This is a genomic window from Parazoarcus sp. PS-13 R2A (assembly GCF_057621855.1).
The window spans coordinates 113,400-169,501 of record NZ_JBYEXN010000001.1 but is presented as its reverse complement, the minus strand read 5'-3'; the positions used below and the strand labels follow the sequence as shown (position 1 = coordinate 169,501).

The following is a 56,102-nucleotide window of genomic DNA, read 5'->3' as shown; positions in this document are numbered from 1 at the left end:
CAGCCTCGGACTCGCCCCCGACACACCTGTACTCGGCACTGTTGCCCAGCTCATCCCGCGCAAGGGTCACCGCCACCTGCTCTCGGCCCTGCACGACGTTCTGCCCCGACATCCCGATCTGCAGGTGCTGATCTTCGGCCGCGGCCCGATGGAGAACGAATTGCGGCAGGCGATCGCCGATCAGGGGCTGGCGCGGAACGTGCGCATGATGGGCTTCGTCGACGATCTACCAGCCGTCCTCGGCTGCCTCGACGTCCTCGCCCACCCGGCCGACATGGAAGGCCTCGGCGTCTCTTTGCTTCAGGCCTCGGCCGCGCGGGTGCCGATCGTCGCCAGCCGCGCCGGCGGCATTCCCGAAGCCGTGCGCGACGGCGAGAACGGCCTTCTGATCGCGCCGGGAGACATCTCAGAACTGGGCGTCGCGCTGAACCGTCTGCTTGACGACGCCACCCTGCGGCAGCGCATGGGCGAAGCCGGACAGGCCATGATGCTGCGGGAGTTTTCGGTGGACGCGATGTGCGACGGCAACCTGAGCGTGTATCGTTCCGTCCTCAGTCCGCAGCTCTACGGTGCCGGGTCCCGCCACCATCCAGGCTGATCCCTGCCGCGCCATCGCTTGCGGTGCGCCAGCCTGGACTGGCGGGCACGGGCTGATCTCGCCGCAGCCCCACCCGAGTCCGGACTTGCAATGAAATCCCTCCACATTATCGGCAGCAAGCAGATGGGCGGCGCCGAGCGCTGGTTCTCCCGCTTTCTGCCCGCCATGAGTCGTCAGGGCGAAGACGTTGCAGCCATCGTGCGCAAGGGCTCCGAGCTGGCGCAGCATCACATGGGCGCCATTCCCTTCTCCACGCTGCCGCTGCGAACGGTATGGGACCCGCTGTCGCGGATGGAGCTTGCGCGTGCCATCGAGCGCAGCGATGCACCCATCGTGCAGACCTACATGGGCCGCGCCACCCGCCTCACCCACCTTGAGCCGGGCCTGGGCAAGGTTCATGTGTCGCGCCTGGGCGGCTACTACAAGCTTGGGCCTTTCCATCACGCGCACGCCTGGATCGGCAACACCCGCGGGCTGTGCGACTGGATGATTCAGGGCGGCCTGCCGGCGAACAGGGTATTCCACATCACAAACTTCGCCGACCCTGCGCGCGCGGTGCCCGTCACCGAGCTCGACGCGCTGCGCCGGCGCCTGGACTTGCGCAGCGACGACTGGCTGATGCTCACTGCCGGACGTCTGATCGACGTCAAGGGCCAGCGTTTTCTGCTGGAGGCAATGGCGAAGCTGCCGGCGCAGATCGAAGGCCGGCGCCTGCGCCTCGTGGTGCTGGGCGACGGCGACCTGCGCGCGCCCCTCGAGCAGCAGGCCAGGCAACTCGGCATCGCCGACCGCATCATCTGGGCGGGCTGGCAGCACGACCCTGCGCCGTGGTTTCATCTCGCTGACATGGTGGTCTTCCCGTCTCGCGACGCCGAGACCCTGGGCAACGTCATCCTCGAAGCCTGGGCCTATGCCAGACCGCTCGTGGCCACGGCCTTCCGCGGCGCGCGCGAGATTGCCCGCCACGGCGAAGACGCCTGGGTTGTACCCTGTGACGACAGCGGCGCGATCGCGCACGGCATCGAGACCGTGATGCATGACGCGGGGCTGCGCGAGCAGATGGTGGCTAAAGGAATTGCCCGCATTCGCGACGAGTTTTCCGAAACTGCAATCATTGCGCAGTATCGTTCGCTGTACGCCCAGTTGCTGGAAAATCGCTGACATGCAGCCGCACATCAATATCCTCATGTACCACCAGGTCGGCGACTTTGCGCCGATGAAGGCGCACCAATCGACCTACTGCAACCACCGCCGCTTCGCCGCCCAGATGGCGTGGCTGGCGCGCTTCGGCTATACGGTGCTGTCGATGGATCAGGTGCTCGCATGCGTGCGCGGCGACACACCGACCCCGCCCAGAGCGGTGGCCCTGACCTTCGACGACGGCTACGAGAACTTCTACGAATACGCCTTTCCCGTGCTTCAGCGTTACGGGTTTCCGGCCATGGTGTACCTGATCGCCGACATGCTCGGCCAGCCCTCGTCGTGGTTTGCGGACGATGGTCGCGACACCCCGCCGCTGATGAGTGCCGCCCGCATCCGGGGGCTGCGCAAGGCAGGCATCGATTTCGGTTCGCACTCTGCGTCGCATCAGAAACTCGCCAAATGTGACGACATGCGTATCGTGGAAGAGGTCACGCGCTCGAAGGCGGTGCTGGAAGACGTGCTCGGCGAGCCGGTCAGGCACTTCTGCTACCCCTACGGCAGCCATGACCTGCGCGCGGTCAATGCCGTCGCGGCAGCGGGCTACCTGACGGCAACCACATGTGCGCGCGCCCCTGCCACACCGACCGACGACCCGCTGACCCTGCCGCGCAAGGCGATCTCGCATGGCGACAACCTGCTCGGCTTCCTGTGGCGGCTGCACGTCAAGAACACACCGCGCAACCCGCTGATCCGCCGCCCCGGTTTCGCAAACGCATGAGTCGTCGCCCGCCCCGGCGGACGCCATCGTTCACACGAATACCGGCTCGGGCTCCAGCATGACGCCGAAGCGCGCATGCACATCGGCCTGGATGGCGGCGGCGATTCTGGCCACATCCTCACCCCTGGCGCCGCCACGATTGACCAGCACCAGGGCCTGGCGCTCGTAACAGCCGACGGGCCCGAGGTCGCGCCCCTTCCACCCGGCCTGTTCGATCAGCCAGCCGGCGGCGAGCTTGATCCGGCCGTCGGCCTGCGGGTAGTGCGGCAGCGTGGGATGGGCGACGAGCAGGCGGGCGCAACAATCGGCCTCGACCACCGGGTTCTTGAAGAAGCTGCCGGCATTGCCGATCTCGACCGGATCGGGCAGCTTGCGCCGACGGATGGCGATCACCGCGTCGGAAACATCCATTGCAGTGAGCGTGTCTATCCCCTTGTCGGCCAGCTCGCGCTCGACATCGGCATAACGCGTCAGCGGCACCCAGTCACGCGCCAGGCGGAAACGGACACGCGTCACCAGCCAGCGCCCCGGCTGCTGCTTGAACACGCTGTCGCGATAGCCGAAGCGGCAATCCTCCGCGACGAAAACGCGTTCGCTGCCATCGTCGAGGTCGATCGCATCGAGCGACTCGAAACGGTCGGCCATCTCCAGCCCGTAGGCACCGATGTTCTGTATCGGTGCCGCACCGACGGTGCCGGGAATCAGCGACAGGTTTTCCAGCCCCGGCCAGCCCTGCTCCAGCGTCCAGCGCACGAACGCGTGCCACGGCTCGCCGGCCCCGGCCTCCACGATCCGGTGCGTCGCGTCCTCACGCAGCAATCGACGGCCGTCAATTTCCATCCGCATCACCGTGCCGGCAAAGTCACCACGCAGGATCAGGTTGCTGCCGCCGCCAAGCACCAGTCGGGGCTGCTGCGACCATGCGGGATTTGCCAGCACATCGCGCACATCATCGGTCGAGCGCACGCGCACCAGGCATGCGGCACGCGCGCTCAGACCGAAGGTATTGAGTGCCGACAGATCGGCCCCGAGTGTGCGATTCGCCATCTCAGTGCTCACGCTTCACGATTGATCATTTTTCCAGTGCAGCGGCCGGACCCACACCGCTGATCGGGAACAGGCGGTCGTAGCCGAGATTGAAGAGAAAGGCATAGACGGTGTAGGCAAGCGCGACCGCGACATCGGCAAGCAGCGCCGGCCACCATTCCAGACCGGTCCACACCATGAGCACCGGCAGGGTGAGCATCAGCAGCCCGCCCTCGAACAGCACCGCATGCAGGCAGCGCTGTGCGAAGGGCCGCCGGTCCGCGGTGCGCCCGGTCAGGCGCCCTTCGATCCAGTCGTACGTGGTGTTGAATCCGCCATTCCAGAGCGCAGCCACGAGCGCAAGGACGGCCAGCAAACCGGCAGAGTCGATCAGCGGCACACCGCTCGCCCACGCAAAGGGCGGCGTGACCAGCAGCAGGCCTCCGAGCTCGAAGAGCAGGATCTGCCGCAACCGATCGCGGAACGAGCGCATTTTTGGAGGAGACACCGACACGCCGAAGCCCTTATGGAAGAGGCATGGAAGATAGGCCGCCCGCAGCCGGATTGCAAACCGGCCCCGGCCTTTCCCATGTGTGGTGACACCGGGGTGACGTGCCCCCCGCAGCCGTCCTGCGCGCCCCTGCCCTCAAGTTGCGCAGCCCCGGCAACTCACTCTGCTGCGAAAGCGGCAAGCGCCTGTCCGAGCTCCTCGGCAGAAACGCCCTCGCCGAGCGCAGCAACCTCGCTCGCATCGCCGCCTTGCTTGAGGCCGGCAATGCACTGCCCTGCTTCCCGGGGCGACTCGAAGGCGCGGCTCTGCAGCAGCAAGCGACCATCGGCACTCATCAGCTTGAAGTAGAACTTTCCATCCGCCTCGCGGTACTGCTTGAACTGGGGCAGCGCCTGGGCTTTCGGGCGCGCGGTGGTGGCCGCAGTGCTGACGACATCGAGCCGGCGCAAGCCGACCGCATGGCGGATCTCGGCAAGAAACGGCGTGGCGATGGCGCGGGCCTTGGCCGCCCCCTCATGCAGTTTCTCCTCGATCAGCGCAGGCTGGGCAATGAGGGTTTCGTAGTGCTCGCGCATCGGCGCCACCGTCGCTTCGATGCGTTCGAACAGCGCCTGCTTGGCCTCGCCCCAGGCAATGCCTGCGGCGAATGCGTCGCGCATGGCAGCAGTCTCGGCGGGCGTGGAAAAAGCCTGATAGAGCTGGAACAGTGCCGAGCCCTCGGTTTCCTTCGGCTCGCCCGGCGCACGCGAATCGGTCACGATGGAGGCGATTGCCTTCTTCATCACCGCAGACGGGGCGAACAGCGGAATCGTGTTGTCGTAGCTCTTGCTCATCTTGCGCCCGTCGAGTCCGGGCAGCGTGGCCACCGATTCGTCGATGGCGGCCTCGGGCAGCGTGAAGTGCTCTCCATACTGGTGGTTGAAGCGGGCAGCGATGTCACGTGCCATCTCGATGTGCTGGATCTGGTCACGGCCAACCGGCACCGAATGGGCCTTGAACATCAGGATGTCGGCAGCCATCAGCACCGGGTACATGAACAGGCCCATATTGACGCCTGCGTCTGGGTCCTCGCCTTCGGCGACGTTCTTGTCGACCGCTGCCTTGTAGGCATGCGCGCGGTTGAGGAGGCCCTTGCCCGCATTGCAGGTCAGCAGCCAGGTCAGTTCGGGAATCTCCGGGATGTCCGACTGGCGGTAGAACCACACACGGTCGGTATCGAGCCCCGCGGCAAGCCAGGTGGCCGCGATCTCGAGCGTGGACCGCTGCACGCGCTCGGGATCGGAGGTCTTGATCAGCGAATGATAGTCGGCTAGAAAATAGAAGCTTTCGGAGCCGGGCTGGCGGCTGGCCTCGATCGCCGGACGAATCGCGCCCGCGTAGTTGCCCAGATGTGGCGTTCCGGAAGTGGTGATTCCGGTAAGGATCCGTTTTACGGCCATGATGCAGTCCGGCAAGTCAAAGGCGGGGAGTTTAGCGCCTTGGCAGCCCGGACGGGAGACGACATGCGTGCCAATCGCAGCGGAGCGAGGTCAGGGAACGCGACTATTTGCCCGGATCCGCCTCGGGCTCACCTTTGATGCCACGCACCAAAGCCTTGCTCCCGTCGCGCGCCGCATGGCCGACGGAGCGCGCACCCTTGCCCACGGTGCTGGCCGCATCACGCGCGACGGAACCCACGCTGCGTCCAAACTCGGCGGCGCCATGACCGATCTCGCGCCCGACTTCGCGCGCATCCTGGCCCACCTCGCGCAGCGTCGATCCAACGGCATGTCCCACCTCTTCACTGGTGCTGGCCGCAGCCGCCGTCGCGAACACGCTGCCACTGGCCAGCACCAGCGCAGCGCACGCAAGTGCGTGCATTGCGCGCGTTCTCACATTCGTGTCATCGCACTGTTTCATCATATTCATGCTCCATCTGCATGCAATGGGTCTATGCTTCATACACGGAGAAGCTCCCGCCACAGAGGTTCGGCTCAAGGCTGCATTCTGTCGTCGAGCCGGTGTTTTTCAAGACTAGCGCAATGCAATCATGTTGACGGTAATCAGGCGTAAGCGTTCTCCAGCGCGCAAGGTCGCAATTTGGGTCAGCGCGTTTTGTGCAGTACAATATTTGCTCAAATTATATTTGCGCAGTCGCACCCCTCTCCGCTTCGAAGCATGGACAGGCTTCGCGACTGCCCGCCGCGATGCTCCCACACCTGCTACCGATTGGCTCACTGCTTGCCGGTACCGCGCTGCTGTTGCTCGGCACCGGCCTTCTCAATACCGTCATCGCGCTGCGAGGCAGCCTGGAAGGCTTCTCGGATGCCACCCTGGGCCTGATCGGCTCGGCCTACTTCGTCGGCTTCTTTGTCGGCACCTTCGCTGCGCCGCCCGTCATCCGCCAGCTCGGACACATCCGGGCCTTCGCCTTCTTTTCTGCGGCTACCGCAGTGTGCGTGCTGCTGCACGCGCTGCTGGTGTCTGCACCGGTGTGGATGCTGCTGCGCGTTGTCACCGGCATCACCCTGGTCGGGCTGTACATGGTGATCGAGAGCTGGCTCAACAGCCAGTCCTCCCCGGAGCAGCGCGGGAAGATCTTTGCCGTCTACATGGCAGTCAACCTCGGTGCGCTCGCCCTGGCGCAACAGCTGTTGCGCCTTGGCTCGCCGGCCGAGTTCGGGCTGTTCGCGATCGCGTCGATCTTTGTCGTGCTGTCCTTGATGCCGGTCACCGCCACCCGTTTTTCGCCGCCCGCCCTGAAGCCGACACCGCGGCTCGGTCTTGGCCGGCTGTGGAAGGCCGCACCGGTCGCCTTTGCCGGCGCAGTGCAGTCCGGGCTGGCAATGGGGGCCTTCTGGGGCATGAGCGCGGTGTACGGCGGCCGTATCGGTCTCGATTCCGCCGGCGTCGCCCTGCTGATCACGGTGTCCATTCTTGGCGGTGCGCTGCTGCAGTGGCCCATCGGCCATTACTCGGACCGTGGCGACCGTCGCATCGCCCTCGCCCTCGTCGCTGCCGCGGCGAGCGCCGCCGGCCTGCTGTGGGCCGCACTGGGACAGTTTGGCGAAATGGTGCTGATCGGCGGCTTTCTGTTCGGCGCGGCCTCGTTCGCAATCTACCCGATCGTGATTGCCCACCTCATCGATCACCTCTCGCACGACGACATCCTCTCGGGCAACGCGGCCCTGCTCCTGCTGCACGGGGCCGGCGCCGCAGCAGGTCCGACCGTGGCCGGTGTGCTGATGGGCTGGCTCGGCCCGATCGCCTTGCCACTGCATTTCATCCTGATGCTCACCCCGCTCGCGCTGTTCGCCTGGTGGCACGCACGTCATGGCAAGGACGTCATCGTCGAAGAAGCCGCGCATTTCATGCCAATGATGCGCACCTCGCCTACAGTACTGGAAATGATGACCCCGGCCGATGCGCCAGAGCATGTTGCACCGGCCACAGACAAGACCACACAATCCGCATAAACCAGACCAACAAGTCGGCACCCGTGTCGGCGTTCACCCACAAGGAGAACCGCACATGCTGCTCGCAACCGATCTCGATGGCACCTTTCTCGCTGGCCATCCCGAGAACCGTCAGCGCCTGTACCAACTGATTGCCGCCCACCCGGAGATCAAGCTTGCCTTTGTCACCGGCCGCGGCCTGGAAGTCGTGCTTCCCATTCTGTCCGACCCCACCATCCCGGTGCCGGACTACATCATCTGCGACGTCGGCGGCACCATCGTCGATGGTCACACCCGTCAGCCGGTGCAGCCGCTGCAGTCGGACATCGATTCGCGCTGGCCGGGCGAACGCGCGGTGGCCGAGGCCATGGCGCACTTCGACGGGCTCGAGCGCCAGGAAGTCCCGCAGCAGCGCCGCTGCTCCTACTTCTGCGACAGCAACGCGATCACCACCGACATCCAGCGCATCGCTGCCCAGCTCGGCTGCCAGGTGCTGTATTCGGCCGATCGCTACCTCGACATCCTGCCGCGCGGCGTCAACAAGGGCAGCACCCTGTCCTCCCTGGTTCAACACCTCGGCATCGACCGCGACGAAGTCCTGGTCGCCGGCGACACCCTGAACGACCTGTCGATGTACGAAGCGGGCTTCATCGGCGTGTGCGTCGGCGAATCCGAACCGGCCCTGCTCGACGCCACCCGCGACCGTGCCCGGGTCATGCATGCGCACCACACCGGCTGTGGCGGCATTCTCGAAGCCATGGCGCATTTCGGCTTCCTCGGCCCCGGCGGCATCGATGCCGAAGTCGGCGCGATGGACGCGCCCGGCAAGGCCGATCTGGTCATGGTCTATCACCGCCTGCCCTACGAGGAAGTGTTCGAGAACGGCAAGGCCATCCGCCGCCGCCCGACCTCGCCCAACGGCATCATCCCCACCCTGCTGTCCTTCTTCAATGGACGCAAGGGCTCGTGGGTCGCCTGGTCGGTTCATGACCGGAAGAAGGGCATTCCCTTCGAAACCCATACCGAAGTCGACCGCGAACGCTACCCCGACCTGCTCGCGGCACGCGTAGCCCTGACCAAGGACGAAGTCGATACCTTCTACAAGCGCTTCTCCAAGGAAGCCTTCTGGCCGACGCTGCACACCTTCTGGGAGCGCGCGATTTTCCGCGAGGAAGACTGGATCGTGTTCATGAAGGTCAACCGCCTGTTCGCCGAGCGCACTGCGGCCGAAGCCGCCGAGGGCGCCGTGGTCTGGATCCACGACTACAACCTGTGGATGGTGCCGGCCTACCTGCGCGAACTGCGTCCGGACCTGAAGATTGCCTTCTTCCACCACACCTACTTCCCCTCGGCCGACGTCTTCAACGTGTTGCCGTGGCGACGGGAGATCATCGGCAGCCTGCTGCAGTGTGACTACATCGGCTTCCACATCCCGCGCCAGGTCGAGAACTTCGTCGACGTGGCGCGCGGCGTGGCTCCGCTCAAGGTGCTCGAAACCAAGGCCTGCGCGCCGCGCTACCTGACTTACGGCTGCGCGGTCGGGCTCGATGAGGTCACCACCCAGATCGAAGTCCATGGCCGTCGCATCGGCCTTGGCGCCCATCCTGTGGGGCTCGACATCGGTCGCGTGAAATCCGCGCTCGACGCGCCCGGCGCCGCTGCGCGCATGGCGGCCCTGCGTCGCGACCTCTCGGGCACCCGTGTCATCCTGTCGGTGGAGCGTCTCGACTACACCAAGGGCACGCTGGAGAAGCTGATTGCCTTCGAACGCCTGCTCGAAGAGCATCCGGAGCTGCACGGCAAGGTCTCGCTGCTCGCAGTGTGCGTGCCGGCAGCCAAGGAGATGACGGTCTATGACGAGTTGCAGACTCGCATCGAGCAGGCTGTCGGCAAGGTGAATGGCCGCTTCGCCCGCGTCGGCTGGACACCGGTGCAGTTCTTCTTCCGCCCGCTGCCCTTCGAAGAAGTGGTGAGCTGGTACGCGATGGCCGACGTGATGTGGATCACGCCGCTGCGCGACGGCCTCAACCTCGTCGCCAAGGAATACGTCGCGGCCCAGGGGCTAACCGGTGGTCATGGCGTACTCGTGCTGTCCGAGTTCGCCGGCGCTGCTGCCGAACTGCACGGCGCGGTGCTGACCAATCCGCACGACATCCACGACCTCATCGGCAAGCTCTACTTCGGCATCGCAATGAACCGCGCCGAGGCCGAATCACGTCTGCGCGAACTCTTCGATGTGGTTCAGCACAACGACATTCAGCGCTGGGGACAGGACTTCCTCGATGCCGTCGTCGCCCAGCAAACAACCCAGCCACTGGACACGGACTCTGTCCTGGCCGACGATTCCGAGCCGGCTGCCGCCTGAGTTGCGGTCAGCCCTTTACAGGAGAACTCATGCTTGAAAAGTTTGCTTCGCTCGACTGGATGAGCCAGTACGCCCTGCCGTGGGGCATCAACATTGCACTTGCGCTCGGCATCTTCATTGTCGGTCGCTGGGTCGCGCACGGCATCGTGTCGCTGGCCCGTCGGCTGCTCGGGCGTGCCGGGCTGGACGACATCCTGGTGAACTTCGTCGGCTCGATCCTCAACGGTGCGCTGCTGCTGGTCGTCGTGGTCGCGTCGCTCGACCGTCTCGGCGTGGACACCACCTCGCTGATCGCACTGATTGGTGCAGCCGGCCTCGCGATTGGTCTGGCCCTGCAGGACTCGCTGAAGAACTTCGCCGCGGGCGTGATGCTGATCGTGTTCCGCCCGTTCAAGGCCGGCGATTTCGTTGAAGCCGCGGGCACCCAGGGCGTGGTGGAGAAGATCAGCATCTTCAGCTCGATCTTTCGCACCCCCGACAACCGCGAGATCATCGTGCCCAACGGCTCGATCTACGCTGACGTCATCACCAATTATTCGGCACGCGGAACGCGCCGCATCGACCTGGTGTTCGGCATCGGCTACGGCGACGACATCCGCAAGGCACGCAGCGTGATCGAAGGCGTGCTTGCAGCAGACACCCGCCTGCTCGCCGAACCGGCACCCTTCATCGGTGTTGCCGAACTCGGTGCCAGCAGCGTGGACCTGCATGTCCGGCCCTGGGTCAATACCTCGGACTACTTCGCCACGATGTGCGAGCTCAAGGAAAAGATAAAGATCGCCTTCGACGAGAACGGCATCTCCATTCCCTACCCGCAGATGGACGTTCACGCCCACACCGTGGGCTGATATCCGCCACCCGGTCGGCCCCGCTCAGATCACGGCCGGCCGGGTGCGCCACAAGGGCCGCAGCGCCAGCAGGCCGAGCACCGGCCCTGGCAGCAGCAGCCATGCAACATGCTCGCCCCACGCGGGCCACAGCCGGGTGCCGAGGTCGATCGACACCATGGTCACCGCAAAGCCGATGGCGTTCTGCAAGGCCAGCGCGCTGCCGACAATCGTTTGCGGACAGGCGCGCGCAGACAATGCGGAAAAATGCGGCGAATCCGCCACCACACTCGCGCCCCACAGCAGCATCAGCGCCACCAGCAGCAGCGGCGACGCGTTGACCGCGAACGGATAGATGGCGCAGCACGCGGCTGACAGCGCCATCGCTGCCGCGGCCACTCGCGCACTCCCCACCCGGCGGCTCACAAAGCCGCCAAATACGCAGCCCAGCGCGCCGATACCGATCACGGCAAAGGATGCGGCCGAGATCGCAGACGGCGCCCAGCCCGCGGTGGCAGGCAGTGCCGCAAGCATCAGCGGCACGAGCGTCCAGAAAGCGTAGAGCTCCCACTGGTGGCCGAAGTAGCCCAGCGCCGACGCGCGGAAAGCTGGCTCGCGCAGCGCCATCAGCACTTCGCCAAGATGCAGCGCCGGCATCCCGGTGCGGCGCACCAGGTGCGGACCGTCGCCCAGGCGCAGGATCAGGCCCGCGGCCACGACCGCGAGTACCGACGACACCAGAATCGTGGCCTGCCATCCCCATCCCGCATCAAGCATGCGCACGCCGTGCGGCAGGGATGTGCCCAGGGTCAGCATGCCAACCAGCCACGCCAGCGCCGCCCCGGCCTGTTGCGGCACCCAGCTCACCACCAGTTTCATCCCCAGCGGGTAGACGCCGGCCAGGGCGAGGCCGACAACGAAACGCAGGGCCATGCCACTGCTCATGCCCTCGGCGAGCATGGCAAAACCGGCGTTGGCGAGCGCACCGATCAGTGCACAGGCGGCGAAGATCCGGCTGGCGGAAAAACGGTCGGCAAACCCGGTGAGCGCGAAGCTCAGGGTGCCGATGATGAAGCCGAGCTGGACGGCATTGGTCAGGTGACCGATATCCGCGCTGCTCAAGCCCCAGGCGCGCATGAGGTCGTCACCTGCACTGTTGGCTGAAAACCACAGAGAGGTGCCGAACAACTGGGCGAGAACGATGATCGCGATCGGTTTGGGGCGCATGGACGCCGAGTTTGAAGCCAGCCGCACGGCAACTCAAGCACGCATTGAGGGCGCGGGCAGTCCGCGAACGGGATACCATTACGCCTTCGACGCTTAAACGCGTGAATGGCAACCTCACCGCCCCGCACCAGACGCCCTTGTGACCAGCAAATCAAGCAGCCCTGCCCGCATCCCGACAATCACCGTCGGCCTGCGCCCCTTCCCCGGCACGCCCGCCGCCTCTTCAAACGCTGACGACGACACACCACTGCCAGTCCGCGCCCTGCTCTGCACCATGCATGCAACGCCCGACGGCGGTGCACGCTTCGTGTTCGAGCTCGATGCCGACCCTGCACGCGTGCGCATCCCGGCGCCAGCCGAAAGCGGCCCGGCGGACGAACTCTGGCAACACACCTGCTTCGAGGTCTTCGTTGCCTCGCCCGGTGAAGAGGCCTACCGCGAATTCAACCTGTCGCCTTCGCGGCAGTGGGCGAACTACGCCTTCACGGCCTACCGCGAACGCGACAATGCCTTCAGCCCGCCGGCGGCACCCCGTATCCAGTACACCGCGCGGGCCGGCGGCCTCACGCTCGAGGCCGAACTGCCGCCCTCCAGCCTGCCCGGCATCACCACCGGCACCGATCTGCGCATCGGCCTGGCTGCAGTCATCGAACTCGACACCGGCGAGCTCGAATACTGGGCGCTGAAGCATCCGGCACCAGCACCCGACTTTCACGACTGCGGCGGATTCGTGCTGACACTGAACATGGCGGCACCGGAGGCTGCATGAGCGCAGTGAAGTTCGGCCTGGACCGTGTGCTCGAAGATGCCGGTCTGCGCCGCCCCCTCGCCGGTCGCCGCGTCGCACTGCTCGCACACCCGGCCTCGGTCACCCGTGACCTCACCCATTCGCTCGACGCCCTCGCGGCCCTGCCCGACCTGAACATCACCGCCGCCTTCGGCCCGCAGCACGGGCTGCGCGGGGACAAGCAGGACAACATGGTCGAGTCGCCGGATTTCATCGATCCAGTGCATCGCATCCCGGTGTTCAGCCTTTACGGCGAAGTACGCCGGCCCACTGCGGCGATGATGGACAGCTTCGATGTGCTGCTCGTCGACCTGCAGGATCTCGGCTGCCGCATCTACACCTTCATCACCACGCTGCGCTACGTGCTCGAAGCGGCCGCCCGCCACGGCAAGGCGGTATGGGTCCTCGACCGCCCCAACCCTGCCGGGCGACCGGTAGAGGGCACGCTGCTGCAGGAAGGCTGGGAGAGCTTCGTTGGCGCCGGGCCGATGCCGATGCGTCACGGCCTCACCATGGGCGAGATGGCACGCTGGTTCGTTGCCACGCTCGGCCTCGACGTGGAGTGCGAAGTCATCACCATGCAAGGCTGGCAACCCGCGTCGGCGCCCGGCTACGGCTGGCCGCTGGGCGACCGCAGCTGGATCAACCCCAGCCCCAACGCCCCCAACCTGTCGATGGCGCGCGCCTACGCCGGCACAGTGATGCTCGAAGGCACGACGTTGTCCGAAGGTCGCGGCACCACGCGTCCGCTCGAGCTCTTTGGCGCGCCCGACATCGACGCCCGCGCACTCATCGCCGCCATGCGCAGCTTCGCCCCCGAATGGCTGGCCGGCTGCGTGCTGCGCGAGTGCTGGTTCGAGCCGACCTTCCACAAGCATGCCGGCAAGCTGTGCGCCGGCGTGCAGATCCATGTAGAAGACCCCGCGCATTACGATCACGCCGCCTTCCGCCCGTGGCGCGTGCAGGCGCTGGCCTTCAAGGCCTTGCGCCGGCAGCAGCCCGACTACCCGCTGTGGCGCGACTTTGCCTACGAATACGAGCACGACCGCCTTGCCATCGACCTGATCAATGGCAGTCCGGTGCTGCGTGAGTGGGTGGACGACCCTGCCGCACGCGCCTGCGATCTCGACGCCCTTGCGACTGCCGACGAGGCAGCATGGCGCGAGACCCGAAGCCCTTTCCTCCTCTATTCCTGACCCCATCTTTCCGGAGCCCTCGCGATGAAACACGCCCTCAAGATCTTCGCCTGCAACTCCAACGACGGCCTTGCCAGCGAGATCTGCAGCCGCCTTGGCGTGCGCCCCAGCCAGCTCGAGATCTCGCGCTTCTCCAATGACAATCTGCATGTGCAGATCCAGGAGAACGTCCGCGAACGCGACGTCTTCGTGGTGCAGTCCTTCACCGAGCCGGTCAGCGATCACATCATGGAGATGCTGATCACCATCGACGCCCTGCGCAGCGCCTCGGCCCAGCGCATCACGGCGATCATCCCGTACTACTCGTACGCTCGTTCGGACAAGAAGGACAAGCCGCGGATCTCGATCACCGGCCGCCTGATTGCCGACATGCTGGTCACCGCCGGCGCGAACCGCGTGCTGACCATGGACCTGCACGCAGACCAGGTACACGGCTTCTTCCGTGTACCGGTGGATCACCTCACCGCCATTCCGACCATCGCCGATCACTTCCGCCAGAACTACGATCTGGGCAACATGGTGGCGGTGGCAACCGATGCCGGCGGCGCCAAACGCGTGGGCCGCTTCTCCGAGCGGCTGGGCATTCCGATGGCCATCATCGACAAGCGCCGCGTCAGCGACACCGACGTCAAGCAGGGTGAAGTGGTGGGCGATGTGCGTGGCCGTGACGCGGTGATCTTCGAGGATGAAATCTCCACTGGCGGCACGCTGATCTCGACCATCAACACCCTGCGTGCGGCCGGCGCCCGCAGCATCCACGCCGGCGCCGTTCATGGCGTGCTCTGCGGCCCCGCGATCGAGCGCCTGCGCGAAGCCGCGATCGACTCCATCGTGGTCACCAATACGGTCTATGTCGCGCCCGAGAAGCAGCTCGACAAGCTCACCGTGCTGACCGTCGCCCCGCTGTTCGCGTCCGCCATCGAGCGCATTCACAGCGGCGAGAGCGTCGGCGCACTGTTTGAATAAATCCAGGACGGATTCGTTTCAGGAGATAGCCCCATGTTCATTGCCATGAATCGCTTCAGGATCAAACGCGGCCATGAGGAGACTTTCGTCGACCATTGGCGGCAACGTGAAAGCTATCTGGAAGAGGTCCCCGGCTTCGTCCGCTTCAATCTGATGCGCGGCCCGCAAACCGAGGAATACACACTGTTCGCCTCGCACACCGAGTGGGCCAGCGAACAGGCGTTTGCGGACTGGACGCAGTCCGAGGCCTTCGCCAAGGCACACGCCAACGCCGGCAAGAGCCCGCGCGAGATCTACATGGGGCCGCCGCAGCTGGAGCTGTTCGAAGCGGTACTCTGAAAGGGCGGGACAGCCCCCCGGAGCAACCGGGGGGCTGTCCCGCAGAGCCATCAGCCCGGCTGCGCGCCGGCTTCCTGCTGGGCTGCGATTTCGGCCCGGACCTTGTCCATGTCCAGCCCGCGCACACCGTCGATGACCTGCTGCAGGCCTGCTGCAGGCAGCGCGCCCGACTCACGGAAGACCATGACATTGTCGCGAATCACGGCGATGGTCGGGATGGAGCGGATCTGAAACGTCGCAGCCAGCTCCTGCTGGGCTTCGGTATCGATCTTGCCAAACACGATATCCGGATTGGCTGCGGCAGCGCTCTCATACACCGGCGCAAACCCGCGACACGGACCACACCACTCAGCCCAGAAATCGAGGAACACGATCCCGTTGTTGGCGATGGTGTCGTTGAAGTTGTCGGCGGTGATTTCGACGCTGCTCATGCTCGTGCTCCTTATAGTCAGGCAGGCAGGGTACATCAATGAGCAGATGGGTGAAACGCACGGCGCATAAGGAATTGCCTATATGGCCGGTAGGCAGAATCTATTGCGCCCGGGTCCGCAGCATGACACCCCCGAACCACACGAGCCACACGAACCTGACGATCTGCCCCAACCCGGAAACGGCGCCCATCTACGCAGACTCACCCTCCCGGTGCGAGCGCATTGCGGAAAACCATTCCTGCCAGTAATCGAGGCACGCGCGCACCTTGGGCAGGCGGTGGCGTTCCTGCAGCATCACGGCATAGAAGGGGATGCGCTCCTGCTCGGTGTAATCGGCAAGCACCTGCGTAAGCTGTCCGGTCCGCACCAGCGGTGAAACCAGCAGTTCGTTCAGATGGGCAATGCCAATGCCCTGAAGCGCCAGCGAAAGCACGATGGCCGTACTGTCCGCCCGGGTGTGGCCCTTGACCAGCAAGGTATCGACCTTGCTGTGGTCCGTGGCTCGCGAGCCCTTCCTGCTGCCCTGCCAGACAGCCTCGGTGCCGGTCCAGTCCGACGACGCCAGGGACGACTTTCTGAACGGCCAGCGGTTCAGCGACTGGCTCGCGCTGTTTGCAATCAGCCGATGCGCCGCCAGGTCGGCCGGCGTGCGCGGGACGCCAAACCTTTCCAGATAGGCAGGGGCTGCATAGAGATTGCGACCGAGCTCGCCAATCTGCCGCACGACGAGACTCTCGGCATTGTCCACGCCGGCGCGCATGGCGATATCGACGCCGTCGCGCACGAGGTCCGAAACCCGGTCATCCGTCATGATCTCGACCTGCAGACCGGGGTGGCGTTCGTACAGCCCCGGCAGGCTGGGCACGATGGCCATCTGGGCAAGAATCGGGCTGACGTTGATCCTGATCAGGCCGCTCGGGCCTGCCAGCCGCCCACTCAGCTCGCTTTCCATTTCGGCCGCGATGTCGAGCATGCGCCGTGCATGGGCAAGAAACGTGTCGCCTTCGTCCGTCAGCGACAGACCATGCGTACTGCGGCGCAGCAGGCGCAAGGACAGCGCCGACTCCATGCGGGCGATCGCGCGCGAGACCTGGCTGACCGGTTCGTTACGTTCGCGCGCAGCCGCTGACAGCGTGCCAAGCTCGGCGACACGGACAAAGAGGGCGGCATCGTTCAGGTTGAGTTGCATGAGGCGGAGTATGCATCAGCGCAGCCGGCTTTGCAGAAACTGCAATACCAATCTGCAAATCACGCGGTTTCCGTGCGTCCGTTAGCACCATAAAGTGCAACTCATCCCACAAGGAGGTGCTTTCGATGAACCACGCTGACGACACGATTGAAATGCAGTGGCCGGACCAGGATGCAACACATCAAGTCCACATCTACGAGCAGGTGCGCGTTGAGGCAGACCGGCTCCGCCGTAAAGCGATCAACGACTTTATGAGAGTCCTGTTCGCAGCACTTGCCGCAGGCCCGAAACAACTGGTGCGCGCCGTACGCAACGTGACGGCGCGCCCCGTCACTCGGGACAATGGCTCCACGACAGGCTGCAGGTGCTGAACCCCGGCACCTGCGCCTTCAGCGCAGCATTGCAACGCCGGCCTGAAGACAGAGCACTCGCCTTCAGGCCGGCGTCGCCAGCTTCAAGCCGATGACGCCGGCAATGATCAGCCCCAGGCTGATCAGCCTTCCGGCGCTTGCCGACTCACCGAACAGCACGATGCCGAGAATCGCCGTCCCCACCGCACCCACGCCCACCCATACCGCGTAGGCGGTGCCAATCGGCAGCGTTTTCATCGCAACCCCAAGCATCCCCAGGCTCAGCCCAATCGCGACGAGCGTACCCACCGTCGGCCAGAAGCGGGTGAAGCCCTCGGTATACTTGAGGCCAATCGCCCAGCCAATCTCGAACAATCCCGCCAGAATCAGAATCGGCCACGTCATCACATAAACCTGCCATGTACCGGGGTCGTCCCCATCACTGGATAAGGAAATGAGGTCGTCCACATTTCCAGTGCAGCCTGGTGCTTCGATTCGGGCGCCGGGATAACGGAGCCCGTACAGGTTGCATTGCAGCAATTATGTCACGCGTTCGGCGAACTGAGCCGAACCATGAGCTCAGGATTCGGCCTTCTCAGCAGATGCACGCTCAAGCTGCTCGAGCAGCCGTGCAGCGTCCGCAAGCTGGTGTTCACTGAAGACCCGCACGCCGGCCTGCGCCAGGCATGCGGCGGTCACACCGACACCCGTCACTTTTGTGCCAGAGAAGCTGCCATCGTAGATGGCGCCGGAGCCGCAGGAGGGACTCCCCTCCTTCAGCACGGCCACGCGTATTCCCATTGCCTGGGCGTGAGCAAGCGCCCGCTCCGCGCCGCGCAGAAACTGCTCAGTCACGTCGCGGCCATCGACCGCAAGAACGCGCGCCTCACCGTCGAGCACGGCCCGCCCGCCTCCGCTGCGCGTAATCTCGGCGGGCGGGCGCGGGGTCGGCAAACCGCCGGCTACCTCGGGACATACCGGCACGACACGCCCTTCATCCAGCCAGCGTTGCAGCAGTGCATGGTCGCAACGGTTGTCTCCGCCGTTGTAGCGGACCGCTTCGCCAAGCAGACAGGCACTCACGAGAATGGATTGCATGATCTCCAGCCCATGCCGGAAGCAGAAACAGGCACCGGCCTCACGATTGGACGCCACGAACTTTATCGTACACGATCAGTTCCGCCGCCCCCCGCGGCCCAACAGAACGGAGACAGAAACATGATCAAGGTAAGCGTGATGTACCCGAACACGCCCGGCGCCCGTTTCGACCACAGCTACTATCGCGACAAACACCTGCCGCTGGTGAAGTCCCTCATGGGCGAGGCGTGCAGGTTCTACACCATCGACAGGGGACTGGCAGGCGGTGCGCCGGACGAACCCGCGACCTACATCGGGATGTGCCACCTCTACTGCGACTCGGTCGAATCCTTTCAGGCCGGCTTTGGTCCTCATGCCGAACAGATCATGGCCGACATCCCGAACTACACCGACCTGACACCCGTCCTCCAGATCAGCGAGGTCGTGGTCGGCCAGCCCTGATCGCAGTTGCCCCCTGCCCGCGCTTTCCGTAAAGCGCGGCGCGACCTGCATGGCGCTCAGCCATGCGGCTTGAGCGGGCATGTCGAATCAATGCAAGTCAGTGCGCTGGCTTGCGCGTCCGTCCGCGTTCATGGTTTCCTAAAAAAGGGCTGTCACCCCTGGCGACCACGACAACGGAATACGCGGATGAACGTCCTTCATACGACTGACTACGTGATCGTGGCGGTCTACCTCCTGGTAGTCGTCGCGGTTTGCGTGCGCGTCACGCGCAAGAACCCCGACGCAGACGAACTGTTTCTTGCCGGACGCACGCTGGGCGCAGGCGTCATCGGCCTTTCCCTGTTCGCATCGAATATCTCGTCCACAACGCTCATCGGCCTGCCGGGTGCCGCATGGTCGACCGGCATCTCCGTAGCCAATTACGAATGGATGGCGGCGCTGGTCCTCGTGTTTACGGCGGTCTTCGTCGCGCCGGTGCTTATCGGCCGCCGCATCACAACGGTGCCCGAGCTTCTCGAACAGCGCTTTGACGCGCGCTTGCGCCGCTACCTTTCCGCCACCAGCCTGATCCTGAGTGTGCTGCTCGATACCGCGGGCAGCCTCTACGCCGGGGCGCTGGTCGTGATGCTGTTCGTGCCCGGCCTGGCGCTCGGCCCCACCTGCGCCGCCCTCGCTGTATTTGCCGGTCTCTATACGGCGGCCGGTGGTTTGCGTGCAGTGGCATACACGGACGTCCTGCAGTCGCTGGTGCTGCTGATCGGCTCGGCGATCCTGTTCGCGCTGGTTTTCGCCGAGTTCGACTATTCCTGGGCCGAGGTCACCGCGCGCGTTCCCGCAGAAAAGCTCTCCCTGATCCGCCCGCTGGACGACCCCGCCCTGCCCTGGCTTGGAACACTGCTGGGCCTGCCGATCCTGGGTTTCTACTACTGGACCATGAACCAGTACGTTTGCCAGCGCCTGCTGGGTGCGCGCGACATTGGCGTCGCCGGTCGCGGCGCGCTCATCGCGGCCGCACTCAAGCTGCTGCCACTGTTTCTCATGGTCTTGCCCGGCGTCATGGCCGTGGCGCTGTTTGCGGACCTCGAGCGCCCGGACACCGTATTCCCGCGCCTGATCGCCGAGTTTGCGCCACCGGGGCTGGCTGGACTGATGCTCGCGGGGCTGCTGGCGGCAATCATGTCGAGTGTCGACTCGGCACTCAACTCGGCTTCGACCCTGGTGATCTGCGACTTCGTGCAACCGCGCCGCCCCAGACTCGACACCAAGGCGCTCGCGCGCCTGGGCCGCTACACGACCCTGGGCCTGATGATCATCGCCGCGCTGTGGGCGCCGGCCATCGATAACTTCCCCGGCCTGTTCGCCTATCTTCAGCAGGCCTTTGCCTACGTCACCCCGCCGCTCGTCGCCGTCTTTGCCGCCGGCATGCTGTCCACGCGACTTTCGGCCAATGCCGCGCTGGCCGGCCTGCTCAGCGGGCACGGCGTGAGTGCGGTGTGGTTCCTTGCCACCCAGCTGGGCTGGCTGGATGTGCATTTCACCATCGTCGCCTTTGTTCTGCTCGTCGTCACCCTTGTGGCATGCGCCCTGTGGCAGCTCATCTTGGGCGGCACGGTTACAGCCGGGCAGCTTGCATCGGTAGACGCCTCGCGCGTGGAACCGGCGCCGCGCATCGTACGGCGGGGCGCCGTTGCACTGACCGCAATGACCGTGCTTCTGGTCATTGCGTTCTGGTGAGCGGGAGGCAACTCAGGCGCGTGGCATCGAGTGCAAGCCGATCATGTTGCCCTCGGTGTCGGTCACGAGCGCGATATGCCCATACTCGCCGATGGACATCTTGGGCTTGAAGATCTTCCCGCCCGCCTTCTCTGCGCGCGCCGCTTCCACCGCACAGTCCGCGCAGCTGAAATAGATCAGCACGCTATTGGCGCCGGACGAGAAGCCCGGCATCCGCACCAGCGCGCCGGATGCGCCGAACTGCTCGAACGCCATCGGAAACGCCCACATCTCGATCTCATCTTCGACGGGACTCTCCAGCTTCGACAACACCACTTCAAGCATCGCCTCGTAAAAGGCCTTGGCGCGCCCCATGTCTTCCACGTAGATCTCGAACCAGCCAACCGGGTTGTTCATCATGTCCCTCCTCCAATGCCGTATGAGCCGTGAAGCCCGTCTTCAGCAGCCAAGGTGGCGGGGTTCGCTCAGGCGCGAGTGCAGACCGCCTGTGGCGAACCGGAAGCGGGCTTTCGGTGTTTCATCTTAGGTGCTCGGTCTGCGAACGGGTAGGCGATTTCTGTGCGCGGTGAGACGTGGCCGGAACACGTCATGTCGTGGCAGCGCAGCGCTCGCGAGCGCGTGGCACAAGCCCGGTACGCATGCTTCAGACCGGACGGCGAAGGCGGAAAAACACATAGGGCGCCACCGCGATCCAGAGCAGCAGAAAGACCCAGACCCGACCTTCAAGGACATTGTAGTTGGCGAGCAGCGCCGCCCAGGAATGCCCACCGACGTAGTGAAAGAAGATGAACTCGAACGCAATCGTCAGCGTTGCCCAGAACAAGCCAATGGCAATGGCCTCGCGAGTGCAGGAGGGTGGCGCCAGGCGGTCGACGACGCGGATCACGAGACCAAGCAGCACCATGCCGCACGCCGTCGACACCTGATGCGCGGCGAGCGCGCTCATGTGCGTGCCATAGGTGAGGTCACGGACCACGCCATTCGCAATGGACACGAGCAGCATCACGAACCAGGCGGCGAGATACTTCCAGATGCGCAGCGATGCAAGAATGGCAGGCATGATCGGAGTACGGTCAGCTCACACACGGCCCAGCCCGGTCAGATGCCGTAGTCCCGCTCGACCCTGGCCACGCGAACCTTGAACGCCGAATACCAGTGCTCGCGTCCAAGGCGCTGCGCGTCGAGATGCTCGGCGTTCTGCTTCCATTTCCGGATGGCTTCGAGGCTGCTCCAGTACGAGACGGTGATTCCGAGCCCTTCCCGCGCGCCCTCTGCGCCAAGAAACCCCTCCTGCTCCGCTGCCAGATCGAGCATCCGCTCGGCCATCGCACCATAGCCGTTGTCGCCTTCGGTCCGAAGGGAACTGAAAATGACTGCGTAGTACGGCGGGCTTGGTGTATCTGCAATTGCCATGACATCTCCCAGAGGTTGGAGCGATCGCTGGGGTCCGCGGCCCGCCCTGCACCGCAGCGCCAGCCAAAACAGGCCTAGTCGCGCAGTTGGCGGAGCAGTTCGAAGCCCGCCGCCCAGTCACCGAGGCCACTTTCCGCGTTGATGTGACCGCAACTGCCGATGCGAACCGCGCTGCTGCCCCATGCCTGTGCAAGCTGTGCGGAATAGGCCGGCGTGCCATACGGGTCATCGTCGCTGATGACCACGGTGCTGCTGAAGGCAAACGGCCTTGCCGGCGGCTCGCCGAAGCCCGACGCCTGTGCCGGAAAATCCGGGCCTTCCGGATCGGGCACCGCAACCAGCAAAGCGCCCCGGATCGGCGAATGCGGCGTCGCAGCCCAGTGCGCGATTGCAAGACAGCCGAGGCTGTGGGCGGCCAGCACCACATCGGGCCCCGCGCTGCGCACAGCGTCTTCGATGGCTGCAACCCAGTCATCACAAACCGGCGCATCCCAGTCGCGCTGCTGCACACGGACAAAAGCGGGATTCGCCTGCTCCCAGCGCGACTGCCAGTGCAGCGCCCCCGAGTTTCCGTAACCGGGCAGGATGAGGACTCTTGCGGACACCACGGACTCCTTTGTCGAGCAGCTGACTTCTGACGTCGCCGAATCTTTGTACATGAATGTGCAGTGCGGGCCGGCCGCAGCCGGCCAACCCGTCAGGCCACGTTACATGGAAACGCCCCCGCAGCTGATTCTAACGCCGGAGACATCAGGCCCGCTGCGATCCGCAGTCGCTAACGCACCGTATAGCCTCTCGCCTCCAGGCAGGCCGTCATCGCCCGCAGGTAGTCGGCGCGCAGGCTTTCTGCCTGTTCCGGCCCGACACCGCCATAGCTCAGCGTCGGATCGTAGCCGGTCTGGACACTGCCCCACTCGTGGCATTCATAGCGGTCTGTCGCCTGCACCTTTTCTGACTGATTCATCTTCGGATACACGAACAGCCGGTCCTCCCCACCCGCGGCACGCCGCGCGTCATCCTGCCGCGGCGGCTCAACCACGACATAGCCACGGTCATGGCGCGCATAGTAGGTATCGTCGTAGCGGTAGAGCGAGCGCCCGCCAATGGTCACGCTCACGAAGCCATTCGGCAACACCGGCACAACGAGACCGATGGGCGGTGCGACAACCACGAAGCGTGCCCCCATCGGCCGGAACCAGTGGCCAGACGCATAGTAGAAATCGATATCACGGTGGCGAACGATGCGGTGCCCCTGCGGCAGCTTCGGCACCACGACGCCGCGCGCAAAGCGGGGATCCACCCAGCCGCCGCGACGATCGCCGTCTCCACCCCGGTGCGAAGGCTCAGCCTGCGCGATGCCGGCACCAAGAAGCAGGCCGGCACAGATCACAGCACCCAAGAGTCGGGAAACACCTGTCAGTCTGGAAGACATGATCACTCCTTTTCCTGAACGATTTATCTGACCTGGTAGCCGCGGCCATCCAGACACGCTTCAATTGCGCGCCGATAGCGGCTTTCCTTTTCGGTATAGACCTGGTCACGCGCTGCGGCACGTTGCGCATACGCATCCTGGACGCGCTCCGCCTGCGCCTGCCGTGCCGAATCGCTGGCGGCTCCGGCGATTGCACCGACAACCGCGCCAACGACGGCGCCCTCACCCCCATGGCGCGGCCCGGAAACCACCGCCCCCAGCACCGCGCCGGTCACTGTGCCCTGAACGACACCCGCACCGGCAGGCGGCGAAGGCTCGACCAGCGGCACCTCTGTCGGCGTCTGACTCATGGTTGCCGGGTCGAAGCCAGACTGATCTACCGCCCATTGATGGCACTCATAGCGATCCCGCCGCTGCTGATCCTGGCTCTGCCCCCGCAAGGGGTAGATCACCAGATCCGTAGCCTGCCGGCGTGCAACCTGCGGCAGCGGCTCATCACCGCCAATACGATGCCCGGGCGGGGGCGCGGCACAACCACCGACCAGACCCGCCACAAGCAGCAGAAACAAGCCGGAGCGACGAACGCCCGATCGAGTTTCAGATTTGAAAGACATCACAATTCCCCCGAAATAAGTCGCTGTGGGGAAGGTCTCTGCGGGAACTGCACGCACCTGTCTCCGACAGCGCAAGCGCTCAGATCGCACGATGACCGGCCATTGCGGACCACTCACCATTACTGCGCTGGCACTGAAGCAAGTGTCCCCCCGCGCCCCGCCGGGCGGATGTCCCCGTGTAATCACTTCGTAAGGGAATGTGTTTAAGGGATCAAAGGGGTCAGGATCAAAGGGGTCAGAGTCGCTTGATCTCACTTGCCGCTTGCGGCGGGTAGCGGCGCCATGCCCACGCGACAAGAAGACCAAAGCCCGTGTAGATCAAGGCGAAGACCCACAGTGGCGCCTCGTAGTACAGCACGCGCTGCACCCAGTGTTCGACGAAGCTGCTCAAGTACGCAGACTGGCCGCCTTGGGTGCGAAGCCATGACTCAAGGATCGTCAGAGGGCAGTATTGCCCGAGCCAGGCCTGCAGGGCGACGACCACGATGGCGAGCAAGTGCGCCAGGCGTAACCAGAACCCGTTTACCCACGACCACCCCGCCTTGTTCCCGATGATGATGGCCGGCAGGCCCAGCACCACGAACAGGACGACGCCGAAGTGCAGCAAAAGGACCGCGTCCGCGAGGGCGTTGTATGGCAATGGCTACTCCTGATCTGGGTCCATCGCAATGATCAGGCAAACGGCCCGTCTCCTCTCTCGTCCGGCTGCGGCGCCACCTGAATGGACGGCGCCGGGAAGAGTCTTGCGATTTCCTGCAAGCGTTCTTCCTGACACTTCTGCAGCGCAGCTGCTGCGCCATTGCCCGCCGTGACGCGCAGCGCGCATTCCGTCACGGGCGCAATTGAACGCAACATTCTCATCGGGATCCCTCCAGACTGTGGCCGCACGCATTGGCGATGTATCCACGGTTCAAGCGCAGCGGTCGCCCGCAGCCTGGCCACACAGCACGGAGAATAGTCCCGGTCGCGTTGAGAGGCCAGTCCGAAGGAAACCTGCTGGAAAGATCAAACGACTCTGACCCTATTGATTCCCCTGACCCTATTGATTCCCTAATGATTCCTTCCGGGAAAGGGGCGAAAACCGCGGTGAAGTGTCGAACCCCGGAGTACCGTATCCGCAAGGGTCTGATAAGGCAATGAGCGCTCCTCTACGACGATCTAACGCAGGCCGAGGCAAAGCGTCGACGCGCAGCGGAAGCGGTGCGCTTGAGTGCCTTGTTGAACGAAGCCGTGACGCGGAGAACGCCCCCCCGGGTCGGCCGCGCGAACGGTCGTGCATATGGGCTCCATCAAGCTGATGAAGTCACCTCTGCATGAGCAGACAGGACCGCTCCAGACCAATGATCGGCATGCCGCGACAGCGTAAGTGAGCAAAGCGTGCGAGGTACCTCAGACAGCGAGATCGATCTGGCTGACGCTCCCCACACTGCCGTCCTCACGCAGGTAGATGCTGCTGGTGCGCATCTGCCCCAGGGGTTCATTGGCCGCATTCCTGATGCTGAACCGGGTATCGACCTGCCCCAGATAGAAGGCACCGACGCCCGCATCCTTGAGCGTCTGCGCCTGTCCATTGCCCTCGGCATCGGGTTGCCACACGCGCAACCGTGACCACGCAGCATCCGCTTCATCGATCCAACCGTTGCCGTCGTCATCAAGAGCAGCAAGTTCGGCAAAGCCGTCGCCGCTGGTGGGGCCGAAGAGTTCGCGCCCGTTGTCGATGCGGCCATTGGCGTCGCGGTCAAAAGCGAGAAAACCGCTGCCGCCAACCATCGGCAGCGACTCCTTGGTACCGTCCCCGTCGAGATCGAAGTCGAAACGCATTCCGGAAAGTGCCGCAGACGGACCGCCGAAATCCAGGATCAGCGGATCCTTCACGCGCTGATCGCCTGCGCGCATGCCGAAAGAAACCGATTCGCTGTAACTTCGCGACACGGTGAGGCCAAGATCGAAGCGGATTTCGGCTCCATCGGCGGTGCGTACCATGCCCGAGGCCGAGAACGAGGTCGTTTCAGACTCCGAGTACGTCGCACTGAAATCGTATTCGAGGCCGAAGCCGGCGCGCCGGGGCGTATTCGCAGCGGCGGCACCGGCATCCGGCACACCGGCATCCGGTGCTGTCCCCAGATCCCGCGTGTCGAGCAGGCGGACCGGTCGTCCGGTAAAGAATTCGATCATCCGAATCACCATGGACAACTTCGGGTCCATGCTGATCGCGTCGTCTCCGCTTGCTGCTGTGGCCGCCTGAGACGCTCCCGCTGCGGAATCAGCCAATTGTGCAGAGCGTGCGGCATCGGAAATCCGCACGTTCTCGCGCCCAATTCCCGTCTCGGCACGGTCATCACTCCACACCTCGAGGCGCTCGCTCATCGTGAACGACTCGGCAAATTGACGAGAGGACTGCAGTTCAACATTGAATGCGGCGATTTTCATGGCGATGACCTTCACGACAGAACCCGACCATGCCATTAACGGCCGCAGGACAGATTTCTTTAGCCCCACGCGTTGCAAAGCCGCCCCATCGGCAGGTCCACCGGCCTCACAGGCGCGCAGATGCCCGTCTGCTGTGCCATCATCAAGTGGACATGTGATGAGCGTCAGGATCATGACCCGCAACTTTCCACTGCACGTCCATATCTCGACCTTGTTCGCCGTCCTGATCGTTCTTCTCGGCGGGGTAATCGGCGGTCTCGGCTACCACTTCAGCCACAACATGCTGGAAACGGTGGCAGACGACCTGGCCCAGCGCATCACCAGAGAGACCCTGGGCACGCTCGACGGGATCTTTGCCCCTGCACGGATGGCCATTGGCCTGCTTGCACGCGAACCCGGGCTGAACGCGAGCTCGCTCGACGCCCGCCTCGCCAGTGCCGATTTCATCCGCACCGCGCTGCTGCATTCAACCGCCCTGTCATCGCTCTACGTCGGCTATCCGAATGGAGACTTCCTGTTCATGCGGCGGATCCTCAACGAGGCAGAGCGCGTGAGCCTCGACGCCCCCGAAGGCACGGCATTCGTCATCCAGAGCATCGAACATGGCACGCCGTCCAAGGGCGAATATCGCTATCTCGATGCCGCGCTGAATCCGCTCCGAATCGACGACCGCCCCGACTATGCAGCGCAGTACGACCCCCGCCGGCGCCCCTGGTTCAGCGACGCCCTCGCAAGTGGCGGCCCGGTGCAGACAGCGCCCTACGTGTTCTACTCCAATCGCAAGGTAGGTGCCACACTGGCCACACCGGCACGCGTTGTCGACGGCGCGGTGATCGGTGCCGACATCCAGCTCGCCACCTTGAGCTCCAATCTGGCCAAACTGAAGGTGACACCCAACTCGGAGCTGGCCCTGCTCGATGGCGAAGGCTTCGTCGTCGCCTACAGCGGCGACAGGGAGCTGACAGGCGAGATCTCCACCGAACACGACGAACCGGGCCTGATTCGCGTTGAAAGCTTCGGCGTACCCGCCCTGGAGAGTGTATCCAGCGCCCTGCCGGAGGTCGTCGGCAACACCATGCTTGTGCGGCGGACGTCGATCGACAGCGAGAACTGGCGCGTGGGCATTCAGCGGCTCCCGAGCGCAGGTCCCACGCTCTACCTTGTCACTGCAGCCCCCGAAAGCGAACTGCTTGCGGCAGCATTCACCATCCGCAATGCATCGGCGTGGATCACGGCACTTGTCGTGCTCCTGTCCATCCCTTTGACCTGGGCGCTCGCTCGCGCGCTGACGGGACCATTGCGCGTACTTGTCGGAGAAGTCGAGGCCATTCGGCATTTCAACTTCTCCGCCCCAATCATGATTCGATCCTTCGTCACCGAGGTGCGCGCGCTGACGGTGACGATCGGTGACATGAAGCGCACCATTCAGCGCTTTCTCGATATCAACACCGCACTAGCCGCTGAGCACGATTTCGATCGCCTGCTGCCGTTATTGCTATCAGAAACACTGTCCGCGGCGTCGGCTGATTCCGGGGTCGTCTACCTCTGCGAAGACGCCCGTATCAGCGCGATGGCAACGCAGGGCGCGAACGGCGAGCCCATCGACACCAGGCTACCGGCCATCGATCTCGCAGCACCCCACTGCCCGGCCCAGCACGCCCTGAGCGGGGTCAGGGCGAGTGCCTTTCTGCTCAGCGAAACCGATCGCTCCGCCCTCGGTCTGCCCACAACGCAGACACCCATGCAATGGGCGATCGCCGTTCCATTGAGGAACCGCGAGGGGCAACTCATCGGAGCGATGCTACTACTGCGCAATAGCCGCATCGAGGACGCACAGCTACGCTTCATCGACGCCCTGTCCAGTGCCGCCGCGGTTGCACTGGAGAATCAGGAGCTGATCAAACTGCAGCGCGAGTTGTTCGACTCCTTCGTAAAGGTGATTGCAGGCGCGATCGACGCCAAGAGCCCTTATACCGGCGGTCACTGCAGCAGGGTGCCCGAACTGGTGAAAATGCTCGCGCAAGCTGCCTGCGACGCCACCGACGGGCCCTACCGCAACTTCAGTCTCAACGATCAAGACCGGGAGGCCCTGCATCTCGCAGGATGGCTGCACGACTGTGGCAAGGTCACGACGCCGGAGTTCGTAATCGACAAATCGACCAAGCTCGAAACCATTCAGGACCGCATCCACGAGGTACGCATGCGCTTTGAAGTGCTCAAGCGCGAGGCGGAAATCCGTACCCTGCGCGCCATTGCTGCCGGCGAGCCCGGCGCCGCGGCCGAGGCCCGCCTGCAGCGTGAGCTGGCCGAACTGGACGCCGACTTCGCCTTCGTCGCCGAGTGCAATATCGGCAGCGAAGAGATGCAGCCTGAAGCGATCGAGCGTCTGCGCCGGATTGGCGCCCGCACCTGGACGCGCACGCTGGACGACCGCATCGGCATCTCCCACGAAGAGCTCGCGCGCAAGTCCCGCGAGCCGGCGGCAGCGCTGCCGGCACTCGAACAGGTGCTCGCGGACAAGCCCGAGCACCTGTTCGAGCGCCGTGAGAGCGAGCGTTTCGATGACGACAATCCGTGGGGCTTCCGCATGGACGTGCCTCAGTGGCTATATGACAGGGGCGAATTGCACAACCTGACGGTATCGCGCGGAACGCTGACCAAAGAGGAACGCTACAAGATCAACGAGCACATCGTGCAGACCGAGATCATGCTGCAGCAACTGGTTTATCCGCGTCATCTGAGCAACGTCCCCGAGATTGCCGCTCAACATCACGAAAAGATGGACGGCACCGGCTATCCGAAGCGGCTCACCGGTGAGCAGATGAGTCCGCTCGCAAGGATGATGGCGATTGCAGACATCTTCGAGGCCCTGACCGCGATTGATCGCCCCTACAAGCGCGGCAAGACCCTTACCGAATCGCTCACGATCATGGCGCGCATGGCAGCAGAAAACCATATCGATGGCGAGCTGTTCGAACTCTTCCTGCGCGCCGGCGTACATCTCGAATACGCTCGGCGCTACATGCACAGCGAGCAGATCGACGACATCGACATCGACGCCTTTCTCGCTCAAGGGCGTTGACTGAGCGCCCATCGCCGAGCGCCACGAAAATGCGCCAACAGCAGACGCCCTCCCCGGAACGCACCTCAACTGCGCTATCGGATCGCCCCAACTTCTGGCGCGCGCTCGGTATCGCGCTCATCGTCGCCGCCCTGCCGCTCAGCGGTGCCGCAACGGCGGTGCTGGCGATCCTGGCCGAATCCCTCTGGCCCGAGGCGGTGCCATCAAGTGCGCTCGCGTGGGGCGTATTCGCTGCCGTCGGCTCGCCACTGCTGGTTGGCGGCATTCGCCTTATCAACAAGGGCCGCCAGCTACGCGCAGCGCTCGAATCCGTCTCCGCATCCGAGGACACGCGCCCCCCGGTGCTATACCTGCGCGCCTTCGGTGACGACGCCAAGCTCGCCTCACCGCCACAACTTGCGCAGATCAATCCGTTCGTAATCTCGACCTGTGAAGAGAACTTCGTCGAGGCTCTGCAAGGCATCGGCCCCGTCATCGCCATCGGTCGCCCCGGCGAAGTCCTTCCGCCCCTGGGCGCGCGGCGACTCTATGTAGATGATGCGGAATGGCAGGCCCGGGTAATCGGACTCATGGGCCAGGCCCGCTTGGTGGCCTTCATGATCGGCACGGGCAGCGGTCTGTGGTGGGAGGTCGAACAAGCCATGCATCGTGTGACACCCGAGCGCCTGCTGTTCTGCGGATCGAGCCGGGATTTCACCGCCTTCCTGAACCGCGCTCACCCCTGGCTGCCGCGCCCCGTCAGTCTGCCGCCACCCCGACGTCTGTCCCTGGCCCCATCCGAATACCTGCTCCACTTCGACACCGACGGCCAGGCGCACTTCACCCGCCTCGGCAACCCGGCGCTGCTGTTGCGCGGCAACCTGCGCAAACCCATGCTGCCGGTCTACCAGTTCGCACTGCGGCCGCTATTCGAGCAACTCGGCACCCCGTGGTCGGCACCGCCCATCCCGTGGAAGGCGCTTGCCATCAGCGTCGGCTTCCTGATCGTGCTGATCGGCGGCATCGGCCTTATGGCATGGATCGAAACGGGCTGAGCATCCCGCCCCGCTTGCCCGCCACCCCGCATCGAGCGCATCACCTCAACACGATCTCCGGGCACGGCTCATGCCGATACGCTGCTTACTTCAGCGAATGCAGTCCGATCATGTTGCCTTCGGTATCGATGGCAAGCGCAATGAACCCGTTCTGACCGATGGACATCTTGGGCTCCCGGGTCTGCCCGCCCGCCTTCTCCACGCGCCCGGCCTCCACGGCACAGTCGGTGCAACTGAAATATGTTTTCAAAGGGGTCAGAGTCGTTTGATCTCACTTGCCGCTTGCGGCGGGTAGCGCCGCCATGCCCACGCGACAAGAAAACCAAAGCCCGTGTAGATCAAGGCGAAGACCCACAGCGGCGCCTCGTAGTACAGCACGCGCTGAACCCAGTGTTCGATGAAGGTGCTTGCGTAGACAGACTGGCCGCCTTGCCGGCTGAGCCATGACTCAAGGATTGTGAGCGGGCAGTATTGTCCGAGCCAGGCCCGCAGCAAAAGACAGCGACGAACACCACAACGCAAAAAACAGCGCAAGAAGTCTCATCGCATCGTCCTGTACACACATTGTCATCTGCTTTGATCGGGTCGCGGCTCAGGCCCTGCCATCTGCGTCGGCGACGACGAACTCCCTTACACGAACCTCGACTATCGAATCCATGAGGGCCGCGTCGGGCCCTGATTCGCGGAACCGGGTCAGATCTTCCCGTGTTTCCCATTCGTCATAGACGTTGATTCGATTCGGGTCAATGAGGTCTGCAGACACCGCGAAATCGCGACATCCCGCCGCACATCGCGCCAGTCGGACAGCGGGCTCCGAGGCCGCGAGAAACCGATCCCGGGCCCCGTTTTTCAGGATGAGATGGCCTGCAACGATCACCATTTGCGCATCTCCTTATGTGCCCATTCAACGCAGGCACGCGAAGGGCCGGGCCCGGTGCTTACGTGCATTTCCCGCCGCAGCTCGACGACGAAATACGATGGTAATCACTGACCGTGGCGTCGGTGATCTCGACATGACAGCATGCCAGCACCTTGTCCTTGAGCATCGCACGCGCGCGCGCAACCCGGCTCTTGATCGCCGACACCGACACGCCCTGCCTCTCGGCGACCGAGCGCATCGTTTCACCCTCGAAGTCGGTCGCGATCAGCGCCTCCCGGTAGCGTGGCGCAAGCTGATCCACGAAAGGGCGCAGGCAGGACGAAAGCGCCTGATGCATTCGCATGTCGTCGAGTTCGGCACTGGGCATCTCTTCGTCGAGCGCCTCCATCGAAACGCCTGCGCTGCGGTAGTGGTCTGCAACCGCCGTTCGAGCGGCGGCATAGAGCCACCCTGTCAGGTTGTCGATGTGACGTCCGGCCTGCTGTGATGCGAGTGCCTTCACGAAAACATCCTGCAGCAAGTCCTCTGCCTGCGCGGGGTCGGGAACACGCCGGCGCAGATAGCTGCGCAGGCTTTGCCGCAAGCGGGCAAAAGCCGCGCCGAGGTCGTCATCTGCCGCTTGCATGGTTCTGCGCTCTCAGCGGCAGCACGAATCCTGATTCCGCCCCGCCACACCCGGCACGCAGCAGGCAGCAGACGCTTGCGTTGCGGCGGCATCCGGCGCATCCGAGGGGGCACAGCACGCGCCCACTTGCACTGCAGCGTCTTCGCCATAGGTCGCGATGTCACCCATCGTGAAAAAGTGCTCCCACGCCACCCCCTGAGGGTCGACCGTCCAGTGCTTCTCGCTCCTGGCGTAGCAGCAGTTCGCCTCGCCCTGATCCAGCGTCCTGCCGCAGGAGGCATCGTCCGCCAGTGCCTTGAGGCCCGCCAGTTCTTCCGGGGAATCGGTTTGCATGCCAAAGTGGTTCAGGCCGGTCGCGTGCCCCCGCGCAGAGATGGCGAAGTTCAGGCGTGGATCATCGAGCATCCACTTCGCGTAGTCGTGCTGCTGCTTCGACGGGCTTTGCCCGAAAAGCCTGCTGTAGAAGGCGATGCTTGTCGCGAGATCGTCGACCGCAAGGTGTACGTGAAAGCGTTTCATTTGAGACTCCCGTCAAGGTTGAGTGACGCATCGTGCCCGATGCTCCTGTATAGACGGAAAACCGGGCAAATGGTCGCAACAGGCACCGGACACACGCAATCAATCGACGCTGACCCTTTGATCCAGAATGGGATAACGTATGATGACCAGCGCATCGACTGCCGCTTTCCCGAGTCCCTCAACGGTATCAGCGCGCCGCAGCCGGACGCCGAAGACATCGATGAACATGAACACCCAGGGCTTCCCGAAGCATCAGATGCTGCCCGGCTCCGCGGGAGGGTCGTCAAAAGCATGGGGCACGACGCGAAAGTGACAGACATGATCAGCTTGAATACATGCAGACGCTGGCTTGGCATCCTCTTCCTGTGCATCGCACCGACCGTCGCGCACGCGGCACCACCCTTGCTCGCAACCGGTGTGTACATGCAGGCAATCCGCGACATTCCGCGCAAGGACGTCGAGATTACCGTGCGTTTCTGGGTCGAAGAGATTGCAGACAAGGCGGGCGTAACGATCAAACCCATCCAGCTGTACGACGACCTGAGCGACTTGAAACGTGACGTTGTCGCGGGCAAGGTCAATTACATCGTCGGCACGCCAATGGGGCTCGTGCAACACTTCTCCGACGAGGATCTGGCAGGTGGTTTTACCGGCGCAGGCGCACCAAACGACGCCCTCATCCTGGTGGTCCGGCGCGATGCCGGAATCAAGACCCCGAGAGACCTGGCGGGGCGACGCGTGCAGTTGCGCGAGCGCGACGAGTTAAGCGAAATCTACCTCAACACCCTGCTCAGGAGCAGCGGTGTTTCCCCGTCGCAGCTTGAAGCCCTATCAACACAGAAAAACGCCAACGCGCTGGTGCTGAAGCTGTTCTTCAATCAATGCGATGCCGCGCTGATCACGCGCAATGCGTTCGAGGTCGCCGCCGAGCTGAACCCGCAGATCAGAACGCACCTGCAAGTGCTCGATGCCTATTCCTTTGAAGATTACAGGGACAACATCGGCCTGTTCAGCTCAAGCGTAAGCACCGAAGACCGGGAGGCGCTGATCGCAGCTGCATTGAAGGTGGAAAACACCCCCCGCGGCCGCCAGCTCCTCGAAATATACCGGACCGACAGGCTGATACTGTCCCACGCTTCCGATCTCCGCAGCTATCGTGCCCTGCTGGCCACGCACAACAAGCTCGCGAGCAACGGCCGCTGACCTCACCATTTTCACTCGACCACCAGGCGGCAGAGCACCGTGTTGCTTTGCTCAAGATCGGGCCCCCAGATCAGCCTGGCCTCGCTTACCCAGTCGATTCGGTCATAGCCGTCCTTCGGCCTGACTTCGCTTTCGGAATAGACGCTCGCCTGCGGCCAGCCCGAGGCGTCAAAGCCGGCTCGATCCCAGCCATCGGGCACCGCTTTCACCTCAAAAGCGCACGCCCCTTCGCCCGCAACGGGGTTTGCCTCGCGTGCGCAGGACTTGTCCAGTGGTGCGCTGTGAACAACCAGGCAGCGCCACGCCGCGTTGCTGACTGCGACCGTCGCCCCCGAAGCATCCTTGATCTGCACGATAACGCCCCCGTCCCCCATCTGCTGCCGCCGGGTGCCGATATATTCCAGACCGGAGTCGTTCTCCTTGAAGTCCTTGGCCACAAGGCCGATGACGAAAGGCCGCGTGGCAACGAACTCGAAGCGCTCGGCATTGAACGAGCGCTCGGTCGTAATGGGCACGCTGTCCTCCGCGACTTGCACCCCGTTGATCCGCATCTCAAACCAGTTGTCGGCCCAGACGTCTGCACGAAAGGTCTCGGCAGAGAGCGCTACTGGGGAAAGGCAGAGCAATGCAAGGGAGGCGATGGCGCGTTTCATTGGGGAATCCTTATGAGGGGCTCCCAAAGTCTAGCTGCATTGGAAAAATTTTCCGATGCGTAGTGTGAGTGATGTTCCGTCGGGAACAAGCGCGGACCTGTCGCGAACGAGGCCGTGCTACTGCGATCCGGCCGCCTCGGGTGAGCTGTCGTTCTCCGCAATCGAACGACTCTGACCCCTTTGATCCGCTCTAGGGTTCAATCGTCATGCCCAAGAGTGATGACGACATTTCCCTTCTTGCGTCCGGTATCGACGTAGCGGTGGGCCTCGGCGATCTGCTCGAACGGATAGCGCCGATCAATAACCGGTTTGAATTCTCCCGCCTGGGCCAACCCCGCGAGAAAACGCAAATCTTCCGTACGTACAGAGACTGGCCCGGCAATGACCTTCTTGCTGCTCGTCATCGACACCCATGGAGCTCGAAGCATTTCGGGCAGTCCAGCCAATACCAAAAGAAGGCGTCCTCCTTCTTTCAACGAAGCCTTGCTGCGGGAGAATGGCGCCGTGCCGACGGTATCGACAATGACATCATAGGCCTCACCATTCTCCGTGAAATCCTCTTTGGTGTAGTCAACAACATGGCTGGCGCCCAGCGATCTGACCAACGCCATGTTCGCGGTGCTGCACACCCCGGTCACCTCTGCGCCGAAGTGCCTGGCAAGCTGTACCACAGCGGTGCCTACGCCTCCGGAAGCACCATTGACTAGTATTCTTTCCCCGCGTTGAAGCTCTCCTCTTCGCAAGAAATCCAACGCCGTCGTTCCGCCAAAAGACAGCGCGGCGGCTTCGTCGTAGGACAAGCTGGGCGGCTTGAGCATCACCGCACCGTCTTGCGGCATGCATTTGTACTCGGCATGACACCCCATGGCGGCATCGCTGAACGCAAACACCTCGTCGCCGATCCTGAAATTCCTGACGTCCTTGCCGACCGACTCAACGATCCCGGCCAACTCCGACCCCAGTATGGGCTGTCTGGGTTTCGACACACCAAACACCAAACGCGTGATAAGCCCGAAACCGGCAGGCACATTGAGGCTTCGCACCCTCCAATCGCCTGATGTGACCGTTGTCGCATGAATCTTTATCAAGACTTCGTTGTTCTTGGGCGCGGGCTTTTCGACTTCCTTGAATTCAAGAACCTCGGGTGGCCCATATCGCTCATACACGACTGCTTTCATAGGCTATCGCCCTCGATGGGAGCGTGTTGAACTTTTAATCAAGTGTGCGCCTATAGGCGCATACGTCAAAATGAACGTACTGCATAACGTCTGAAATGAGCGGCCTCGCGCGGCTTTATGCGCGAGGTCCGCTCGATTGATGGGTTAGCCCGCCTGTCGTATCCAGTCACGGATATTCATTCCGATTCTCTCTACGTCTTCTTTGGCAAGGCTTCCTCCATGCATGACGATGTTGCGGCTCTTCTCAAGCGTATTCAAGGTTGCCTTCGCCCACTCCATGTTGCCCAAGAGGTCATCAAAGACAGGCCAGTTCGTCACGATGATGGATGACAGGTCGCTAAAGTCGCAGTAGTTGATCTCTGTGGCGCCGCGGGCGCCGTGCCAACGAAACTTGGCATCCTCCTCCATTCGGCTCTTTGAAGTCTTCCTGATACGCTCAGGAACCTTTTCCCACCAACTCTCAGTGTGGGCTTCCGCCATCGCTTTCGTAACCATTTGGCGCACGGCGTTCTCGAATGCGTGTATCGCTGCGTAAACGACAGACATTCGTTGCGCCTCGGCAAGAAGATCTGTATCCAGAAATTCATAGGACAGTGACTTCTGAGTTGATCTAGCCTCTTCCGTGCCGAAGTGGTTGCGGCGGCGACGGCCTGCACGATCAAGCGCTTCTTCGGTGAGAACGCCCCGATACACGAATGAGTAGAGGTCGATGTCTTTCATCCCAGATGGTCGCGAAGTGACTTGAATATGGCATCGAACACGGCTTGGTCACGCGTTTCAGGCAACACGATGTTGATGTGGTACTGAAGGCCGGAAACCCTGATCTTTCCCGATGGCGGAGGCGCTTCGTCATGCTGTTGCCGAGAAACAGATACTTGGTCGGGCTGAGCTTCGCCCGCAGGTTCTTCGGAGGAGCGAAGTTCTTGGCGGACATGAGGTGTACCGGAGAAGTCGGCACAGTCGCAAAGCGCGCGAAATGTCTTGGCGATATTACCGATTACAAGGTCTGTCTTCTTGCCGGAATAGAGCGTGCGAAGCTTGTTCTTCGCGTCTTGGATTGAGAACTCATTAGCCTTGATGTTTACCGCAAATAGGTCGGCATATGCCTCTCGTATTCCGTCCGCGAGTACCTGCCAAGACCTGCTTCGATCCAGAAAATCGAAGTAGCGTTGCTGTGGCGTTCCGTCTCGATTGAGAAATCCCAAATCCTTCAGAATGCCGATGAACAGCCGGTCATTTGTGGATGTGAATCCAAGATTCTCAAGGAACTTAACGGAAAAGCGTTCCGGTGGTTGCGCGTCGAGCATCGCCTCAAAGTAGGCTTGGAGCGAGCCGGTCTTCAGAGTGTAACTGTCAGGTAAAGCCATAGAGAGAGCTCCAAGGATGGGTTATTGGGCGGGCTAACGTGAAGGTGAGGGGCGACGGGCCGGCCCCGCCGGCACGGCGTCCCAGCGGCGTAGCCGCGCTTCGACCGTAGTGTTAGACATAGTATTCACTTTGCGTGTTTTCCAAGACTTGGCAAGCCACCGCTTACTGCATGAATAGAGACCGACGATTCGCCATCGACTATTGGTTTGTAGGGGGCTTTCCTTCCAGTTCCGTCCCAGACATACATTGTGTAAAACGCTTTGAATACCCTGGATAGCTCAACATCATCTGGGATTGCGGTATCGCTGTTTAGGTCACGATAGAGTCGCTCGAGGCGAGAACGAATCAGTACCGTGCGCTTCTTTTTATCTAGCGTGAATGCTTCAACTCTTGCCTCGATCTGTTCCTGAATCAAGGTAGGAGACTTGGGGCACCTTTTTGACATATGAGCATTCAGACGACGCTCGCTCAATGTGCATTTGCAATAGGGGCAAGATGTAGTTCCGTCGGTCATGGTCTGATGCACTAAAAGGACGTCTAACGTGTTGTAGACAGCAAATCTGCTGTGTAAGTTGGAAACGCGCTGCGTAAGGCCAGCGATCTGTCATGCTCATTTGTCATTGAAATCATCACCTCCCTGCTATACTGTTTTTACATACAGCACTTACACAGCAGACAAAGCCGTCATGCAGTCCAACAACGTATCGACTCCCCCGCCCCGCTTGCTCGATCAACTACGCGAACGCATCCGCTACAAGCACTGCAGCATACGAACCGAACAGGCTTATGTCCATTGGGTTCGTGCATTCATTCGTCACCATGGGCTCCGCCATCCGGGTGAGCTGGGGACAGTCGAGGTCGAGCACTTTCTTGCATGGCTGGCTAATGACCGGCAGGTTGCTCCATCGACCCATACCCAGGCATTGTCCGCGCTGCTTTTTCTTTACCGGGAAGTGCTCCGTATTGATCTACCCTGGCTGAAGGAGATTGGCCGTCCGAAGCAGCGCGAGCGCGTTCCGATGGTGCTGTCGCGGACCGAGGTGACGCGCTTGCTGTCGGCGATGGAGGACACCGAGGGCGATCTGGCGCGCTTGCTCTACGGTACCGGAATGCGCCTGATGGAGGCGCTGCGGTTGCGGGTGAAGGAGCTTGATTTTGACCGACGCCAAATTTAGCGGGAGAGCGCAGATGGGCACAACTTCACTAAAATTGCCCGACGACATAAAACAGCTTGCGGTATCCGCTGCAATGCATCAGGGGATCACGCCACACGCATTCATGGTTGAGGCGATCCGGGCCACCGCACTGGCCGTAGAGAGGCGGGCCGCGTTTGTTGCCGATGCACTTGCGTCGAGAGCCGAAACCCTGGCATCCGGCAAGGGCTACGCTGCGGACGAGGTCAATGCCTACATCCGGGCGCGCGCAGACAAAAAAGCGCCTTCCCGCCCAGAGGACAAGTCTTGGCGCGACTGATTCTCGCGATTCGCCACCAGCGCGAGGCAGGCTACGCCCCGCCTTAGTGCTGACGGCGCCATCCAGCCTGGATGCCGCCGTCTCACCTCAAAGCAGCGGTGCCAGCCAGCGCTCCGCTTCCGTCAGGCTCATACCGGTGCGCTTTGCCCAGTCGGCCACCTGATCCGAACCGATCTTGCTGATCGCGAAGTAGTGGCTTTCGGGGTGGGCGAAGTAGAAGCCGGATACGGCTGCTGCGGGGGTCATGGCCATGGACTCGGTGAGCCCCATGCCGGTGTTGGCGGGCACGTCGAGCAGCTGGAACACGGCCGCCTTGACGGTGTGATCCGGGCACGCAGGGTAGCCGGGCGCGGGGCGGATGCCGCGGTATTGCTCCTTGACCAGCGCGGTGTTGTCCAGCGCTTCGTCCGGGGCATATCCCCAGTATTCCTTGCGCACACGCTCGTGCAGCCATTCGGCAGTGGCTTCGGCGAGACGGTCGGCCAGGCTCTTGAGCATGATGGCGCGGTAGTCGTCGTGAGCGGCCTCGAATTCGGCCAGCTTGTGCTCGATCCCCAGACCGGCCGTGACCGCGAAGGCGCCGCACCAGTCGCGCACACCGCTGGCCTTGGGGGCAACGAAATCGGCCAGACACCAGTGCGGCTTGCCGGCGGGACGTTCGTGCTGCTGGCGCAGGCCGAACCAGGTCATCACCGCCGCGTCGCGGGATTCGTCGGCATAGAGCTCGATGTCGTCGCCCACGCTGTTGGCGGGGAAAAGGCCGAACACGGCCCGCGCCTGCACCCACTGCCCGGCGATGATGTCCTCCAGCATGGCCTGGCCGTCGGCAAACACTTCGCGCGCGGTTTCGCCCACGATCTCGTCATCGAGAATCTTCGGGAAGCTGCCCGCCAGATCCCAGGCCTGGAAGAAGGGCGCCCAGTCGATGTACTCGCGCAACTCGGCCAGATCGACGTCGAGCGCCACCACGCCCAGTGTGTTGGGCTCATCCGGCACATAGGCGGCGTCGGCCAGCGGGTTGAAGGCGTTGGCGCGCGCTGCCTCGAGGCTGACCAGTTGCACACCCTTCTTGTTGGCGTGCTGGGCGCGCAGCTTGTCGTAGTCGGCGGCGAGCTGGGATTTGAACTCGGCCGCGCCGCCCTCTGACAGCAACGCGGTGACCACGCCGACCGCGCGCGAGGCGTCGGGCACATAGACCACCGGCTGCCCGTAGTGCGGCGCGATCTTGATGGCGGTGTGGGCGCGGCTGGTGGTGGCACCGCCGATGAGCAGCGGCACGTCGAAGCCCTGGCGCTGCATTTCGGCGGCGACGTGGCTCATTTCTTCCAGTGACGGCGTGATGAGGCCGGACAGGCCGATGGCCTGGGCGCCGTGTTCGCGCGCGGCGTTGAGGATCTTCTCGGTCGGCACCATCACGCCGAGGTCGATCACTTCATAGCCGTTGCAGCCGAGCACGACGCCGACGATGTTCTTGCCGATGTCGTGCACATCGCCCTTCACCGTGGCGATGACGATGCGGCCCTTGCTGGTGGAGCCGGTGCGCAGCTTTTCCGCTTCGATGTAGGGGATGAGGTGGGCGACGGCCTGCTTCATGACGCGGGCGGATTTCACCACCTGCGGCAGGAACATCTTGCCCGCGCCGAAGAGGTCGCCAACCACGTCCATGCCGGCCATCAGCGGGCCTTCGATCACAGCCAGCGGCGGCTTGCCTGCGGCTTCGAGTTTGGCGCGCACCTCTTCAGTGTCGGCCACGACGAATTCGGTGATGCCCTTGACCAGCGCGTGCGACAGGCGCTTTTCGACATCCCATTCGCGCCAGGCGAGATCCGGCCCCTTGTCCTTGACCTGACCTTTGACCGACTGCGCGATCTCGACCAGCGCCTCGCCCGCACCGGGCTTGCGGTTGAGCACCACGTCCTCGACCGTTTCGCGCAGGGCGGGATCGAGGTCGTCGTACACGCCGAGCATGCCGGCGTTGACGATGCCCATCGTAAGGCCCGCCTTCACCGCGTGGTAAAGGAAGACGGTGTGGATGGCCTCGCGCACCGGGTCGTTGCCGCGGAAGGAGAAGGACACGTTGGATACGCCGCCCGAGGTCTTGGCGTGCGGCAGGTTGTGCTTGATCCAGGCCACGCTCTGGATGAAGTCGACCGCGTAGTTGTCGTGCTCTTCGATACCGGTGGCGATGGCGAAGATGTTGGGGTCGAAGACGATGTCTTCCGGCGGGAAGCCGATGCCGGTGAGCAGCTTGTAGGCGCGTTCGCAGATCTCGATCTTGCGCGCGTAGGTGTCGGCCTGGCCCTTCTCGTCGAAGGCCATCACGATCACGGCGGCGCCGTAACGGCGGGCCAGCTTGGCCTGGCGCAGGAAGCTCTCCTCGCCCTCCTTCATCGAGATGGAGTTGACCACGCCCTTGCCCTGGATGCACTTCAGGCCGGCCTCGATCACGTCCCACTTGGACGAGTCGAGCATGATGGGCACGCGCGAGATGTCCGGCTCGGTGGCGATGAGCTTGAGGAAGCGCTCCATGGCGGCCATCGAATCGAGCATGGCTTCGTCCATGTTGATGTCGATGATCTGGGCGCCGTTCTCCACCTGCTGGCGGGCAACCGCGAGCGCGTCGTCGAAGCGGCCTTCGAGAATCATGCGGGCGAAGGCCTTGGAGCCGGTCACGTTGGTGCGCTCGCCGACGTTCACAAACAGGCTGTCGGCGCTGACGTTGAAGGGCTCGAGGCCCGACAGACGCATCTTCTTCTCGATCTCGGGCACGACGCGCGGCGGCAGCTTGGCCACGGCCTGAGCAATGGCAGCGATGTGCGCAGGCGTGGTGCCGCAACAGCCGCCGAGGATGTTCACCAGCCCCGACTGTGCCCACTCGACCACCGCGGTGGCGAGCTGCTCGGGGGTTTCGTCGTAACCGGTGGGCGCGAGCGGGTTGGGCAGGCCGGCGTTGGGGTGGGCGGAGACGAAGGTGTCGCACACAGTGGACAGCTCGTCGACGTAGGCGCGCAGCTCCTTGGCCCCGAGCGCACAGTTCAGCCCGAAGGAAATCGGCCGCGCATGGGCGAGCGAGTTCCAGAAAGCCTCGGCGGTCTGGCCCGACAGGGTGCGGCCGGAGGCGTCGGTAATGGTGCCGGAGATCATCACCGGCAGACGACGGCCGAGGTCGTCGAACAGCTTTTCGATGGCAAAGACCGCGGCCTTGGCATTGAGCGTGTCGAAGATGGTTTCGATCAGCAGCAGGTCGGCGCCGCCTTCCATCTGCCCTTTGGCCGCGTCGTAGTAGTCGTCGACCAGCGCGTCGAAGCTGATGTTGCGGTAGCCGGGGTCGTTGACGTCGGGCGAGATCGACAGCGTGCGCGAGGTCGGCCCGAGCACGCCGGCACAGTAACGCGGCTTGGCCGGGTTCTTCGCGGTGAATTCGTCGCACAGTTCGCGCACCAGGCGGGCGCTGGCGACGTTGATCTCGTAGGCCAGGTCGGCAAGGCCGTACTCCGCCTGCGACACCTTGGTGGCGTTGAAGGAGCAGGTTTCGATGATGTCGGCGCCGGCGTCGAGATAGGCGCGGTGGATTTCGCTGACCACGTCCGGGCGGGTGAGCACCAGCAGGTCGTTGTTGCCCTTGAGGTCGCGCGGATGGTCGAGGAAGCGCGTGCCGCGGTAATCCGCCTCGCCCAGCTTGTATTGCTGGATCATCGTGCCCATGGCGCCATCCAGAATCAGGATGCGTTGGGCGAGTTGCTGGCGAATTTCGTCGGAGCGGTCGGCTTGCATGGTTCTACCTCGATCTGCGGTTAATGCACAGCGGGTAGCGCGGCCAAAAATAAACGGCGCGGCAAACCCGGCTGATTGGTTTGCGAGCGCCGTTGTTCAGTTGCCAAGCCTGGCCCGGCTAGATTCCGGGTCGCAACGCTCCTTGGCAAGACGCGGATTTTACGGGGATTTTGCCGCTGCTGTCGAGCCGCAAATCAGTCCCCTCGTCCACTTTGCGGCACCGTCGACATCAACTGCGCACCGCAACTTGTCCGGTGCCCGTCAAAAGCCACCGGCTTTCCGTCCAGCAACACGTCCGGATCGCCCTCGACAATCACGCAGTTGCCATGTCCCTTGCGCGGACACACACAGCGGTCGCCAAGCACCGCCACCGTGCGCCCCATGACCACCGATCTCGCGCCAGTACTCACCACCCGCCCGCCGTGAGTGGTCGGGTCGCCCAGCCGAATCACACCGCGCATGCTTGTGCCCCCTTCTTCATTCCGAATACCCCTGCATGTAGCGCGACCAATCTACATCCCGCCTCAACCCCCACCACGGCAGATAGGCATTGCGCTCACCGCGGGCGCGGAACCAGTCTTTCGAGGGATCAAGCACGCGAGCGCGGGCGGGTGGCGTTACGACAACAGCCGCAGCGGTATCTGCCTCCGCCGTCCCCGCCACCAGCACCGGCGTGCCCTTGTGGTGTGCGTAGGCGATGGCCAGCGCGACATTGGTCAGCGCCGTGCCGGCCCCCGTGTCGCCCATCAGCGCGGTGTTGTTGAAGCCTTGTTTGAGGATGTCGAATTCGGGCAACGGCTCGCCCAGCGCCTGCCCCAGCGTTGCGAGTCGCTTGCCGGCGGCGTCGCTCGCCTTGCCTGCATCGTGGATCAGGTAGCCGACATCGGTGAGTGGCCGACCGGCGTTGTAGGCGGCCTCGTCGATTGCTGCCCGCCACGCCTGTACCAGTCGGGGCTGACCGGACTGGACTTCGAAGTCCTTAGCGTTGCGTGTTGCGGGGCGGCCGATCCAGGCAAGGGGCTCGCGCTCGGTGTCGTAGTTCGGGCCTGCGAGGATCAAAATCGCAATGTTCTCGCTCATCCGTTCATCGCGGGGGTGCTCTGGCGCATCCCAGGTCATAGCCCAGACGGTTTCACTTGGGTGAGACTGGAGATACTCGAGCGCAGCAGAAAGGGAAGTAAAACCAATGTTTGAGTTGCCTGCCGAGACGCGAACATCGGGCGGAGTACTACGACTGGAGATTGAAGGACGTCCTCCAATTCCGAAATGTGAAACGATGGCTTTCCCCAAAATGCTGGCAGCCTCTGGCGGGTCAAGATCCGGTCGATCGGGGATGGCGAGCTCAATGTGAATTCCCGCAAGTTCTCGCCACTGCTTCTGCGACTCGGGCTGCGCCGTATAGAAATAGGTCGAACTTGCTGCGTAGCGGTGGCGGAACGGGATGAGGACTTCACGTACGTATCCGCCCAGAAATCGCGTGAAAGTGACTCGACCATCCCACGTTGAAACGATTGAGGCAACGGGTTGAACCGTGGTGAATTTCTGGGACTTCGTCTTGACCTTATAGTCACCCCCGTTCGGTGCGGCTAACCGTAAAGTCCATAGCAGCTGCCACTCGGTTGGGTAGTCACGACGGACCAACGGATTTAACCACTGCAGACCGACGACCTGAGCGCGAAATGGTTGCGTTACCGCATCAACACTTTCAAGAGTGCTTCCCGAGGCCTTCGTAGCGTTCGTAGAGCAGGCGGCGAGACTAAGAAGCGCAACGCAGATGGTCCCAAGCATTCCCAATCGCTGTATCACACGACCCCGCAATACCGAGGGTGCGAACGGCATTCGATGAATTCTGGCGACGGCACTCATTCCGAATACCCCTGCCTGTAGCGCGACCAATCAACATCCCGCCTCAGCCCCCACCACGGCAGGTAGGCGTCGCGTCCGCCGCGGGCGCGGAACCAGTCTTTGGAGGGGTCGATCTCACGGGCGCGGGCGGGTGGTGTCACGACTACGGCCGCCGCCGTGTCTTTCTCCGCCGTGCCTGCCACCAGCACCGGCGTGCCTTTGTGATGTGCGTAGGCAATGGCCAGGGCGACGTTGGTCAGCGCCGTGCCGGCACCGGTATCTCCCATCAACGCGGTGTTGTTGAAGCCTTGTTTGAGGATGTCGAATTCGGGCAACGGTTCGCCCAGCGCCTGACCCAGCGTTGCGATTCGCTTGCCGGCGGCGTCGCTCGCCTTGCCTGCATCGTGGATCAGGTAGCCGACATCGGTGAGTGGCCGACCCGCGTTGCTGGCGGCCTCGTCGATTGCTGCCCGCCACGCCTGTACCAGTCGGGGCTGACCAGACTGTACTTCGAAGTCCTTCGCGTTGCGTGTTGCGGGGCGGCCGATCCAGGCAAGGGGCTCGCGTTCGGTGTCGAAGTTCGGGCCGGCGAGGATCAGTAGCGTGAAGTTCTCGCTCATGCGCTCGTCGAGCGGAAACTCGGGCGCATCCCAGTTCATTGTCCAGACGGACTCAGTCGGATGCGACTCAAGATAGTCGAGCGCTGCAGAGAGCGAAGTGAAGCCCGCGTTCGCGTTTCCTGCTGTTATACGAATATCGGGCGGAGTACTGCGGCTGGAGATTGACGGAGCCCCCCCGATCTCGAATTGGGAGGTGATGGTCTCCCGCATGATCGACCTTGCACTCTCCAGATTCAAGTCCGACCTATCGGGCAAAGCCAACTCGATATGAATTCCCGCCAGTTCCCTCCATTGCTTCGGTGACTTTGGCTGAACCGTGTAGAAATAGGTGGGATTGCTCGCATATCGATTTCTGAAAGGGAGAAAGATTTCTTCTGTGTAAAAGAAGTAAAAGTCCTCAAAGGTCTTTCGCAGATTGACATTTGACACGATTGATGCGACAGGTTGAACCATCCGATATTTCTGCGGATTTGCCTTCACCTGAACATCGTTTCTATTTGATAACGCCAAGCCTAGAGTCCAAAGCAGATTCCACTGTGTTGGGTAGTCGTTCCACACTAGCGGATTCATCCATTGAACACCCACGACCTGTGCGCGAAATGGTTGCGTTGCCGCCTCAGCGCTCTCACGCATGGCCGCCGGCGCCGTTGGCCTATTGGTCGAACAGCCGGCCAAGTAAAAGAACGTGGTTGCAATGAGTACAGGAATCGTAAACAGGCGCACAAGAATCTCCAGGTCGGAATATTGAGAGAGAAAATCCGTTCCGTACTTGTGCTCGATGTATTGCGCGCCCCAAGTAACAAGCACAAGACAGAAAAAGAAAACCACGAAACTCAGCGCGATCCTTTGGGGCAGTTGAGTCATCTTCATACCCATCATGTGCGCGACTCCAGTGGGTCAGCTCTGGGGTGAGTACGTTCATCGATGATCTTCTCGGGTCTCCGGGCATCACCGTTTTCGGCCCATGTTTGAAGTGGGCATCCATTCATCTTGCCAGTGAGAAAGTATTCAGAGAGGGCGCGACTTGGATTATTCCGCTCGAGCTTTTTCGAGTACCGCCAATCCGCCTCAATTCGAAGCTCAGTCCAGTCCTCCTGCGTCAGCCGACATACCCCCACCGCCACGTCATAGGCCAGCGCTTTCTCCGCATGCATCGGGTGGGTCATGGTGGTGGAGTGGTCAGTGGCGTTCTGGTCGATCGTTTCGGTCAGGAACTGGCTGATCCTTTCGGTGCGCCACTTGCGGTAGTCGTCTGACATCTCCTTCGACTCGCCAGCGTCGGGGCCGGCTTCGCCGGGCACGCTGCCATCGGCAGCAGCCAGCTTCTCGCGCCTCGCTTCCATGCGCAATCGGGCACGGTGCGCGTAGCGCAACTCGGCTTCGGTCTGCTCCGACCCACGGGGCGCCGCCTTTTCCTGCCCGTTTTCATCGAGAGGTGTCGAGAAGCTATCGTAGGGGTCGTCCGACTTGAGGCTCGTCCTGGATGCATTCCGCGCGGCGGCTTCGGGATCGTGTTCTTCGTCAAAGGCATCCGAGTCCTCACCGTAACGCCGCGATTGTGGGATGAATGGTTCGGGCAGCGGGGGCGCTTCTACGGGGATTGTCCATGGACGGGGTGGATCGGCATTGATGGGCGGGTCTGCCATGCTGGTTACAAGCCATGCCAGTGGGGCACCGGCCACGGTGCCGACTTTGCCGGCCACGCTCTGGCTTGATCTAAGCCCAGATTCAACGGAGTAGCGGGCGGTCTTGGAGGCGGGAAACCAGAACCCGGCACCTGACGCGTTGCGTTCGGCATTGAGCTCCTTTCGATGTTCCCAATAGTCGTAGGTGCCCAGCTCACCCACCTTCCAACCCTGTGCAAACACCCGTTGGCTGAACACGCTTGCACCCCCTGTCTGCGCGATCTGCTCACTGCTCAAACCGAGCCAGCCGATGCCTTTGACGGTGCTCGCCGAGATGACCTGGTCGTGGGGGTTGCAGTAGAGGGTAACCCGACCGTACGTGCTGCCGTTCAGCCCATAGCAGACGAGGTCCGTCTCGGCGGTGAAGCCCGCGCTACCGTCCTGAGGTGTCTCGTTGGCCATGGACCGATCGATGGTCTCGGGTGGCTGCGTGCAGGTCTGACGGCTACGGATGATGTCGAAGAAGGACTTGAGCGTCTGGACGCGCGCCTTGCCAGTCTGGCGCCCGTACTCGCCGTTGGCATTTTGCGTGTAGCGCTGGCTGAAGTCGTCAAACCCGTTGAATGCTTCCAGGCTGTACGGTGGGTTGGCCAGCACATAGGTATCGGCCACCGCCCCTGTCGTCTCCCCCAGGAAAGCTGCGGCCATGCCGATCATGTTGCCCTGGCTGTGGCAGACCACGGTGACCGGGCAATCCGCTTGTTTCCTGCGGATCGATGCGATGAGCTTGGCCAGGCGCAGCGCGGCATGCACGTAGTAGGCACGATGCGGACAGCTGTAGGCATCGCGCCCCGGCACCGGATTGAGGTGTTGCGCCGTGATCCAGAAGAAGAGCCGGTCGTACAGCCCCTCGCTCCACAGGTCTGCGAGCGAGGTGCAGCCGTTGGCAAACGGCCCACCGCCCCAGTAGTCATGCTCGTTGAGCCAGACCTTGTCGCCCCATTCCTTGACCGACTCCATGTCGGCCTTGTAGCCCCACCGGAAACGGATGACCGGGGAAAAATGAGGCGCCGGGTCAATGAAGTTCTTGTCGTTTCGCCCACGAACCAGAAAGCCCTCGGAATCGATTTCATCCGTATAGAGAACCGGCGTGAGTTCCCCAGCCTCAACCCCGTCGTATTTCATCTGCGCGCTGTTTCGCGCAAGACGGTTGTTGAGCCCCTTGCACAGCCCTTCTTCTGCAGAGTCAAACCACTCGCCATCGGAGTTCACTCCGTGCACGAAGATGACGACGCCCGGCAGAGGCAACTGCGTCAGAAACTCACGGACCGATTGGTCAGGCAGTGTGATGCACTCACCGATGCAAAGCGGGAAGCGGGTATCGGACAGGACTGATGTGGGTGGATGGAAACTCATGAGCGCCGGCACTCAACTCGGATCGGAAGGGAAGAAGCGGGTGACGAGACGTTCGAAGCTGCTGCCATTGACGGTGGCAGTGCGCCCCTGGCTGTCGGTTGTGCCCTTGAGGACCGAGCCATCCGGTCGCTCGATCTCGAAGTGCTGCCCCTCCACCGGCGCGCCGTCGGTTGGGCGGACCAGGACGGGGGTGCGGCCAAGGTCTTCGGCGCCGAAGCGTGGGAGATCACTGGACATCGACGCCGGGCCGGACCAGTCGTGACTGGCGGCACGCACGCGCACGGTACCGGGCGCGCCGATCTCGACATTTCCGCCGGCGAGCTTGATGTAGGCACCACCCGCCACCGAGAACAGGATTTCGTCTGCCGCCATGCCGTGCAGCTGACCGCCGCTGGCTGCGAGCTTGAGATCCTTCGCCGCACTGATCCGGGTGTCGTCGTGCTGCGACTGCAACTGCAGTTTGCCCTGGTGCGCAATAAGCTTGATGCCGCCCGACTGCGCGAACAGTGACATGCCCTGCCCTGCGTTGAGCGTGGTGCGTTCGCCGCTGGCGAACTGCAGGTGCTGGAGCGCGACGGTGTCGACGGTGCTGCCTGCATGGGTGACAACGCTGCGGGGCGAACTGACATGCACACCCGCCGGCGCCGTGACCGCAATCAGCGGCGAACCGCCCCCGGCCCCGCCGGTCGCGGTATTTGAGCCGTTTTCCCATTGCTTGAAGTCGTCGTTCAGCTTTGCGTGCGGGCCGGGCTCGGTTGCCCCGCCCTCGTGACGTTGCGCATAGTCGCCAAGCTGACGGAACAGCTGCAGGCATTCGTCCATCAGGCTTGCGGTTTCTTCGCGCGAGAGCTGGGCACCGCTCGCGCGCAGGCGGCCAAACGCTGTGAGCAACAGCCCCTTGGCTCCTCGCACCGAACCCGCGGCGTCGGAGCGAAGTTCGAAGCCCTCGCCACGCGGTTCGGCCTGGCCCTCGGCGCGCGGCGTGCACAGCCAGCCCTGATTGAGTTGCGTGCTCGCGTGTTCTGACGAGAGCTTGGTGCGGAGTTGTCCGCCCGTATCGTCAAACAGCAGTTCGCCATACCCACGCCCGCCGCCGAACTCCCGTGTCTGGATGCCGGACAAGGCGTGGTTTGCGGGCAGGCTGCCTTCACCGGAGAAGCGAGGTGGCATGTGGCGCCCGTTATGGACGGCACCGATGACCATGGGACGGTCGATGTCGCCTTCGATGAAATCGACCAGCACCTCTTGCCCCACCCGTGGCAGGGTCTGCATGCCCCAGCCGCTGCCGGACAGCGCGTTGGCGACCCGCAGACGGCAGGTGTTGCGCTGCTCGCGATCCCAGTGAAACTGCACCAGTACCCGGCCATACTCGTCGACGTCGATCTCGCGCCCCTCGGCGCCGACCACCTGGGCGGTCTGCAATCCGCGCGCGACGGGTTTCGCGTGATGTGTGCTGTCGAACGCGGGGCGCCACACAACCGACTGACGCATCGCGGTAAAGCGGTTGCGGTAACCCGGTTCAAGCCCGCGCACGGCAGGCTCGCCGGCGAAATCGGACGGAAGGTTGTTGCAGGCGTCGTGCTCGACCGACAGCAGCAGATAGCAGCGCGCATCCTTCGACCCGGCATCGGCATCGTCGAAATGGCCGTCGATCTCGGTCGCCGTACCTGGGGCAAAAGACCTGACCGAGCCGGCCCCGTCGAAGACCTTCGCCTGCGCTTCGAACGCCTCGATACGCAATCGCGCATAACGCTCGAGATCGGCTGCCCCTGCGCCGTAGTACTGCGATTGCGGCGCGAAATCCTCAAGCGTGGAGGCCAGTGCGCTTGCGGCACCGTGCTGGTGGGTGGTCGGCACAGTTGCTGCGAGCACCCGTGTGTCCTTGTACTCCCAGCTCGTCATCGCGGTGGCACCCGGGACGATGGCGCGCGCGCTCGTCCAGCGGTCGATCGCCCCCTCTTCGCCCATGGTATCGGCCGCATGAAAGCGGGTGAGCGCCTGTGGGTTCATCGGCAAGGACGACGAGTCGTCGAAAAAGACGAGAATCGTGGTGCCAACGGGCGCGTCTTCAGGCGATGGATGTTCGAAGCGGTAGCCGATGCCTTCCTCGGCGCAGAGCCGTTCGATGAACGCAAGCGGAGACTCGGCATAGAGCGCGGTGTAGCTGCGAACGGGATAGGTACTGAGCAGATCGAAACGCCACTGGAGATCGGCCATGCCGGCCTGCCAGCGCGAAAGCTCGGCGTCGATGATGTCGGGCACGCTGCGTTCGAAATGAATCCACGCGCTACGCGCCACGTCCAGCAAGGCAAATGCGGGGCGCAAGGTGAGGCGGTAACGGCGCCGCCCGCCATCGGCTTCACCCGGTGCGACCGCGGTCACGATGCCGTTGAACCAGCGTGCTGCGCCAAAGCCCACGCCCTCGCTCAGGCGCACGCTGGCCCGGCGCCCCAGCAGCGCCTTGGCCTCGATGTTCGCATTCAGGGCCAGACAGTCCAGATCAAATGCAGGACATTCGGAGAGCGCCTCGCGGCCGCGCAGACGCTGCACGACAAGCTGGTCGCCGGCCGGGTCGCCGTCATCGAGTTGCAGGGAAAGCAGGCGTGCGTGATCCGAATAGGGAAACAGCGCAGCAAGCACACCCGACAGCGAGGAGGTCATGGCCGAAGAATACCAATAGCATTAGTTCGGGCCGATTGTAACAAAGGTTAAGCGGCCAGCAAACCCATTTTGCATATTCGCAGGCGTGCGTCTGCCGGTTGTATGCAGCGGCAGAATCAGGCGCTGCGGCGGGCGGTCAGCGCTTGAGTGGTGGCAGGGGCGGCGGGAGGCGTCGGCGCGGTGGCGGAAAGCCGCGATAGAACGGATCGGCGAAGGGATAGCCAAAGGGACGCACGCCCCAGGGGGCGAATACGCCGTACTCGGGTGGATACACATAGGACTGGCTGGTGCGCAACACCTTGCCATCCATGAAATGCACATTGAACAGCGTGGCGATGCCCGGGCCGTAGTTGCGGATGTTCCAGTCCCAGACGGTTTCGCCCGACAGCGGGAAGGTCTGCTCCGAGCGATGCTGACCGAGCAGGCGCGAGACCTCGTCCGGACTCATGCCCTTGCGCACACGCGCCAGGTTGTCGTCGCTCAGCGCATCCCATTGGCGCAACACGATGCCGCCCGGGTCCACCTGAATCATCAAACAACTGTGCCCATAGGGCTGAGTGGCGTATTCCAGCGTGGTTGTGGTGTCGTCGTTCTGCCACCGCCTGCTCGGCTCGCCGCGCGCCGCCAGCGCCTCTGCCTCGGTCGTGAACGGACGTGGCGGCTCGAACGCCGCGCAGCCCGCCAGAAACACCATGCCGACCAGCAGCAGGGCACGAACCGCTTTGCGCACGATGGAGGACAGCCCGGAGTCCATGGCGTCAGCGCTTGGGTTTGGAATAGCGGCCGGTCTCGACGACCCGGCCTTCGTTATTGAAGGAAACGGTGAAATAGGCCGCTTCATTGACGGTGGTGCTGCGCTCCATGAGCCACTCCCAGACGGTATGCTGTTTCAGCTGGAAGAACTGGCTGGATGCCGGCCTGCCCAGCAACCGTCGAACGTCGTCGCCAGTCATGCCACGCTCGATGCGGGCAAAGGTCTGCTCGTTGATGCGCTGATCGATCTCACGCAGGATGCTGTCAGTGCCGATGGTGATCATGTAGCACTCCGCCCCTTCCGGCTGACGCGAGTACTCCCAGGTCACCGAACCATCGTCGTTATGCCACTCCTGCTGCGGCGGGCCAAAGCGCTCGCGCACCTCTGCCGCGGTGGACACACCGGGCTTGAGCTCGCGCACGTTCAGATAGTCACAGGCGGTAATACCGAGACTTGCCAGCAGCGCACACAGCATCGACAAAAAGCGCTTCATCCGTTCTCCCCGATCGTGCCCCAATTTTGGGCATGGGCTAGAATCACTGTTCCCGGTGTGTTTTGCAACGCCCGGACAGTGTCGATTTGCAACACTTCGGAGAATACCAATATGAAGCATACCCTTCTCGTCCTCGCGCTGGCCGGCCTCGGCATGGGTGCCGCGCAAGCACAGACAGTGGTCAAGATCGGTCACGCCGGGCCGCTGACCGGTCCGATCGCTCACATCGGCAAGGATGGCGAGTTTGGTGCGCGCCTTGCCGTGGAAGATGCCAACGCCAAGGGCGTCATGATTGGCGGCAAGAAGGTCACGTTCGAACTGGTCAGCGAAGACGACCAGGCCGATCCCCGTACCGCCACCACCGTCGCGCAACGCCTGACGGACAATGACGTCAAGGGCGTGGTCGGCCATGTCACCTCCGGCGCCTCGATTCCGGCTTCCCGCGTCTATGAGCAGGCCGGTGTACCGGTGATCACGCCTTCATCGACCAGCCCCAAGCTGACTCAGCAAGGCTACAAGGTCACCTTCCGCGTCATCGCCAATGACCTGCAGCAGGGCGCCGCAATGGCCCGCTACGCATCCGAGATCCTCAAGGCGAAGAAGGTCGCGATCATCGATGACCGCACCGCCTATGGTCAGGGCCTGGCCGACGCATTCACCGAAAGCCTCAAGAAATACGGCATCGAGGTGGTCGGGCGCGAGTTCACCACGGACAAGTCCACCGACTTCATGGCCATTCTTACCAAGATCAAGGGCAAGACGCCGGACGCCGTGTTCTATGGCGGCATGGACGCCCAGGGCGCACCGATGCTGCGCCAGATGCGCCAGCTCGGCATCGAAGCCAAGTACCTCGGTGGTGACGGTGTGTGCACCAGCGAGATGCTCAAGCTCGCCGGCGATGCCATGGCCGACAACGTGTATTGCAGCCAGGCCGGTATTCCGCTGGAGCAGATGCCCGGTGGCGCCGACTTCCTGAAGCGCTTCAAGGCCCGCTTCAACACCGACGTTCAGCTTTACGCGCCGTACAGCTACGACGCGGCGATGGCCATGATCGAAGCCATGAAGACGGCCGGTTCGAGCGACCCCGCAAAGTACCTGCCCGCACTGCAAAAGACCGCATTCAAGGGTGTAACCGGCGACATCGCCTTCGACAAGAACGGCGACATCAAGGACGGCGGTGTCAGCATGTACCGCTTCCAGGCCGGGAAGTGGGAAGCGCTCAAGTAAGCAGGTGAAACCCGGCGCACCTTTCCGGTGCGTCGGGCGCACATGACGGAGACACAACGGGGCGCACAGGCGTCCCGTTGTGTCTCCGTCACCCATATATCTTCAAAGTGCAGACATCACTCCAGCGCGGCATGAGGGTTATCCACAATATGGCATGAATTGTGCGACGCACCAGCACCAGATCGGCTTCGCTACGCCCCATAACCACGCTAAACAGCCATTCGCCATCGGTCATCCTGACTTATGAACCGCCAGAAACCCGGCAATGCTGCAGCGCAAGACGCAAAATGCATCAACAGGGCAACAGCGCAAAGACGCCAGATGCGTATTTTTGTGCAGAATACGCACAGCCTGGGGCTGCCAAAGGTAATACCAGTCGTTTCCGCTACCCTTGGCAGTGCAGGTACGGCGTCGCACGCAAGCCCCGAGATGAGACCCGGAGCGCAGCACACCGATCGGACAATGTCTCGTAAACCATTGCTTTCGCTGGAGGATCAAGAATGAAGAAGACCATCGTTGCACTCGCGGTAATGGGCCTCGGCATCACGGGCGCCCACGCCCAGGAAATGGTTGTGAAACTCGGCAGCGTCGCACCGCTGACCGGCACCATTTCCCACCTCGGCAAGGACAACGAAAACGGCGCCCGTCTGGCGGTTGAAGACGCCAACGCCAAGGGCATCACGATCGGTGGCAAGAAGGTCAAGTTCGAGCTCATCGGCGAAGACGACCAGGCCGACCCGCGCACCGGCACCACGGTTGCACAGCGCCTGGTCGATGCCGGCGTGAAGGGCGTCGTGGGTCACCTGAACTCGGGCACCACGATTCCGGCCTCGCGCATTTACGACCAGGGCGGCATCCCGATGATTTCGCCGTCTGCGACCAACCCCAAGCTCACCCAGCAAGGCTACAAGGGCATCTTCCGCACCATCGCCAACGATGTGCAGCAGGGCTCGGCGCTGGGCAAGTTCATGGTCGGCCCCCTGGGCGCGAAGAAAATCGCGATCATCGATGACCGCACCGCTTATGGTCAGGGTCTGGCCGACGAAACCGAGAAGGCAGCGAAAGCCGGCGGCGCCCAGATCGTTGCGCGCGAGTTCACCACCGACAAAGCCACCGACTTCAATGCCATCCTGACCAAGATCCGTGCCACCAACCCGGACGTGATCTTCTTCGGCGGCATGGATGCGCAGGGCGGCCCGATGCTGCGCCAGCTCAAGCAGCTCGGCGTAACGGCCAAGTTCGTCACCGGCGACGGTGGCTGCAGCCCGGAGATGATCAAGCTTGCGGGTGAGGCCATCGGCAGCTCGGCCTATTGCTCGATGGCGGGCCTGCCGCTCGACAAGATGCCTGGCGGCGCCGAGTTCCGCGATCGCTTCAAGAAGCGCTTCGGCGCCGATGTGCAGATCTACTCGCCGTATGCCTACGATGCGGCCACTGCCATGATCACGGCCATGCAGAAGGCCGATTCGGTCGAGCCGAGCAAGTACCTGCCCGCGCTCAAGGCCTCGTCTGTTCCGGGCGTAACCGGCAATGTCGCGTTCGACGAGAAGGGCGACATCAAGGAAGGCGCCATCACCCTGTATCAGTTCAAGGACGGCAACTGGGTCGCGATGTAATCCCGTTCCGGGGGCGAAAGCCCCCGGTTTTCGAGGTGTAAGGCCTGCAGAGCCGCGCTGCCAGCGTTCACAGCCGCCCCGGCCTTTCAGCCCTTACCCCTTCTCTTGTCTCACCCTTCCAAAAGACCACGATGGAAACTCTCATCCAGCAAGTTCTGAATGGCCTGGTGATCGGAAGCGTCTACGCACTGATCGCGCTTGGCTACACGATGGTTTACGGCATTCTCGGCCTGATCAACTTTGCCCACGGCGATGTGCTCATGGTTGGCGCCCTGACCGCCCTGCAGACCATGATGTTCCTGATGGGCGTAGCCCCGGGCATGTCTCCGATCACGATGCTGACGATCTCGCTGATGGTGGCGATACCGGTGTGCATGATGATCGGCTACGCCATGGAACGTCTGGCCTATCGACGATTGCGCAACGCCCCCCGCCTGGCACCGCTGATCACCGCCATCGGCATGTCCTTCCTGCTGCAGACCCTGGCCATGATCATCTGGGGCCGCAACTACCACACCTTCCCGCAGCTGATCTCGACCACCCCGATGCAGCCCATCGAAGGCGTGTTTGTGACCCCGGTGCAGATCTTCATCATCATCTCGTCGGCGCTGATCATGATCGGCCTCAGCCTGCTGGTGAATAAAACCCGCATCGGCCGCGCCATGCGCGCCACCGCGGAGAACCACCGCGTCGCCAGCCTGATGGGTGTCGACACCAACACCGTGATCGCGTTCACCTTCGTCATCGGTGCCGCACTGGCCGCAGTGGCCGGCGTGATGTTCGCCAGCAACTACGGCATTGCCCACTACGGCATGGGCTTCATGCCCGGCCTGAAAGCCTTTACCGCAGCTGTGCTCGGCGGCATCGGCAACCTCGGCGGCGCCATGCTCGGCGGCATTGTGCTGGGGCTGGTCGAGTCGCTCGGCGCGGGCTACATCGAGCACCTGACCTTCGGCTTCCTCAACTCGTCCTACCAGGACATCTTCGCCTTCATCATTCTGGGCCTGGTGCTGATCTTCAAGCCCACCGGCCTGCTCGGCGAACGCGTGTCGGACCGGGCATAAGGGAGGCATGCAAACATGAACGAACTCGTCTCCGCGGTGCCCTGGCTGGGCAAACGCAACCCGATGGCCGCACGCTGGCTCATCATCATCATCGCCATCGCCGCCCCCATCATCGCCATGCAGTTCGGCCGCAGCTGGGTACGCATTCTCGACTTCGCCCTGCTCTACATGATGCTGGCGCTCGGCCTCAACCTGGTGGTGGGTTTTGCCGGCCTGCTCGACCTGGGCTACATCGCGTTCTATGCGGTCGGCGCCTACACCTTTGCCTTCCTCGCCTCGCCGCACTTCGATCTGCACCTGCCGTTCTGGATCGTGCTGCCACTGGGCGCGGCCTTTGCGGGGATGGCGGGCATCATGCTGGGCTTTCCGGTGTTGCGATTACGAGGGGACTATCTCGCCATCGTCACGCTCGGCTTCGGCGAGATCATCCGCATCTTCATGAACAACCTGAACTACCCGATCAACATCACCAACGGGCCGCAAGGCATCAACGGCCTTGATTCGATCAACCTGTTCGGCTGGGATCTGGCCCGCAACCTGCAGGTCACCGAAGACATTTCCATCCACTCGCTCTACCTCTACTACTACTTCTTCCTCGCCTGTGTGGTGGGCTCGATCATCTTTGTCCAGCGCCTGCAGATCTCGCGCGTGGGTCGCGCCTGG

The 56,102-nt window shown here is 63.1% G+C and carries 57 protein-coding genes and 1 riboswitch (2 of these 58 cut by a window edge); of the genes, 22 read left to right on the top strand and 35 right to left on the bottom strand.

Features of this window, described 5'->3' with window-relative positions:
• The 3 genes from AC22G6_RS00805 to AC22G6_RS00795 form a co-directional block, all read left to right on the top strand.
• Positions 1-598: the 3' portion of a glycosyltransferase family 4 protein gene (locus AC22G6_RS00805; RefSeq protein ID WP_487365205.1), read on the top strand. It extends 521 nt beyond the left edge of the window; only the last 598 of its 1,119 coding nucleotides appear in the window; its start codon lies off the left edge, out of view; it ends in the stop codon at positions 596-598.
• Positions 599-688: 90 nt separating this feature from the next.
• A complete protein-coding gene (locus AC22G6_RS00800) occupies positions 689-1,759 on the top strand; it encodes a glycosyltransferase (RefSeq protein ID WP_487365204.1) in 1,071 nt (356 codons plus the stop codon).
• A 1-nt stretch (position 1,760) separates the two neighbouring features.
• The gene (locus AC22G6_RS00795) at positions 1,761-2,519 is read left to right on the top strand and encodes a polysaccharide deacetylase family protein (protein WP_487365203.1); all 759 of its coding nucleotides are present in this window, start codon (positions 1,761-1,763) and stop codon (positions 2,517-2,519) included.
• A 30-nt stretch (positions 2,520-2,549) separates the two neighbouring features.
• Here AC22G6_RS00795 and murB read toward each other — a convergent pair whose 3' ends face one another.
• From murB to AC22G6_RS00775, 4 genes are all read right to left on the bottom strand, one after another.
• Positions 2,550-3,566, bottom strand: coding sequence for a UDP-N-acetylmuramate dehydrogenase (gene murB / locus AC22G6_RS00790; protein ID WP_487365202.1), 1,017 nt, complete (start codon positions 3,564-3,566; stop codon positions 2,550-2,552).
• A 25-nt stretch (positions 3,567-3,591) separates the two neighbouring features.
• On the bottom strand, positions 3,592-4,038 hold the full coding sequence (locus tag AC22G6_RS00785; RefSeq protein ID WP_487365201.1) for a PACE efflux transporter: 447 nt from the start codon (positions 4,036-4,038) through the stop codon (positions 3,592-3,594).
• Positions 4,039-4,214: 176 nt separating this feature from the next.
• On the bottom strand, positions 4,215-5,495 hold the full coding sequence (locus AC22G6_RS00780) for a tryptophan--tRNA ligase (RefSeq protein ID WP_487365200.1): 1,281 nt from the start codon (positions 5,493-5,495) through the stop codon (positions 4,215-4,217).
• Between the two features lie 103 nt (positions 5,496-5,598).
• Positions 5,599-5,964, bottom strand: coding sequence for a hypothetical protein (locus AC22G6_RS00775; RefSeq protein ID WP_487365199.1), 366 nt, complete (start codon positions 5,962-5,964; stop codon positions 5,599-5,601).
• Positions 5,965-6,242: 278 nt separating this feature from the next.
• On the opposite strand from AC22G6_RS00775, the gene AC22G6_RS00770 reads away from it, so the two are divergent.
• From AC22G6_RS00770 to AC22G6_RS00760, 3 genes are read left to right on the top strand one after another with little or no spacing between them, the layout of a single operon-like run.
• A complete protein-coding gene (locus tag AC22G6_RS00770) occupies positions 6,243-7,511 on the top strand; it encodes an MFS transporter (protein ID WP_487365198.1) in 1,269 nt (422 codons plus the stop codon).
• A gap of 55 nt (positions 7,512-7,566) precedes the next feature.
• Positions 7,567-9,855 (top strand): glucosylglycerol-phosphate synthase, encoded by a 2,289-nt coding sequence (gene ggpS, locus AC22G6_RS00765; RefSeq protein WP_487365197.1) that lies wholly within the window; start codon positions 7,567-7,569, stop codon positions 9,853-9,855.
• 29 nt (positions 9,856-9,884) lie between these two features.
• Positions 9,885-10,703 (top strand): mechanosensitive ion channel family protein, encoded by an 819-nt coding sequence (locus AC22G6_RS00760; RefSeq protein WP_487365196.1) that lies wholly within the window; start codon positions 9,885-9,887, stop codon positions 10,701-10,703.
• Positions 10,704-10,727: 24 nt separating this feature from the next.
• Here the strand turns inward: AC22G6_RS00760 and AC22G6_RS00755 are convergent, their stop codons facing one another.
• Positions 10,728-11,909, bottom strand: a complete 1,182-nt coding sequence (locus AC22G6_RS00755) for an MFS transporter (RefSeq protein ID WP_487365195.1) — start codon at positions 11,907-11,909, stop codon at positions 10,728-10,730.
• A 139-nt stretch (positions 11,910-12,048) separates the two neighbouring features.
• Between AC22G6_RS00755 and AC22G6_RS00750 the strand changes: the two genes are divergently transcribed.
• The 4 genes from AC22G6_RS00750 to hmuQ are packed head-to-tail and all read left to right on the top strand — an operon-like array spanning position 12,049 to position 15,197.
• Entirely contained in the window at positions 12,049-12,678 is a 630-nt protein-coding gene (locus tag AC22G6_RS00750; protein ID WP_487365194.1) for a DOMON-like domain-containing protein, read from the top strand.
• The gene (locus tag AC22G6_RS00745) at positions 12,675-13,892 is read left to right on the top strand and encodes an exo-beta-N-acetylmuramidase NamZ family protein (protein ID WP_487365193.1); all 1,218 of its coding nucleotides are present in this window, start codon (positions 12,675-12,677) and stop codon (positions 13,890-13,892) included. The genes AC22G6_RS00750 and AC22G6_RS00745 overlap by 4 nt, the downstream gene beginning before the upstream one ends.
• Before the next feature lie 24 nt (positions 13,893-13,916).
• The gene (locus tag AC22G6_RS00740) at positions 13,917-14,858 is read left to right on the top strand and encodes a ribose-phosphate diphosphokinase (protein WP_487365192.1); all 942 of its coding nucleotides are present in this window, start codon (positions 13,917-13,919) and stop codon (positions 14,856-14,858) included.
• 33 nt (positions 14,859-14,891) lie between these two features.
• Positions 14,892-15,197 (top strand): heme-degrading protein HmuQ, encoded by a 306-nt coding sequence (gene hmuQ / locus AC22G6_RS00735; protein ID WP_108950489.1) that lies wholly within the window; start codon positions 14,892-14,894, stop codon positions 15,195-15,197.
• A 50-nt stretch (positions 15,198-15,247) separates the two neighbouring features.
• On the opposite strand, the gene AC22G6_RS00730 is transcribed toward hmuQ, so the two are convergent.
• Both AC22G6_RS00730 and AC22G6_RS00725 read right to left on the bottom strand, forming a co-directional pair.
• On the bottom strand, positions 15,248-15,628 hold the full coding sequence (locus AC22G6_RS00730) for a thioredoxin family protein (RefSeq protein WP_487365191.1): 381 nt from the start codon (positions 15,626-15,628) through the stop codon (positions 15,248-15,250).
• 190 nt (positions 15,629-15,818) lie between these two features.
• The gene (locus AC22G6_RS00725) at positions 15,819-16,817 is read right to left on the bottom strand and encodes a LysR family transcriptional regulator (RefSeq protein ID WP_487365190.1); all 999 of its coding nucleotides are present in this window, start codon (positions 16,815-16,817) and stop codon (positions 15,819-15,821) included.
• A 125-nt stretch (positions 16,818-16,942) separates the two neighbouring features.
• On the opposite strand from AC22G6_RS00725, the gene AC22G6_RS00720 reads away from it, so the two are divergent.
• Entirely contained in the window at positions 16,943-17,188 is a 246-nt protein-coding gene (locus tag AC22G6_RS00720; protein ID WP_487365189.1) for a hypothetical protein, read from the top strand.
• A 63-nt stretch (positions 17,189-17,251) separates the two neighbouring features.
• Here AC22G6_RS00720 and sugE read toward each other — a convergent pair whose 3' ends face one another.
• Both sugE and AC22G6_RS00710 read right to left on the bottom strand, forming a co-directional pair.
• Positions 17,252-17,572, bottom strand: a complete 321-nt coding sequence (sugE, locus tag AC22G6_RS00715) for a quaternary ammonium compound efflux SMR transporter SugE (RefSeq protein WP_487365188.1) — start codon at positions 17,570-17,572, stop codon at positions 17,252-17,254.
• A gap of 174 nt (positions 17,573-17,746) precedes the next feature.
• Complete coding sequence (locus tag AC22G6_RS00710; RefSeq protein ID WP_487365187.1) at positions 17,747-18,265, bottom strand: 2-thiouracil desulfurase family protein; 519 nt, start codon at positions 18,263-18,265, stop codon at positions 17,747-17,749.
• A gap of 120 nt (positions 18,266-18,385) precedes the next feature.
• Between AC22G6_RS00710 and AC22G6_RS00705 the strand changes: the two genes are divergently transcribed.
• Together AC22G6_RS00705 and AC22G6_RS00700 are read left to right on the top strand one after the other, a co-directional pair.
• Positions 18,386-18,706, top strand: coding sequence for an EthD family reductase (locus AC22G6_RS00705; RefSeq protein ID WP_108950484.1), 321 nt, complete (start codon positions 18,386-18,388; stop codon positions 18,704-18,706).
• Positions 18,707-18,892: 186 nt separating this feature from the next.
• Entirely contained in the window at positions 18,893-20,440 is a 1,548-nt protein-coding gene (locus AC22G6_RS00700; protein WP_487365186.1) for a sodium:solute symporter family transporter, read from the top strand.
• A gap of 12 nt (positions 20,441-20,452) precedes the next feature.
• On the opposite strand, the gene AC22G6_RS00695 is transcribed toward AC22G6_RS00700, so the two are convergent.
• The 8 genes from AC22G6_RS00695 to AC22G6_RS00660 form a co-directional block, all read right to left on the bottom strand.
• Complete coding sequence (locus AC22G6_RS00695; protein WP_487365185.1) at positions 20,453-20,839, bottom strand: VOC family protein; 387 nt, start codon at positions 20,837-20,839, stop codon at positions 20,453-20,455.
• 244 nt (positions 20,840-21,083) lie between these two features.
• Positions 21,084-21,500 (bottom strand): hypothetical protein, encoded by a 417-nt coding sequence (locus tag AC22G6_RS00690; protein ID WP_487365184.1) that lies wholly within the window; start codon positions 21,498-21,500, stop codon positions 21,084-21,086.
• A 38-nt stretch (positions 21,501-21,538) separates the two neighbouring features.
• The gene (locus AC22G6_RS00685; RefSeq protein WP_487365183.1) at positions 21,539-21,853 is read right to left on the bottom strand and encodes an antibiotic biosynthesis monooxygenase family protein; all 315 of its coding nucleotides are present in this window, start codon (positions 21,851-21,853) and stop codon (positions 21,539-21,541) included.
• Between the two features lie 74 nt (positions 21,854-21,927).
• Complete coding sequence (locus tag AC22G6_RS00680) at positions 21,928-22,458, bottom strand: RBBP9/YdeN family alpha/beta hydrolase (protein WP_487365182.1); 531 nt, start codon at positions 22,456-22,458, stop codon at positions 21,928-21,930.
• 170 nt (positions 22,459-22,628) lie between these two features.
• Positions 22,629-23,285 carry a DUF6515 family protein gene (locus AC22G6_RS00675; protein ID WP_487365181.1) on the bottom strand — a complete coding sequence of 219 codons (657 nt, stop codon included), beginning with the start codon at positions 23,283-23,285 and terminating at the stop codon, positions 22,629-22,631.
• A gap of 23 nt (positions 23,286-23,308) precedes the next feature.
• Entirely contained in the window at positions 23,309-23,899 is a 591-nt protein-coding gene (locus tag AC22G6_RS00670; protein WP_487365180.1) for a hypothetical protein, read from the bottom strand.
• 235 nt (positions 23,900-24,134) lie between these two features.
• Positions 24,135-24,539: a DUF2784 domain-containing protein gene (locus tag AC22G6_RS00665; protein WP_487365179.1), complete on the bottom strand. Its 405-nt coding sequence runs from the start codon at positions 24,537-24,539 to the stop codon at positions 24,135-24,137.
• A gap of 749 nt (positions 24,540-25,288) precedes the next feature.
• Positions 25,289-26,329, bottom strand: a complete 1,041-nt coding sequence (locus AC22G6_RS00660; RefSeq protein WP_487365389.1) for a hypothetical protein — start codon at positions 26,327-26,329, stop codon at positions 25,289-25,291.
• Between the two features lie 157 nt (positions 26,330-26,486).
• Between AC22G6_RS00660 and AC22G6_RS00655 the strand changes: the two genes are divergently transcribed.
• A complete protein-coding gene (locus tag AC22G6_RS00655) occupies positions 26,487-29,411 on the top strand; it encodes an HD domain-containing phosphohydrolase (protein WP_487365178.1) in 2,925 nt (974 codons plus the stop codon).
• A gap of 29 nt (positions 29,412-29,440) precedes the next feature.
• A complete protein-coding gene (locus AC22G6_RS00650; protein ID WP_487365177.1) occupies positions 29,441-30,445 on the top strand; it encodes a hypothetical protein in 1,005 nt (334 codons plus the stop codon).
• Positions 30,446-30,530: 85 nt separating this feature from the next.
• On the opposite strand, the gene AC22G6_RS00645 is transcribed toward AC22G6_RS00650, so the two are convergent.
• The 5 genes from AC22G6_RS00645 to AC22G6_RS00625 are packed head-to-tail and all read right to left on the bottom strand — an operon-like array spanning position 30,531 to position 32,469.
• Positions 30,531-30,695 carry a VOC family protein gene (locus AC22G6_RS00645; RefSeq protein ID WP_487365176.1) on the bottom strand — a complete coding sequence of 55 codons (165 nt, stop codon included), beginning with the start codon at positions 30,693-30,695 and terminating at the stop codon, positions 30,531-30,533.
• Between the two features lie 5 nt (positions 30,696-30,700).
• The gene (locus AC22G6_RS00640) at positions 30,701-30,979 is read right to left on the bottom strand and encodes a DUF2784 domain-containing protein (protein ID WP_487365175.1); all 279 of its coding nucleotides are present in this window, start codon (positions 30,977-30,979) and stop codon (positions 30,701-30,703) included.
• A gap of 58 nt (positions 30,980-31,037) precedes the next feature.
• Positions 31,038-31,325, bottom strand: a complete 288-nt coding sequence (locus tag AC22G6_RS00635; RefSeq protein ID WP_487365174.1) for a putative quinol monooxygenase — start codon at positions 31,323-31,325, stop codon at positions 31,038-31,040.
• 58 nt (positions 31,326-31,383) lie between these two features.
• The gene (locus AC22G6_RS00630) at positions 31,384-31,950 is read right to left on the bottom strand and encodes a sigma-70 family RNA polymerase sigma factor (protein ID WP_487365173.1); all 567 of its coding nucleotides are present in this window, start codon (positions 31,948-31,950) and stop codon (positions 31,384-31,386) included.
• 12 nt (positions 31,951-31,962) lie between these two features.
• A complete protein-coding gene (locus tag AC22G6_RS00625) occupies positions 31,963-32,469 on the bottom strand; it encodes an ArsI/CadI family heavy metal resistance metalloenzyme (RefSeq protein ID WP_487365172.1) in 507 nt (168 codons plus the stop codon).
• Between the two features lie 69 nt (positions 32,470-32,538).
• On the opposite strand from AC22G6_RS00625, the gene AC22G6_RS00620 reads away from it, so the two are divergent.
• Complete coding sequence (locus AC22G6_RS00620; RefSeq protein WP_487365171.1) at positions 32,539-33,672, top strand: PhnD/SsuA/transferrin family substrate-binding protein; 1,134 nt, start codon at positions 32,539-32,541, stop codon at positions 33,670-33,672.
• An 11-nt stretch (positions 33,673-33,683) separates the two neighbouring features.
• Here AC22G6_RS00620 and AC22G6_RS00615 read toward each other — a convergent pair whose 3' ends face one another.
• From AC22G6_RS00615 to AC22G6_RS00595, 5 genes are all read right to left on the bottom strand, one after another.
• Positions 33,684-34,325 carry a hypothetical protein gene (locus tag AC22G6_RS00615; RefSeq protein ID WP_487365170.1) on the bottom strand — a complete coding sequence of 214 codons (642 nt, stop codon included), beginning with the start codon at positions 34,323-34,325 and terminating at the stop codon, positions 33,684-33,686.
• A 197-nt stretch (positions 34,326-34,522) separates the two neighbouring features.
• The gene (locus AC22G6_RS00610) at positions 34,523-35,503 is read right to left on the bottom strand and encodes an NAD(P)-dependent alcohol dehydrogenase (protein WP_487365169.1); all 981 of its coding nucleotides are present in this window, start codon (positions 35,501-35,503) and stop codon (positions 34,523-34,525) included.
• Between the two features lie 144 nt (positions 35,504-35,647).
• The gene (locus AC22G6_RS00605) at positions 35,648-36,223 is read right to left on the bottom strand and encodes a Swt1 family HEPN domain-containing protein (RefSeq protein ID WP_487365168.1); all 576 of its coding nucleotides are present in this window, start codon (positions 36,221-36,223) and stop codon (positions 35,648-35,650) included.
• On the bottom strand, positions 36,220-36,870 hold the full coding sequence (locus AC22G6_RS00600; protein ID WP_487365167.1) for a DUF5343 domain-containing protein: 651 nt from the start codon (positions 36,868-36,870) through the stop codon (positions 36,220-36,222). The genes AC22G6_RS00605 and AC22G6_RS00600 overlap by 4 nt, the downstream gene beginning before the upstream one ends.
• 125 nt (positions 36,871-36,995) lie before the next feature.
• Entirely contained in the window at positions 36,996-37,343 is a 348-nt protein-coding gene (locus AC22G6_RS00595; RefSeq protein WP_487365166.1) for a hypothetical protein, read from the bottom strand.
• Between the two features lie 214 nt (positions 37,344-37,557).
• Here AC22G6_RS00595 and AC22G6_RS00590 point away from each other — a divergent pair, with 214 nt between their 5' ends.
• Together AC22G6_RS00590 and AC22G6_RS00585 are read left to right on the top strand one after the other, a co-directional pair.
• The gene (locus AC22G6_RS00590; RefSeq protein WP_487365165.1) at positions 37,558-38,046 is read left to right on the top strand and encodes a phage integrase N-terminal SAM-like domain-containing protein; all 489 of its coding nucleotides are present in this window, start codon (positions 37,558-37,560) and stop codon (positions 38,044-38,046) included.
• Complete coding sequence (locus AC22G6_RS00585) at positions 38,021-38,344, top strand: hypothetical protein (protein ID WP_487365164.1); 324 nt, start codon at positions 38,021-38,023, stop codon at positions 38,342-38,344. The genes AC22G6_RS00590 and AC22G6_RS00585 overlap by 26 nt, the downstream gene beginning before the upstream one ends.
• Before the next feature lie 87 nt (positions 38,345-38,431).
• Here the strand turns inward: AC22G6_RS00585 and metH are convergent, their stop codons facing one another.
• The 8 genes from metH to bamE all read right to left on the bottom strand — a co-directional run bounded on the left by metH (position 38,432) and on the right by bamE (position 51,532).
• Entirely contained in the window at positions 38,432-42,118 is a 3,687-nt protein-coding gene (metH, locus tag AC22G6_RS00580; RefSeq protein WP_487365163.1) for a methionine synthase, read from the bottom strand.
• Positions 42,119-42,195: 77 nt separating this feature from the next.
• A riboswitch (S-adenosyl-L-homocysteine riboswitch) is annotated at positions 42,196-42,268 on the bottom strand.
• A gap of 44 nt (positions 42,269-42,312) precedes the next feature.
• Positions 42,313-42,579, bottom strand: coding sequence for a PAAR domain-containing protein (locus AC22G6_RS00575; protein ID WP_487365162.1), 267 nt, complete (start codon positions 42,577-42,579; stop codon positions 42,313-42,315).
• 16 nt (positions 42,580-42,595) lie between these two features.
• Positions 42,596-43,198, bottom strand: coding sequence for a hypothetical protein (locus AC22G6_RS00570; RefSeq protein ID WP_487365161.1), 603 nt, complete (start codon positions 43,196-43,198; stop codon positions 42,596-42,598).
• A gap of 782 nt (positions 43,199-43,980) precedes the next feature.
• Positions 43,981-45,462, bottom strand: coding sequence for a hypothetical protein (locus tag AC22G6_RS00565; protein ID WP_487365160.1), 1,482 nt, complete (start codon positions 45,460-45,462; stop codon positions 43,981-43,983).
• Positions 45,459-47,624: a T6SS effector phospholipase Tle3 domain-containing protein gene (locus AC22G6_RS00560; RefSeq protein WP_487365159.1), complete on the bottom strand. Its 2,166-nt coding sequence runs from the start codon at positions 47,622-47,624 to the stop codon at positions 45,459-45,461. Before AC22G6_RS00560 ends, AC22G6_RS00565 begins: the two co-directional genes overlap by 4 nt.
• Positions 47,625-47,636: 12 nt before the next feature.
• The gene (locus AC22G6_RS00555) at positions 47,637-50,285 is read right to left on the bottom strand and encodes a type VI secretion system Vgr family protein (protein WP_487365158.1); all 2,649 of its coding nucleotides are present in this window, start codon (positions 50,283-50,285) and stop codon (positions 47,637-47,639) included.
• A gap of 136 nt (positions 50,286-50,421) precedes the next feature.
• Complete coding sequence (locus tag AC22G6_RS00550; RefSeq protein WP_108972371.1) at positions 50,422-51,039, bottom strand: hypothetical protein; 618 nt, start codon at positions 51,037-51,039, stop codon at positions 50,422-50,424.
• 4 nt (positions 51,040-51,043) lie between these two features.
• On the bottom strand, positions 51,044-51,532 hold the full coding sequence (gene bamE, locus AC22G6_RS00545; RefSeq protein ID WP_108972370.1) for an outer membrane protein assembly factor BamE domain-containing protein: 489 nt from the start codon (positions 51,530-51,532) through the stop codon (positions 51,044-51,046).
• A gap of 111 nt (positions 51,533-51,643) precedes the next feature.
• On the opposite strand from bamE, the gene AC22G6_RS00540 reads away from it, so the two are divergent.
• From AC22G6_RS00540 to AC22G6_RS00525, 4 genes are all read left to right on the top strand, one after another.
• Positions 51,644-52,759 carry a branched-chain amino acid ABC transporter substrate-binding protein gene (locus AC22G6_RS00540; protein ID WP_108972369.1) on the top strand — a complete coding sequence of 372 codons (1,116 nt, stop codon included), beginning with the start codon at positions 51,644-51,646 and terminating at the stop codon, positions 52,757-52,759.
• A 500-nt stretch (positions 52,760-53,259) separates the two neighbouring features.
• The gene (locus AC22G6_RS00535; protein WP_108972368.1) at positions 53,260-54,375 is read left to right on the top strand and encodes a branched-chain amino acid ABC transporter substrate-binding protein; all 1,116 of its coding nucleotides are present in this window, start codon (positions 53,260-53,262) and stop codon (positions 54,373-54,375) included.
• A gap of 131 nt (positions 54,376-54,506) precedes the next feature.
• Complete coding sequence (locus tag AC22G6_RS00530) at positions 54,507-55,439, top strand: branched-chain amino acid ABC transporter permease (RefSeq protein WP_108972367.1); 933 nt, start codon at positions 54,507-54,509, stop codon at positions 55,437-55,439.
• A 15-nt stretch (positions 55,440-55,454) separates the two neighbouring features.
• On the top strand, positions 55,455-56,102 hold the 5' portion of the coding sequence (locus tag AC22G6_RS00525) for an ABC transporter permease subunit (protein ID WP_108950447.1). The gene runs 447 nt beyond the window's last position; 648 of the gene's 1,095 nt are visible here — the first part of the coding sequence; the start codon lies at positions 55,455-55,457; its stop codon lies off the right edge, out of view.

Coding starts and splice junctions, on each gene's coding strand:
- AC22G6_RS00565 (WP_487365160.1), bottom strand. CDS start 45,462: ATGATGGGTATGAAGATGACTCAACTGCCCCAAAGGATCGCGCTGAGT.
- AC22G6_RS00650 (WP_487365177.1), top strand. CDS start 29,441: ATGCGCCAACAGCAGACGCCCTCCCCGGAACGCACCTCAACTGCGCTA.
- AC22G6_RS00730 (WP_487365191.1), bottom strand. CDS start 15,628: ATGAGCAGCGTCGAAATCACCGCCGACAACTTCAACGACACCATCGCC.
- bamE (WP_108972370.1), bottom strand. CDS start 51,532: ATGAAGCGCTTTTTGTCGATGCTGTGTGCGCTGCTGGCAAGTCTCGGT.
- AC22G6_RS00725 (WP_487365190.1), bottom strand. CDS start 16,817: ATGCAACTCAACCTGAACGATGCCGCCCTCTTTGTCCGTGTCGCCGAG.
- AC22G6_RS00660 (WP_487365389.1), bottom strand. CDS start 26,329: ATGAAAATCGCCGCATTCAATGTTGAACTGCAGTCCTCTCGTCAATTT.
- AC22G6_RS00700 (WP_487365186.1), top strand. CDS start 18,893: ATGAACGTCCTTCATACGACTGACTACGTGATCGTGGCGGTCTACCTC.
- AC22G6_RS00600 (WP_487365167.1), bottom strand. CDS start 36,870: ATGGCTTTACCTGACAGTTACACTCTGAAGACCGGCTCGCTCCAAGCC.
- AC22G6_RS00635 (WP_487365174.1), bottom strand. CDS start 31,325: ATGGTGATCGTTGCAGGCCATCTCATCCTGAAAAACGGGGCCCGGGAT.
- AC22G6_RS00630 (WP_487365173.1), bottom strand. CDS start 31,950: ATGCAAGCGGCAGATGACGACCTCGGCGCGGCTTTTGCCCGCTTGCGG.
- AC22G6_RS00685 (WP_487365183.1), bottom strand. CDS start 21,853: ATGGCAATTGCAGATACACCAAGCCCGCCGTACTACGCAGTCATTTTC.
- AC22G6_RS00560 (WP_487365159.1), bottom strand. CDS start 47,624: ATGAGTTTCCATCCACCCACATCAGTCCTGTCCGATACCCGCTTCCCG.
- AC22G6_RS00690 (WP_487365184.1), bottom strand. CDS start 21,500: ATGCCTGCCATTCTTGCATCGCTGCGCATCTGGAAGTATCTCGCCGCC.
- AC22G6_RS00760 (WP_487365196.1), top strand. CDS start 9,885: ATGCTTGAAAAGTTTGCTTCGCTCGACTGGATGAGCCAGTACGCCCTG.
- AC22G6_RS00605 (WP_487365168.1), bottom strand. CDS start 36,223: ATGAAAGACATCGACCTCTACTCATTCGTGTATCGGGGCGTTCTCACC.
- AC22G6_RS00590 (WP_487365165.1), top strand. CDS start 37,558: ATGCAGTCCAACAACGTATCGACTCCCCCGCCCCGCTTGCTCGATCAA.
- AC22G6_RS00740 (WP_487365192.1), top strand. CDS start 13,917: ATGAAACACGCCCTCAAGATCTTCGCCTGCAACTCCAACGACGGCCTT.
- AC22G6_RS00775 (WP_487365199.1), bottom strand. CDS start 5,964: ATGAATATGATGAAACAGTGCGATGACACGAATGTGAGAACGCGCGCA.
- AC22G6_RS00670 (WP_487365180.1), bottom strand. CDS start 23,899: ATGTCTTTCAAATCTGAAACTCGATCGGGCGTTCGTCGCTCCGGCTTG.
- AC22G6_RS00625 (WP_487365172.1), bottom strand. CDS start 32,469: ATGAAACGCTTTCACGTACACCTTGCGGTCGACGATCTCGCGACAAGC.
- hmuQ (WP_108950489.1), top strand. CDS start 14,892: ATGTTCATTGCCATGAATCGCTTCAGGATCAAACGCGGCCATGAGGAG.
- AC22G6_RS00800 (WP_487365204.1), top strand. CDS start 689: ATGAAATCCCTCCACATTATCGGCAGCAAGCAGATGGGCGGCGCCGAG.
- AC22G6_RS00695 (WP_487365185.1), bottom strand. CDS start 20,839: ATGATGAACAACCCGGTTGGCTGGTTCGAGATCTACGTGGAAGACATG.
- AC22G6_RS00785 (WP_487365201.1), bottom strand. CDS start 4,038: ATGCGCTCGTTCCGCGATCGGTTGCGGCAGATCCTGCTCTTCGAGCTC.
- AC22G6_RS00795 (WP_487365203.1), top strand. CDS start 1,761: ATGCAGCCGCACATCAATATCCTCATGTACCACCAGGTCGGCGACTTT.
- AC22G6_RS00570 (WP_487365161.1), bottom strand. CDS start 43,198: ATGAGCGAGAACATTGCGATTTTGATCCTCGCAGGCCCGAACTACGAC.
- AC22G6_RS00705 (WP_108950484.1), top strand. CDS start 18,386: ATGATCAAGGTAAGCGTGATGTACCCGAACACGCCCGGCGCCCGTTTC.
- AC22G6_RS00575 (WP_487365162.1), bottom strand. CDS start 42,579: ATGCGCGGTGTGATTCGGCTGGGCGACCCGACCACTCACGGCGGGCGG.
- AC22G6_RS00770 (WP_487365198.1), top strand. CDS start 6,243: ATGCTCCCACACCTGCTACCGATTGGCTCACTGCTTGCCGGTACCGCG.
- AC22G6_RS00755 (WP_487365195.1), bottom strand. CDS start 11,909: ATGCGCCCCAAACCGATCGCGATCATCGTTCTCGCCCAGTTGTTCGGC.
- sugE (WP_487365188.1), bottom strand. CDS start 17,572: ATGACGTGGCCGATTCTGATTCTGGCGGGATTGTTCGAGATTGGCTGG.
- metH (WP_487365163.1), bottom strand. CDS start 42,118: ATGCAAGCCGACCGCTCCGACGAAATTCGCCAGCAACTCGCCCAACGC.
- AC22G6_RS00555 (WP_487365158.1), bottom strand. CDS start 50,285: ATGACCTCCTCGCTGTCGGGTGTGCTTGCTGCGCTGTTTCCCTATTCG.
- AC22G6_RS00675 (WP_487365181.1), bottom strand. CDS start 23,285: ATGTCTTCCAGACTGACAGGTGTTTCCCGACTCTTGGGTGCTGTGATC.
- AC22G6_RS00780 (WP_487365200.1), bottom strand. CDS start 5,495: ATGGCCGTAAAACGGATCCTTACCGGAATCACCACTTCCGGAACGCCA.
- AC22G6_RS00535 (WP_108972368.1), top strand. CDS start 53,260: ATGAAGAAGACCATCGTTGCACTCGCGGTAATGGGCCTCGGCATCACG.
- AC22G6_RS00710 (WP_487365187.1), bottom strand. CDS start 18,265: ATGCAATCCATTCTCGTGAGTGCCTGTCTGCTTGGCGAAGCGGTCCGC.
- AC22G6_RS00620 (WP_487365171.1), top strand. CDS start 32,539: ATGGTCGCAACAGGCACCGGACACACGCAATCAATCGACGCTGACCCT.
- murB (WP_487365202.1), bottom strand. CDS start 3,566: ATGGCGAATCGCACACTCGGGGCCGATCTGTCGGCACTCAATACCTTC.
- AC22G6_RS00720 (WP_487365189.1), top strand. CDS start 16,943: ATGAACCACGCTGACGACACGATTGAAATGCAGTGGCCGGACCAGGAT.
- AC22G6_RS00745 (WP_487365193.1), top strand. CDS start 12,675: ATGAGCGCAGTGAAGTTCGGCCTGGACCGTGTGCTCGAAGATGCCGGT.
- AC22G6_RS00550 (WP_108972371.1), bottom strand. CDS start 51,039: ATGGACTCCGGGCTGTCCTCCATCGTGCGCAAAGCGGTTCGTGCCCTG.
- ggpS (WP_487365197.1), top strand. CDS start 7,567: ATGCTGCTCGCAACCGATCTCGATGGCACCTTTCTCGCTGGCCATCCC.
- AC22G6_RS00610 (WP_487365169.1), bottom strand. CDS start 35,503: ATGAAAGCAGTCGTGTATGAGCGATATGGGCCACCCGAGGTTCTTGAA.
- AC22G6_RS00530 (WP_108972367.1), top strand. CDS start 54,507: ATGGAAACTCTCATCCAGCAAGTTCTGAATGGCCTGGTGATCGGAAGC.
- AC22G6_RS00540 (WP_108972369.1), top strand. CDS start 51,644: ATGAAGCATACCCTTCTCGTCCTCGCGCTGGCCGGCCTCGGCATGGGT.
- AC22G6_RS00655 (WP_487365178.1), top strand. CDS start 26,487: ATGAGCGTCAGGATCATGACCCGCAACTTTCCACTGCACGTCCATATC.
- AC22G6_RS00615 (WP_487365170.1), bottom strand. CDS start 34,325: ATGAAACGCGCCATCGCCTCCCTTGCATTGCTCTGCCTTTCCCCAGTA.